The 56,404-nt window shown below is 59.7% G+C and carries 54 protein-coding genes and 3 tRNA genes (2 of these 57 running past the window's edge); 35 read left to right on the forward strand and 22 right to left on the reverse strand.

The genetic code is table 11. From position 1 onward, the window contains the following. A protein-coding gene (locus EX00_RS04230) for a methyltransferase family protein (protein WP_047454486.1) crosses the window boundary here: on the forward strand, window positions 1–483 show its 3' portion. 141 nt of this gene lie to the left of the window's left edge; 483 of the gene's 624 nt are visible here — the last part of the coding sequence; its start codon lies off the left edge, out of view; it ends in the stop codon at window positions 481–483. 129 nt (window positions 484–612) lie between these two features. Here the strand turns inward: EX00_RS04230 and EX00_RS04235 are convergent. Next, a tRNA-Leu gene (locus EX00_RS04235) sits at window positions 613–697 on the reverse strand. A gap of 484 nt (window positions 698–1,181) precedes the next feature. Here EX00_RS04235 and ilvA point away from each other — a divergent pair. Beyond that, window positions 1,182–2,432: a threonine ammonia-lyase gene (gene ilvA / locus EX00_RS04240; RefSeq protein ID WP_047454488.1), complete on the forward strand. Its 1,251-nt coding sequence runs from the start codon at window positions 1,182–1,184 to the stop codon at window positions 2,430–2,432. A 37-nt stretch (window positions 2,433–2,469) separates the two neighbouring features. Then, window positions 2,470–2,811, forward strand: coding sequence for an HlyU family transcriptional regulator (locus EX00_RS04245; RefSeq protein ID WP_047454490.1), 342 nt, complete (start codon window positions 2,470–2,472; stop codon window positions 2,809–2,811). Window positions 2,812–2,892: 81 nt separating this feature from the next. On the opposite strand, the gene EX00_RS04250 is transcribed toward EX00_RS04245, so the two are convergent. After that, window positions 2,893–3,369: an OsmC family protein gene (locus EX00_RS04250; RefSeq protein ID WP_047454491.1), complete on the reverse strand. Its 477-nt coding sequence runs from the start codon at window positions 3,367–3,369 to the stop codon at window positions 2,893–2,895. 229 nt (window positions 3,370–3,598) lie between these two features. After that, complete coding sequence (locus EX00_RS04255; protein WP_047454494.1) at window positions 3,599–4,375, reverse strand: SDR family NAD(P)-dependent oxidoreductase; 777 nt, start codon at window positions 4,373–4,375, stop codon at window positions 3,599–3,601. 106 nt (window positions 4,376–4,481) lie between these two features. Here EX00_RS04255 and EX00_RS04260 point away from each other — a divergent pair, with 106 nt between their 5' ends. After that, window positions 4,482–5,069: a TetR/AcrR family transcriptional regulator gene (locus EX00_RS04260; RefSeq protein ID WP_047454495.1), complete on the forward strand. Its 588-nt coding sequence runs from the start codon at window positions 4,482–4,484 to the stop codon at window positions 5,067–5,069. A 51-nt stretch (window positions 5,070–5,120) separates the two neighbouring features. On the opposite strand, the gene EX00_RS04265 is transcribed toward EX00_RS04260, so the two are convergent. Continuing rightward, complete coding sequence (locus tag EX00_RS04265) at window positions 5,121–5,735, reverse strand: FMN-dependent NADH-azoreductase (protein WP_047454497.1); 615 nt, start codon at window positions 5,733–5,735, stop codon at window positions 5,121–5,123. 137 nt (window positions 5,736–5,872) lie between these two features. On the opposite strand from EX00_RS04265, the gene EX00_RS04270 reads away from it, so the two are divergent. Further along, a complete protein-coding gene (locus EX00_RS04270; RefSeq protein ID WP_047454499.1) occupies window positions 5,873–6,841 on the forward strand; it encodes a LysR family transcriptional regulator in 969 nt (322 codons plus the stop codon). A 52-nt stretch (window positions 6,842–6,893) separates the two neighbouring features. Here the strand turns inward: EX00_RS04270 and EX00_RS04275 are convergent, their stop codons facing one another. Together EX00_RS04275 and EX00_RS04280 are read right to left on the reverse strand one after the other, a co-directional pair. Beyond that, complete coding sequence (locus EX00_RS04275) at window positions 6,894–8,882, reverse strand: bifunctional 2',3'-cyclic-nucleotide 2'-phosphodiesterase/3'-nucleotidase (RefSeq protein WP_047454504.1); 1,989 nt, start codon at window positions 8,880–8,882, stop codon at window positions 6,894–6,896. Between the two features lie 135 nt (window positions 8,883–9,017). Continuing rightward, on the reverse strand, window positions 9,018–9,377 hold the full coding sequence (locus EX00_RS04280; RefSeq protein ID WP_047454506.1) for a PilZ domain-containing protein: 360 nt from the start codon (window positions 9,375–9,377) through the stop codon (window positions 9,018–9,020). Between the two features lie 182 nt (window positions 9,378–9,559). Between EX00_RS04280 and EX00_RS04285 the strand changes: the two genes are divergently transcribed. Beyond that, the gene (locus EX00_RS04285; RefSeq protein ID WP_047454508.1) at window positions 9,560–10,369 is read left to right on the forward strand and encodes an endonuclease/exonuclease/phosphatase family protein; all 810 of its coding nucleotides are present in this window, start codon (window positions 9,560–9,562) and stop codon (window positions 10,367–10,369) included. 6 nt (window positions 10,370–10,375) lie between these two features. On the opposite strand, the gene EX00_RS04290 is transcribed toward EX00_RS04285, so the two are convergent. After that, window positions 10,376–10,837 (reverse strand): Lrp/AsnC family transcriptional regulator, encoded by a 462-nt coding sequence (locus EX00_RS04290; RefSeq protein WP_047454510.1) that lies wholly within the window; start codon window positions 10,835–10,837, stop codon window positions 10,376–10,378. Window positions 10,838–10,969: 132 nt separating this feature from the next. On the opposite strand from EX00_RS04290, the gene ald reads away from it, so the two are divergent. Then, window positions 10,970–12,088 carry an alanine dehydrogenase gene (ald, locus tag EX00_RS04295; RefSeq protein ID WP_047454512.1) on the forward strand — a complete coding sequence of 373 codons (1,119 nt, stop codon included), beginning with the start codon at window positions 10,970–10,972 and terminating at the stop codon, window positions 12,086–12,088. A 16-nt stretch (window positions 12,089–12,104) separates the two neighbouring features. On the opposite strand, the gene EX00_RS04300 is transcribed toward ald, so the two are convergent. From EX00_RS04300 to EX00_RS04320, 5 genes are all read right to left on the reverse strand, one after another. Beyond that, window positions 12,105–12,614, reverse strand: a complete 510-nt coding sequence (locus EX00_RS04300; RefSeq protein ID WP_047454513.1) for a DUF1203 domain-containing protein — start codon at window positions 12,612–12,614, stop codon at window positions 12,105–12,107. Between the two features lie 72 nt (window positions 12,615–12,686). Then, entirely contained in the window at window positions 12,687–13,199 is a 513-nt protein-coding gene (locus tag EX00_RS04305; RefSeq protein WP_052210707.1) for a GNAT family N-acetyltransferase, read from the reverse strand. Between the two features lie 57 nt (window positions 13,200–13,256). Next, window positions 13,257–14,114: a 3-mercaptopyruvate sulfurtransferase gene (gene sseA, locus EX00_RS04310; RefSeq protein ID WP_047454518.1), complete on the reverse strand. Its 858-nt coding sequence runs from the start codon at window positions 14,112–14,114 to the stop codon at window positions 13,257–13,259. Window positions 14,115–14,178: 64 nt separating this feature from the next. Beyond that, complete coding sequence (locus EX00_RS04315) at window positions 14,179–14,916, reverse strand: alanyl-tRNA editing protein (protein ID WP_047454520.1); 738 nt, start codon at window positions 14,914–14,916, stop codon at window positions 14,179–14,181. Between the two features lie 4 nt (window positions 14,917–14,920). Next, window positions 14,921–15,961, reverse strand: a complete 1,041-nt coding sequence (locus tag EX00_RS04320; RefSeq protein WP_047454523.1) for a cysteine synthase A — start codon at window positions 15,959–15,961, stop codon at window positions 14,921–14,923. A 298-nt stretch (window positions 15,962–16,259) separates the two neighbouring features. Here EX00_RS04320 and EX00_RS04325 point away from each other — a divergent pair, with 298 nt between their 5' ends. Continuing rightward, window positions 16,260–17,090: an SDR family NAD(P)-dependent oxidoreductase gene (locus EX00_RS04325; protein ID WP_047454525.1), complete on the forward strand. Its 831-nt coding sequence runs from the start codon at window positions 16,260–16,262 to the stop codon at window positions 17,088–17,090. Window positions 17,091–17,225: 135 nt separating this feature from the next. Continuing rightward, the gene (locus tag EX00_RS04330) at window positions 17,226–18,338 is read left to right on the forward strand and encodes a sn-glycerol-3-phosphate import ATP-binding protein UgpC (protein ID WP_047454527.1); all 1,113 of its coding nucleotides are present in this window, start codon (window positions 17,226–17,228) and stop codon (window positions 18,336–18,338) included. Between the two features lie 173 nt (window positions 18,339–18,511). Here the strand turns inward: EX00_RS04330 and EX00_RS04335 are convergent, their stop codons facing one another. The 3 genes from EX00_RS04335 to EX00_RS04345 form a co-directional block, all read right to left on the reverse strand. Continuing rightward, complete coding sequence (locus EX00_RS04335) at window positions 18,512–19,426, reverse strand: ABC transporter permease subunit (protein ID WP_047454529.1); 915 nt, start codon at window positions 19,424–19,426, stop codon at window positions 18,512–18,514. Between the two features lie 7 nt (window positions 19,427–19,433). After that, window positions 19,434–20,318: a carbohydrate ABC transporter permease gene (locus tag EX00_RS04340; RefSeq protein ID WP_047457425.1), complete on the reverse strand. Its 885-nt coding sequence runs from the start codon at window positions 20,316–20,318 to the stop codon at window positions 19,434–19,436. A gap of 93 nt (window positions 20,319–20,411) precedes the next feature. After that, window positions 20,412–21,764, reverse strand: a complete 1,353-nt coding sequence (locus EX00_RS04345) for an extracellular solute-binding protein (RefSeq protein WP_047454531.1) — start codon at window positions 21,762–21,764, stop codon at window positions 20,412–20,414. Between the two features lie 453 nt (window positions 21,765–22,217). On the opposite strand from EX00_RS04345, the gene EX00_RS04350 reads away from it, so the two are divergent. Beyond that, window positions 22,218–22,775, forward strand: a complete 558-nt coding sequence (locus EX00_RS04350; protein WP_047454533.1) for a sugar O-acetyltransferase — start codon at window positions 22,218–22,220, stop codon at window positions 22,773–22,775. A gap of 11 nt (window positions 22,776–22,786) precedes the next feature. On the opposite strand, the gene EX00_RS31925 is transcribed toward EX00_RS04350, so the two are convergent. After that, window positions 22,787–23,101: a membrane protein gene (locus EX00_RS31925; RefSeq protein ID WP_047457427.1), complete on the reverse strand. Its 315-nt coding sequence runs from the start codon at window positions 23,099–23,101 to the stop codon at window positions 22,787–22,789. A gap of 117 nt (window positions 23,102–23,218) precedes the next feature. Here EX00_RS31925 and EX00_RS04360 point away from each other — a divergent pair. From EX00_RS04360 to EX00_RS31690, 3 genes are all read left to right on the forward strand, one after another. Then, window positions 23,219–23,293 (forward strand) — tRNA-Asn (locus EX00_RS04360). A 212-nt stretch (window positions 23,294–23,505) separates the two neighbouring features. Next, window positions 23,506–23,754, forward strand: a complete 249-nt coding sequence (locus EX00_RS04365) for a hypothetical protein (protein ID WP_047454535.1) — start codon at window positions 23,506–23,508, stop codon at window positions 23,752–23,754. Between the two features lie 209 nt (window positions 23,755–23,963). Next, window positions 23,964–24,134 carry a hypothetical protein gene (locus EX00_RS31690; RefSeq protein WP_202903690.1) on the forward strand — a complete coding sequence of 57 codons (171 nt, stop codon included), beginning with the start codon at window positions 23,964–23,966 and terminating at the stop codon, window positions 24,132–24,134. Between the two features lie 177 nt (window positions 24,135–24,311). On the opposite strand, the gene EX00_RS04375 is transcribed toward EX00_RS31690, so the two are convergent. Beyond that, window positions 24,312–24,650 carry a hypothetical protein gene (locus tag EX00_RS04375; RefSeq protein ID WP_047454538.1) on the reverse strand — a complete coding sequence of 113 codons (339 nt, stop codon included), beginning with the start codon at window positions 24,648–24,650 and terminating at the stop codon, window positions 24,312–24,314. A 251-nt stretch (window positions 24,651–24,901) separates the two neighbouring features. Further along, window positions 24,902–26,005 (reverse strand): porin, encoded by a 1,104-nt coding sequence (locus EX00_RS04380; RefSeq protein ID WP_047454540.1) that lies wholly within the window; start codon window positions 26,003–26,005, stop codon window positions 24,902–24,904. A gap of 579 nt (window positions 26,006–26,584) precedes the next feature. On the opposite strand from EX00_RS04380, the gene EX00_RS04385 reads away from it, so the two are divergent. Beyond that, window positions 26,585–27,346 (forward strand): FkbM family methyltransferase, encoded by a 762-nt coding sequence (locus tag EX00_RS04385; RefSeq protein WP_047454542.1) that lies wholly within the window; start codon window positions 26,585–26,587, stop codon window positions 27,344–27,346. A gap of 265 nt (window positions 27,347–27,611) precedes the next feature. Here the strand turns inward: EX00_RS04385 and EX00_RS04390 are convergent. Further along, window positions 27,612–27,685: transfer RNA gene (locus EX00_RS04390), tRNA-Cys, on the reverse strand. A gap of 118 nt (window positions 27,686–27,803) precedes the next feature. Between EX00_RS04390 and EX00_RS32125 the strand changes: the two genes are divergently transcribed. The 6 genes from EX00_RS32125 (at window position 27,804) to exoR (ending at window position 36,044) form a co-directional block, all read left to right on the forward strand. Next, a complete protein-coding gene (locus tag EX00_RS32125; protein WP_267884713.1) occupies window positions 27,804–27,929 on the forward strand; it encodes a hypothetical protein in 126 nt (41 codons plus the stop codon). Window positions 27,930–28,082: 153 nt separating this feature from the next. Continuing rightward, complete coding sequence (locus tag EX00_RS04395) at window positions 28,083–28,754, forward strand: protein-L-isoaspartate O-methyltransferase family protein (RefSeq protein ID WP_202903691.1); 672 nt, start codon at window positions 28,083–28,085, stop codon at window positions 28,752–28,754. 244 nt (window positions 28,755–28,998) lie between these two features. Then, window positions 28,999–29,910, forward strand: a complete 912-nt coding sequence (locus EX00_RS04400; RefSeq protein ID WP_047457430.1) for a PopZ family protein — start codon at window positions 28,999–29,001, stop codon at window positions 29,908–29,910. A gap of 121 nt (window positions 29,911–30,031) precedes the next feature. Next, window positions 30,032–32,875 carry a valine--tRNA ligase gene (locus EX00_RS04405; RefSeq protein ID WP_047454547.1) on the forward strand — a complete coding sequence of 948 codons (2,844 nt, stop codon included), beginning with the start codon at window positions 30,032–30,034 and terminating at the stop codon, window positions 32,873–32,875. A 405-nt stretch (window positions 32,876–33,280) separates the two neighbouring features. Next, the gene (locus EX00_RS04410) at window positions 33,281–34,534 is read left to right on the forward strand and encodes an OmpP1/FadL family transporter (RefSeq protein ID WP_047454549.1); all 1,254 of its coding nucleotides are present in this window, start codon (window positions 33,281–33,283) and stop codon (window positions 34,532–34,534) included. A 706-nt stretch (window positions 34,535–35,240) separates the two neighbouring features. Next, complete coding sequence (exoR, locus tag EX00_RS04415; RefSeq protein ID WP_047454551.1) at window positions 35,241–36,044, forward strand: exopolysaccharide production regulator ExoR; 804 nt, start codon at window positions 35,241–35,243, stop codon at window positions 36,042–36,044. A gap of 55 nt (window positions 36,045–36,099) precedes the next feature. Here the strand turns inward: exoR and xth are convergent, their stop codons facing one another. Both xth and erpA read right to left on the reverse strand, forming a co-directional pair. Beyond that, complete coding sequence (gene xth / locus EX00_RS04420; RefSeq protein ID WP_047454553.1) at window positions 36,100–36,891, reverse strand: exodeoxyribonuclease III; 792 nt, start codon at window positions 36,889–36,891, stop codon at window positions 36,100–36,102. 125 nt (window positions 36,892–37,016) lie between these two features. Beyond that, on the reverse strand, window positions 37,017–37,349 hold the full coding sequence (erpA, locus tag EX00_RS04425) for an iron-sulfur cluster insertion protein ErpA (protein WP_047454555.1): 333 nt from the start codon (window positions 37,347–37,349) through the stop codon (window positions 37,017–37,019). 210 nt (window positions 37,350–37,559) lie between these two features. On the opposite strand from erpA, the gene EX00_RS04430 reads away from it, so the two are divergent. The 13 genes from EX00_RS04430 (at window position 37,560) to EX00_RS04490 (ending at window position 52,863) form a co-directional block, all read left to right on the forward strand. Continuing rightward, the gene (locus EX00_RS04430) at window positions 37,560–38,777 is read left to right on the forward strand and encodes a deoxyguanosinetriphosphate triphosphohydrolase (RefSeq protein WP_047457433.1); all 1,218 of its coding nucleotides are present in this window, start codon (window positions 37,560–37,562) and stop codon (window positions 38,775–38,777) included. Window positions 38,778–38,831: 54 nt separating this feature from the next. Continuing rightward, the gene (gene argS / locus EX00_RS04435; RefSeq protein WP_047454557.1) at window positions 38,832–40,592 is read left to right on the forward strand and encodes an arginine--tRNA ligase; all 1,761 of its coding nucleotides are present in this window, start codon (window positions 38,832–38,834) and stop codon (window positions 40,590–40,592) included. 62 nt (window positions 40,593–40,654) lie between these two features. After that, window positions 40,655–43,393 carry an SPOR domain-containing protein gene (locus tag EX00_RS04440; RefSeq protein ID WP_047454559.1) on the forward strand — a complete coding sequence of 913 codons (2,739 nt, stop codon included), beginning with the start codon at window positions 40,655–40,657 and terminating at the stop codon, window positions 43,391–43,393. A 132-nt stretch (window positions 43,394–43,525) separates the two neighbouring features. Continuing rightward, window positions 43,526–44,539: a beta-N-acetylhexosaminidase gene (gene nagZ / locus EX00_RS04445; protein ID WP_047454561.1), complete on the forward strand. Its 1,014-nt coding sequence runs from the start codon at window positions 43,526–43,528 to the stop codon at window positions 44,537–44,539. A gap of 71 nt (window positions 44,540–44,610) precedes the next feature. Further along, window positions 44,611–45,414 carry a segregation and condensation protein A gene (locus EX00_RS04450; protein WP_052210708.1) on the forward strand — a complete coding sequence of 268 codons (804 nt, stop codon included), beginning with the start codon at window positions 44,611–44,613 and terminating at the stop codon, window positions 45,412–45,414. Window positions 45,415–45,449: 35 nt separating this feature from the next. Further along, on the forward strand, window positions 45,450–46,136 hold the full coding sequence (scpB, locus tag EX00_RS04455) for an SMC-Scp complex subunit ScpB (protein ID WP_047454565.1): 687 nt from the start codon (window positions 45,450–45,452) through the stop codon (window positions 46,134–46,136). 251 nt (window positions 46,137–46,387) lie between these two features. Continuing rightward, entirely contained in the window at window positions 46,388–46,597 is a 210-nt protein-coding gene (locus tag EX00_RS04460; RefSeq protein ID WP_047454567.1) for a twin-arginine translocase TatA/TatE family subunit, read from the forward strand. Window positions 46,598–46,652: 55 nt separating this feature from the next. Further along, window positions 46,653–47,339 (forward strand): Sec-independent protein translocase protein TatB, encoded by a 687-nt coding sequence (tatB, locus tag EX00_RS04465; RefSeq protein ID WP_047454570.1) that lies wholly within the window; start codon window positions 46,653–46,655, stop codon window positions 47,337–47,339. After that, window positions 47,336–48,163, forward strand: a complete 828-nt coding sequence (gene tatC, locus EX00_RS04470) for a twin-arginine translocase subunit TatC (protein ID WP_047454572.1) — start codon at window positions 47,336–47,338, stop codon at window positions 48,161–48,163. Before tatB ends, tatC begins: the two co-directional genes overlap by 4 nt. 99 nt (window positions 48,164–48,262) lie before the next feature. Continuing rightward, window positions 48,263–49,546, forward strand: coding sequence for a serine--tRNA ligase (gene serS / locus EX00_RS04475; protein ID WP_047454574.1), 1,284 nt, complete (start codon window positions 48,263–48,265; stop codon window positions 49,544–49,546). A 16-nt stretch (window positions 49,547–49,562) separates the two neighbouring features. Then, window positions 49,563–50,336 carry a 5'/3'-nucleotidase SurE gene (gene surE / locus EX00_RS04480; protein WP_047454576.1) on the forward strand — a complete coding sequence of 258 codons (774 nt, stop codon included), beginning with the start codon at window positions 49,563–49,565 and terminating at the stop codon, window positions 50,334–50,336. Next, entirely contained in the window at window positions 50,333–50,986 is a 654-nt protein-coding gene (locus EX00_RS04485) for a protein-L-isoaspartate(D-aspartate) O-methyltransferase (RefSeq protein ID WP_047454578.1), read from the forward strand. Before surE ends, EX00_RS04485 begins: the two co-directional genes overlap by 4 nt. 170 nt (window positions 50,987–51,156) lie before the next feature. After that, on the forward strand, window positions 51,157–52,863 hold the full coding sequence (locus EX00_RS04490) for a LysM peptidoglycan-binding domain-containing M23 family metallopeptidase (protein ID WP_047454580.1): 1,707 nt from the start codon (window positions 51,157–51,159) through the stop codon (window positions 52,861–52,863). 77 nt (window positions 52,864–52,940) lie between these two features. Here the strand turns inward: EX00_RS04490 and EX00_RS04495 are convergent, their stop codons facing one another. After that, window positions 52,941–53,813: an ATP-binding protein gene (locus EX00_RS04495; RefSeq protein ID WP_047454582.1), complete on the reverse strand. Its 873-nt coding sequence runs from the start codon at window positions 53,811–53,813 to the stop codon at window positions 52,941–52,943. Window positions 53,814–54,019: 206 nt separating this feature from the next. Between EX00_RS04495 and yajC the strand changes: the two genes are divergently transcribed. Next, window positions 54,020–54,370, forward strand: coding sequence for a preprotein translocase subunit YajC (yajC, locus tag EX00_RS04500; protein WP_047454584.1), 351 nt, complete (start codon window positions 54,020–54,022; stop codon window positions 54,368–54,370). Window positions 54,371–54,541: 171 nt separating this feature from the next. Then, window positions 54,542–56,404, forward strand: partial view of a protein translocase subunit SecDF gene (secDF, locus tag EX00_RS04505; RefSeq protein WP_047454586.1) — the 5' portion only. The gene runs 684 nt beyond the window's last position; only the first 1,863 of its 2,547 coding nucleotides appear in the window; its start codon is at window positions 54,542–54,544; the stop codon falls past the right edge of the window.

Here is a 56,404-nt window from a genome sequence, read left to right on the forward strand (position 1 = left end):
GTCTGCGGGTGTGTCTGCATGGTTCTGGCCATATTCGTAAGGCTTTGGTGCACGCTTTATATCGGCGGCAGAAAGGGATCGTCGCTGATGACGGACGGTCCTTACAGCATTAGCCGGAACCCGCTTTATGTGGGATCGGTGATCGGGGCGGCTGGTCTGGGGCTGCAAACCGGCATGCTGACATTCGCGGTCCTTTGCGGGGCATTATGCTGGATCATTTTTTCCGTGGTCGTGCGCCGGGAAGAGCGGTTTCTCCAGGACCGTTTCGGACAGGCCTACAGCGCCTATCGAGCGACCACGCCGCGTTTCCTGCCCGATTTCCGCAAATATGACGAAGGAACTGTCCGTTATGAGTTCGATCCGCAAGCACTTTGGAGAACGCTTCGCGATGGATTGCTGTTTTTGATAGCTATTCCGATTACAGAGATTATCGAAATTCTGCATGAATCCGGTAACCTTCCAGACCTCCTGACCGCTTTCTAGGGCAAGATCCCACTTTCAGACAAAGTCACCTGGCGGCGACATGTGCGAGGCCGAACAAACGCCGGCATTGGCGATGACGCCAGAACGAGCACGCCATATGCGACTGTTATTATTTCTTATGAAGATGAATGGTGCGGACGACGGGGGTCGAACCCGTACGGATCACTCCGAGGGATTTTAAGTCCCTTGCGTCTACCAGTTTCGCCACGTCCGCGTGCCTTTCCCTTCAAGCACTTGAGCGATTCAGTCAAGGGAATGTTTGCGGCAAGGGGCAGAACTTCGCTCGGCTTGCTGTGGCGCTGAGCGGTTCCGACGCGATTGTCGCATCGCCCTCTGAGAGCGCTCACCAGCGCCGGTGTAATCACCATAAGTTATGCCGCGCAGCGGGCGATCATACACAAGCGAAGCCCGCCGGCACCGGATGAACCGGATAGGAGCGGGCCTCTAACCATCATCATGATGGCTGGTCGTATTGGAGACGGACGGTTCCGTCCTGTCAATTCGAAGATTTTGGGGTTGCGACTGGATGGAATATGCTGACGGAAATCATGGCAGTTGCGCGTTTGATGGTCGCAAGCCTGCTTCCGCAAGCACCGAAAAGTCGCGTCGACAGGTCGGAAACCGCGTTAAACAGGCTTTCGTTACTCATGTTTCCTGTGCCATAGCGAAGGCGAATTGAACAAGGATGGACGAAGCCCGTGGACAAGCAGGATGTTCTCGATGCCACCGAGGCCATGCGTGGCCTCTTTTCCGCAACGCCGCTACAGCTGAACGAGCATCTTTCGGCCCGCTATGGCGCCGACATCTGGCTGAAGCGCGAGGATCTGACGCCGGTGCGCTCCTACAAGATCCGCGGCGCCTTCAATTTCTTCCGCAAGGTGATCGCCGCGGGCGGCACGGGCAAGACATTCGTCTGCGCATCGGCCGGTAACCATGCGCAGGGCTTTGCCTTCGTCTGCCGCCATTTCGGCGTGCCGGGCGTGGTCTTCATGCCGGTGACGACGCCGCAGCAGAAGATCGACAAGACCCGTATGTTCGGCGGCGAATTCATCACAATCAAGCTGTTCGGCGACTTCTTTGATCAGTGCTATCAGGCGGCGCGCGAGCATGTGCAGCATATCGACGGCGTCATGGTGCCGCCTTTCGATCATGCCGATATCATCGAGGGGCAGGCGACAGTCGCCGACGAAATCGCCGCGCAATTGCCGGATGGTGTTCTGCCGGACCACATCATTCTGCCCGTCGGCGGCGGCGGACTGGCGGCCGGCATCACCGGCTATTTTGCCGATCGGCTTGGCAAGGAGACATTCGTCTTCGCTGAACCTGCGGGAGCGCCGAGCCTTCGGCGGAGCATCGAGGCGGGGCAGGTGGTGACGCTGGCGAAGGTTGACAATTTCGTCGATGGTGCTGCGGTCGGTCGTATCGGCGACCTCAATTTCACTGCCCTGAAGGGATTTGCCGCCGAGCAGGTCAGGCTGATCGAAGAAAACGCCATCTGCGTGACGATCGCCGACATGCTGAACGTCGAGGGCGTCGTGCTGGAGCCCGCCGGCGCGCTGGCGATCACCGCGCTGGAGACTATGGATCCCGATGCCATCCGCGGCAAGACGATCGTCGCGGTCGTCTCCGGCGGCAATTTCGATTTCGAGCGCCTGCCCGACGTCAAGGAACGCGCCATGCGCTATGCCGGGCTGAAGAAATACTTCATCCTGCGCCTTGCCCAGCGTCCCGGCGCGCTGCGCGATTTCCTCAATCTTCTCGGGCCGGACGACGATATCGCCCGCTTCGAGTATCTGAAGAAGAGTGCCCGCAATTTCGGTTCAATCCTGATCGGCATCGAGACCAGGGATCCCGACAATTTCAAGCAGCTGGTCGAAAAGTTCGAGCGCGCCGGCATGGGCTATGAGGATATCACCGAGAACGAGATCCTTGCGAACCTGATCATTTAACTTTGCGACCTCACGTCCTTCATGCTAAAGGCGAAACATGGCTTCGATCTTGTCCAATATTCTCTCGATCTTCACCGGCGGCGGCGCTTCGGCGACGAGCGCTGAAAAGGCCGGTGGCTCCACCATCAGCGCCGAGCCGCAGACGCATGGCGATTGCACGATCCATGCGACGCCGCAGCGCGAGGGCAATCAGTTTCGTCTGATGGGCCGGATCGAGAAGGATGTGAACGGCGAGACGCTGGTGCGCAACTTCATTCGCGCCGATGTCTTCACCTCGGCCGACGACGCGCTCGAATCGACGTTCCGCAAGGCGCGGCAGATCATCGACCAGAACGGCCCATCGCTGTTCGGCGATGGCGAAAAGGTTCGTCAGGTCTGATTTCCAAAACTGGTTGGTGACAAGCCGTAAACGGCGATCGCCATTGAAGGAACCGAATGTTCTTTCAATGGCTTGCAATCGTTATGCCGCAGCCGAGATCTGCGGCTCATTGGTGACGGGAAAATTCACCGAGCGCGCAATGAAGCACATCTCGTGCGCCTTGTGATGCAGTTCAAGCGCAGTCTTCGCGTCCGATGCCGCATCGATGACGATCCTGGGGCGCAGCACGACCGAGGTGAATTGCCCCGCGCCGCCACTCTCTTCCAGCATGGTTCCTTCAGCCGCGTCTTCATAGGACAGGACGATAACACCGGCTTGCGCGCAAAGGCCGAGATACCAAAGCTTGTGGCAGGCCGAAAGCGACGCGACCAGCAGGTCCTCGGGGTTCCAGCGGGTAGGGTCGCCGCGGAAACTCGGGTCGGAAGAGCCGGTGATCGTCGGTTTGCCCTCGGCACGTATCTCATGATCCCGTCGATAGCCGCGATAGCTCGACGTTCCCGTACCGTCATTGCCGGTCCAGACGACGTTGACATGATAGGTATGTTGCTTGTCGCTCACTGAAATCCTCCGACTGCCATGCCCCTGGATGAGCCTCATCGACGCATCGTAGCTGCGTATATCGCAGGAGATTATCTGAAAGCTAAAGCCACTTTTGCGATAAATTGCAGACCGGTCTCGCACGGCCGTCGACATCTGACGATACGTCTGACACGCAAAGGCCGCCATCAGCATCATGCGTCAGGCAGCCTTTGCCATCATTTTGGGAGCGGTGTTCGCCGGAGGGTTCTCAGGCAGACCGGAAAAGCTTGGCGCCCGATGGAGCGCTGGTGGCACCGCCGTCGACGATGATTTCGATGGCTGTGACGTTGCTCGAATCGTCGGAAGCGAAATAAAGCGCCGCCTTGGCGATCTCTTCCGCTTCACTCATGCGGCCAAGCGGACTCAGGCTGCCGAAGCGGGCTTCCAGCGCATCCTTGGCGTCTTCGGTCATCGCCCGCGTATTCCAGATCGGCGTCTTGGTGGCGCCTGGCGTCACCTGGTTGACGCGGATGCCACGCGGAGCAAGTTCGGAGGCGAGGTTACGGGTCATGGCGCGCACGGCGCCCTTGGTGCCGGCATAGGCGGAGTAACCCGGGATGCCAAGAACAGCATGCACGGAGCCGTTCAGGATCACCGACGCACCGTCGTTCAGATATGGCAGCGCCGCCTGCACCGTGAAGAAGACGGCGGTGAAATTGGTGCGCACCACCGTCTCGAACTGTTCGAGCGTGGTCTTTCCAACGGCGGTCTCGCCGCCAATGCCGGCATTGGCAAAGAGGATATCGATATTGCCAAGTTTTTCAGCCGCTTCCGCGAAGGCTTTTTCAGTCGCCGCAATGTCGGTGACATCAACCTGCAACGCCAGGACATCGCCGCCAAGCTCTTCGACGGCGGCGGCAAGGGTCTGCGGGTTGCGGCCGGTGATGGCGACCTTGGCGCCCTCGGCGAGGAAGACGCGGGCGGTGGCAAGGCCGATGCCGCTATTGCCGCCGGTGATGAGGGCAACCTTGTTCTTGAGGCGCATGTTGGTAACTCCTATTGGCTTAAATCACGATCTGGATTATGATCGTTCGCCATAAGGATTATGATTGTAATCCACATTCGTCAAGGCAGCTTGAGGGGATTCTTCGATGGGCCATTCGCAGCTGGAAAAACAGAAGACGCACGAGCGGATCGTGACGCTGGCGGCCAAGCGTCTGCGCGAGGAGGGGCTGGAGGGCATCGGCGTCGCCGATCTTATGAAGGAAGCCGGACTGACGGTCGGCGGCTTCTACAAGCATTTCGCCTCGAGGGACGAACTGGTGGTCGAAGCCGTTCAGTCGGCGGTGGAACAGCAGCGACGGCAGATGGAGGAGAAGGGGATCGATCCGGCCGATGTCCCGCTGAAGGACTATGCCGAGAATTATCTTGGCGTTTTTCATCGTGACCACCGCGGAGAGGGTTGCGTCTATGCGGCCCTGACGGCCGATATCGCGCGCAGTGGCGATGCCGTGCGGGCGGTCGCAACGGAAGGGATGCGGAAAAATATCGAGACGATGACGGCACGCATGCCGCAAACGGATGTCGCCGATGCGCGGCGCGATGCCGTTATCGCCACCTGCCTGATGGCCGGTGCGGTCGGCCTTGCGCGCGTTACGAATGACGAGAAGCTTTCCGACGAGCTTCTGGAAGCTGCGCGGAGCTTCATGAGAGAGCTGGCGAACGGCAACGGGACATAAAAAAGCGGCCGGTGAGAACCGGCCGCCATGACTTTTAGTCGTGCTTGCGAATTAAGCGGCTAGCGCCAGTTCGGCTGCGCGAGCCTGAGCGGCGCCGATTGCCTTTTCAGTGGCTTCCGGACCGAAGGCAATGCCTTCGACATAGACGGTTTCGACATCGGTGATGCCGATAAAGCCGAGAACCGACTTCAGATAGGGAACGGCGTGGTTCAGGGGGGCGGCAGGACCTTCGGAGTAAACGCCGCCGGATGCGAGCACGATGTAGGCCTTCTTACCCGTTGCCAGGCCCTTCGGGCCGGTTTCGGTGTAGGTGAAGGTGCGGCCGGCGCGGGCGATATTGTCGATCCAGGACTTCAGCGACGAATAGATGCCGAAGTTGATCAGGCCGGTGCCGATGACAATCGTGTCGGCGGCAAGCAGTTCGTCCACCAGCGCTTCAGAAACCTTGATGGCGTCGTTCTGCTCGGTCGTGCGGGCGTCAGCCGGCGTACGGATGGCGGCGGTGAAGAACTCGTCGATATGCGGCAGCGGCGCGGCGGCCAGATCGCGGTGAACGATCGTCTTGCCGGGGTTCTGTGCCTTGATCTTGTCGGCAAGCTCGGTCGCGATCTTGGTGGAAAGCGAATCGGCGCGCGGGCTGGAGGTCAGAAGCAGAATGGAGGACATGATTGTGTTCCTTATCAATGGGTTGCGATAGCCGAGTGGGAAGTTCGGCCATGTTTCGCGTTCATAGATAAGTCTTAAGTGCTATCGAGAAAAACTGTGATAATATGGATTGGAATGATCGATAAAATGGATAGCCCATGCTTCCCAATCCAACACTTGACCAATTGCAGGTTTTTCTGACCGTTGCTGAATCCGGCAGCTTCTCCGCGGCTTCGCGCGTTCTCAACCGCGCGCAATCGGTCATCAGCTATACGATCGCCAATCTCGAGGCGCAGCTTGAAATGCCGTTGTTCGAGCGTTCGGGCTCGCGCCAGCCGAAGCTGACGGATGCGGGCAGGGTGATGTTGGAGGATGCGCGCCGAATTCTGTCCGATCTCCAGGTGATGCGCGCCAGGGTCAAGGGCTTGAAGACCGGGCTTGAGGCGGAGGTCGCCGTCGCCATCAGCGTCATGGTGCCGACCAATGCCACGGTCGCCGTCCTGAGCGAGTTCCGCGACCGCTTTCCCTCCGTCTCGCTACGGCTCGATGCCGGCGAGCTTGGAACGATGATGGAACTGGTCGCCAGCGGCAAATCGACGATCGGAATCGGCGGCGCGGTGATAAAGCAGGACGATTCCATGGTGATTGAGCGCATCGGCCACTCCTTCATGATGCCGGTCGCCTCGCCGCGCCATCCGCTCGCCCAGATCAAACGGCCGCTGAACCTCACCGACGTGCGCGAGGAGGTGCAATTGGTGGTCACCGATGCTTCGAACCTCACCAAGGGCCGGGATTTCAATGTCCTGTCCTACAAGATCTGGCACCTCAGCGATATCGCCACCAAGCATCAACTGATCCGCGGCGGCCTCGGCTGGGGCGGGCTGCCGGCTTCGCTCATCTACGAAGACCTGCAGAAGGGCCGGCTCGTGCATCTCGACCTCGATGCCTATGAGCAGGGCGAATATCCGATCTATGCGGTGCGCAAGCTTTCCAATCCCCCGGGTCCGGCGGCCGCCTGGATGATCGAAGCCTTCCGCGATCGCCTGTTGCAATGCCCGGACCGGGTGGATTTCAAGGCCGCAATGGACGTGTTCCGTCCTGAAGAGAACCCGTTGGCGGCGGAATGAAAATGGGCGCCCTTTGAGGCGCCCATTTTCATTTGTGGAATGGTGTAACCGATTACAGAACCAGCCGGAAGTTATTGAACCCATCCGTGCCTTCGCCGGCGTCCTCGATCTTCACGCTCTTCACCTGGGCAAGGAAGTCCTTGGCCTTGGGGGAGCTTGGGAACAGGACGGTGGTGCCCGGAAGCGGCTTGAAGGTCCAGTTGCCGTCGGCGGTCGGGTTGATCGTGCCCTGCTCGTGGACATAGCGGACGATGACGTCGCGGTTGGTGTCCGGGGCCTTGTAGATCACTTTGTCGGCGGCGATTTCCGGGAAGTTGCCGCCGCCGCCGGCGCGGTAGTTGTTGCTGACCACGACGAATTTCTGGGCGGGATCGATCGGCTTGCCGTTAAATTGCAGGTTCTGGATGCGGTTTGCATCGGCGCTCAGGAGCTTGCCGTCATCGCTGAAGCGGCGCGGCTGCGACAGGTCGATCTGGTAGGTGACGCCATCGATGACGTCGAAGTTGTAGGATGGGAAGCTGTCGTTGAGCAGAGCGACATCCTTGGTGCCCGGCTGCACCTGATTGAACATTGCCGCCGACATTTCCAGCCAGTTCTTCACCTGTGCGCCGTTGATGACGACGGCCTGCACCGTATTCGGATAGAGATAGAGATCGGCGACGTTCTTGATGGCGATATTGCCGGCGGGAACGTCGGTATAATAGTCGACGCCGTTGCGGCCGCCGCATTTGAAGGGCGCTGCTGCCGAAAGCACCGGCAGATCCTTGTACTCAGTCTCCTTCAGCATGTCCTTGATGTACCAGATCTGCGCCTGGCTGACGATCTGCACTGAGGGATCGTCGGCGACGAGCGCGAAATAGGAGTAGAGCGGCGCGGAGGTCTTGCCAACCGGCGTGCGGACATAGGCGAGCGTTGCCTCATGCTCGGCCTTGGCGGCTTCGACCACTTCCTTCTTGTCGGCGACATCGGCGATGACTTTCTTCTTGTCGTCGCGGTGATAGATCGGCCGCGCCTCCGAGGTAAAGTCGACGATCTTCCAGCTATTGCCGTCTTTTTCGAGCAGCAGGTCGATTAGGCCGAGATGCGAGCCCCAGAAGCCGGCCATGACCGTCGGCTTGCCATGCAGCGTGCCCTTGACCGGATCGGCATCCTTGATGCCGTCCCAGGTCTTCGGGCCGGGGAAGACGAGATGCTGGTGGCCGGTGAAGACGGCGTCGATACCGGGAACGGCGGCGACATAGAGAGAGGCGTTTTCCATTCTGTCGGAGGGTGCGCTGCCGTCGATGCCGGAGTGCGAAAGGGCGATGATGATATCGGCGCCTTCTTCCTTCATGACCGGCACCCAGGCTTTGGCGGCTTCGACGATATCGCGCGTCTGCGCCTTGCCTTCGAGATTCTTGATGTCCCAGAGCATGATCTGCGGTGGCACGAAGCCGATGAAGCCGATCTTGACCGTGCTTTCATTGCTGGCGCCGTCCTTGATCTTCTTTTCGATGATCCGATAGGGCTTGAAGAACAGGTCGTCCTTTTTCGGGTCGGAGGCGAGCTGGCCCTTGGTCAGGTTGGCGCAGACAAAGGGGAAGTTCGCGCCGCCCAGCACCTTGAACATGAAGTCGAGGCCATAGTTGAACTCGTGGTTTCCGAGTGTGCCGACCTCGTAGCCGAGCGTGTTCATCGCCTTGATGACCGGATGGACATCGCCCTCCTTCATGCCGTGCTGATAGGCCATATAGTCGCCCATCGGATTGCCCTGCAGCACGTCGCCATTGTCGATCAGCAGCGAATTGGTGGCTTCGGCGCGGATATTGTCGATGATCGTCGCCGTGCGTGACAGGCCCATCGTGTCGTTCGGCTTGTCGGCATAGTAGTCGTAGGGGAAGACGTTGACGTGGATATCAGTCGTTTCCATGAGGCGCAGATGCGCCTGATTGCCGGCCGCGCGCGCTGCGAACGGATGCAGCATGATGAGCGCGGCTGTGGCGCTCAGGCCCTGCAGCAACGAACGGCGCGACATGCTGGGCAATTCCAGAATGGAAGACATGAAACACTCCTTCAACGATTATTATGGTTCTCGATCACCTCTGGGGGTGAGGGAGATTAGGACGAATTTTGAAGGTGTGCACCTGTAATATGACAGGCTTATTGTGGTTCCCGCGCCGAGCGGGCAAACAGACCGTTAGCGCCTAAGAACCGGCTGTATGTCCTTGTGGAAAAAGCGGAAATAGGAAGCGACCAGAGCCGAGGCATTGGAGGATGGATCGAATTCGATGCCGATTCGGCCGCTGTGGACCCAGCGCACGATACCGTCAAGCATGCCGATGTCGGTGCATTCGACACGAACCTTGCTGCCGGCGGCTGCATGGGTCGGGGATTGCAGGTCAAGCGCGATGCCACTGGCGGAGAGGTCGACCACGCGACCGGTCACTGCCTTTGCGAGATACCATACCTGGCCCATCAATCGAACGCGGCGGCGCTGCGAACGCCTCGCTTTGATCTTCAAATTGTATTGGGCCGTCGGTTTCGAAGATGACTGCATGATTTCACCTCTACGCGTGCGTATCACTCCTTTCACGGATAGCGGGTATCCATTGAAAGGTGTTTAGCGCGATCGGTAAAATTGCGATCATTCGTATCGATTCGGAGCGGTTCGTCTCAGCGCGTCGACATGGCCTTTGGGCTAGGTGTAGAGCTCTACACTGAGTGAATGTTTGGGGAGAAATGGCATTGCGCATCGTTTCGCTGAATGCATGGGGCGGCCTGCTGCATGAACCGCTGATGCAATATCTGGTCGACGTCGATGCGGATGTTCTCTGCCTCCAGGAAGTGGGACGGACACCGGGCGTGCAATCTGACTGGTTGACTTACCGCGACCACGGCGTCGAACTTCAGCAGCGGGTCAATCTCTTCGAGGAGATCAAGGCCGCCCTTCCGGGGTATGATGCCTTCTTCTGCCCGGTGGCGCGAGGCGATCTCTTTGATGGTGACCGGCGGATCGCTTCCGAATTCGGCCTGGCGACCTTCGTCCGCAAGACATATCCGGTCATCGGCCAGGCGCTGGGCTTTGTGCATGGGGAATTCTCCTCAGACGGCTGGGGGCCGCATCCCCGGTCGCGCAACGCCCATTGTATCCGCCTATTTGACTACGAAGCCGGCTATCCGATTACCATCGCCCAGATGCACGGCCTGCGTGACCCTGAAGGCAAGGGGGATACACCGGCGCGTCAGCTCCAGGCGACGGCGCTGGTCGATCTGATCCGTCAGGTGTGGCCGGAAGAGGAGCGGCTGGTCGTCTGCGGCGATTTCAACGTGCTGCCGGGAAGCGTGAGCTTTGAGGCTCTGGCAGCTCTGGGGCTTTCGGATCTTATCACCTCGCGGGGACATGGCGACACCCGCACCTCTCATTACCGCAAGGAGCCACGTTTCGCCGACTATATGCTGGTGACACCGACGGTCGAGGTTGTGGCGTTCGGCGTCGTAGCCGAGCCGGAAGTCTCCGATCATCGCGCCTTGCTGCTGGATCTACGGTAGTCCAGCTCAAAGACCGACATTCGGCCGGTCGATGATCTCGCGCAGCGCAAAGCTGGAATTGATCTTCACCACATGCGGCAGGGCGGAGAGCCAGTCGCGGTGGATGCGCTCGTAATCCTCGAGATCGCGCGCGGCGATGCGCAGGATATAGTCGTATTCGCCGGACATGAGATAGCAGCCGAGCACGTTCGGGCACAGTTTGACCGCCGCCTCGAATTCCGAAAGCGTCTTGGCGAACTGGCCGGACAGCGAGATATGCACCATGGCGATCATCTTGTAATCCAGCGCCTTGTGCGACAGCCGCGCATGATAGCCGCCGATGACGCCGTCTTTCTCCAGAATGTCGAGCCGGCGCGAACAGGCGGACGGCGAGAGACCGACCTTTTCGGCAAGCTCGGCATTGGTGATCCTGGCGTTCTGCTGCAGCACCCGCAGGATCGAACGATCCATGGTGTCTAGGTCTGACATTCGAAGATCCTTCGAAGAATTTTTATTCTGCGCAATAATCCACGAAAAATGACCGTCGGGCAAATTCTCTTTGCAAGGACATTTCAAAGCGGAGGTGGTCTCATTCCTGTGAAGCATTCAGGGAGGAATGATATGCGTGTCGGTTGCCCGAAAGAGATCAAGAACCATGAATACCGCGTCGGCCTGACGCCCGCGTCCGTCCGCGAATATGTGGCCCACGGCCACGAGGTCTGGGTCGAAACGAAGGCCGGTGCCGGCATCGGCGCCGATGATCACGCCTATATCGCTGCCGGTGCGAAGATCGCCGCCAGCGCGAAGGACATCTTCGAAAAGTGCGACATGATCGTGAAGGTCAAGGAGCCGCAGCCGTCCGAATGGGCGCAACTGCGCGACGGCCAGCTTCTCTACACCTACCTGCATCTTGCGCCCGATCCGGAGCAGACCAGGGGCCTGCTCGCCTCCGGCGTCACCGCCATCGCCTATGAAACCGTCACGGACGAGCGCGGCGGCCTGCCGTTGCTGGCGCCGATGTCTGAGGTTGCTGGCCGCCTGTCGATCCAGGCGGGCGCAACCGCGCTACAGAAGGCCAATGGCGGCCTTGGCATCCTGCTAGGTGGCGTGCCCGGCGTGCTGCCGGCCAAGGTGGCGATCATCGGCGGCGGTGTCGTCGGCCTGCATGCCGCCAAGATGGCGGCTGGCCTCGGCGCCGATGTCAGCATCCTCGACCGTTCACTGCCGCGCCTGCGCCAGCTGGACGATATCTTCAACGGCCGCGTCCATACTCGCTATTCCAGCATTCAGGCGCTGGAAGAAGAGGTCTTTTCCGCCGATCTCGTCATCGGCGCCGTCCTGATCCCCGGTGCCGCCGCACCGAAGCTCGTCACCCGCGAAATGCTGTCCGGCATGAAGAAGGGCTCTGTCATTGTCGACGTCGCCATCGACCAGGGCGGCTGTTTTGAGACTTCGCATGCCACGACCCATTCCGAGCCGACCTACGAGGTCGACGGCGTGGTGCACTATTGCGTCGCCAACATGCCGGGCGCCGTTCCCGTCACCTCGGCGCATGCGCTGAACAACGCCACCATCTATCACGGCCTGGCGTTGGCGGATCGCGGCTTACGGGCGATCGCCGAGGACAAGCATCTGCGCAATGGCCTCAACGTCCACAAGGGCCGCGTGACCAACAAGCCGGTCGCAGAGGCGCTGGGCTACGAAGCCTTCGCGCCGGAAAGCGTCTTGAACGTAGCGTAAATCCCATCGCGCTACGTCAGATGGAGGCGCTGGCATTCTCATATGCCGGCGCTTCTTTTTTATCGATCCGGCACTGATAGCAATTGTTGCGCGCCGAGCGGACATGCACATAGGCAATGCCCTCGCGGCCAAGAAGCTCGGCCGCATAGGCGGGGATGTTGCCGATCGGCGTCACGGCGCCGGTGCCATAGATAATGCGGTTGTTCTCGCCATAGCCGCGCACGATGAAATCCGGGCTGGTCGTCAGCATCGGCGGCAGGACTTCCTCGGCGGCATAGCGCTCGCAAGGCTCCTTATGCAGGAAGACCGGCCCGGTTTCGGCATAGGGCTGCAATTCCGGAAACGGCCGATAGGCGAAGACGAGAAATTCTTGGCCTGCATCGATATTGCGCAGGCAATGGCGGCAGGGATGGCCGGGGCCGTCGGAGATCATTGTCTCCGGCTGGTGACCGTAGGCATCCGCCGCGCCGCTCCAGAGGGCTTCGGCGTCGGACGTGGGCATGGCGGCAAAAGCGATGGTGGACATGACAAATCTCCTTGCTTGAGGTTCGTCATGTGATGCGCCGCAAGGGCAGCGGAAGCCACCCGATTCCTGCCGTCAGGCTTTTTTCGCCAGCTCCAGCAATTCCTTGTCGCTCAGCGGCCGCACGATGCCTTCACCTGTCGAGACCGGTGAGAAGCCGAACATCTGGTAGAGCTGAAGCGCGCGCGGATGGTCGAGATTGTTGGTGGTCGTGGTGACGCGCTGCGGGTTCAGCGTCCATATGGCGTAAAGCGACTGCAACAGGAACCATTTGCCGATGCCGAGGCCTAGCGCGTGTTCGATAAGACCGAAATGGCTGAGCTCGATCGTCTCCTCGTCCTCGCGGAAATATTCGAAAAAGCCGGCTGGAGCACCGTTAACGTAGAGCACGCTGATATCATTGCGCTCATTGTGCAGGAGCGCCGTCAGCTCCTCGTCGGACATGCGAAGCCGGTCGACCCAGTGCCAGCGCGCGCCCACTTGGCGATAGAGATAGCGGTAGAAGGGCAGCGGAATGCCCGGCGCGCGCATGATCGCCGTCTGGATGTTGACGGGCACGGCCAGGCTCGCCTTGGGCGGCGCCGTCATTTCCAGACGGGTGATATGAACCTTGAGCGACGAGGGTGTCTTCACGGGGCGCAACGCTCAGTCTTTTCCGGTAACGATGGGCGTATCCGAACGGCTGCCCCATTCCGACCAGGAGCCGTCATAAAGCCGGTTGCCGTCATGGCCGAGCGATTCGAGCGCAAGCGTGATGATGGCGGCGGTGATTCCAGAGCCGCAGGTGGTCACGACGGGCTTTTCCAGATTGATGCCGGCCTTCTCGATGGTTTCACGCAGTTCGGGTAGGGATTTGAACTTGCCGTTCACAGCGAAGACGCCGGAGGGCAGGTTTTTTGCACCCGGCATGTGGCCGGAGCGCATGCCTTCGCGCGGCTCCGGTTCAGTGGCGGCGAAACGGCCGGCGCTACGGGCGTCGGCGATCTGCGGGGAGCCGCTATCGACGATGCCGCGCATCTCGTCGAAGGAGACGATGCGGGCAGCGTTGAAGTTCGGCTTGAAGGTCGTGGGCGCGAAGGCGGGCAGGGCGGTTTCCAGCGGCCGTCCCTCGGCCTTCCAGCCATCCAGGCCGCCGTCGAGCACGAAGACGTTCCTTGCGCCCATAACGGCGCGGAACAGCCACCAAACGCGGGGCGAGGCAAAGAGGCCGGGGCCGTCATAGACGACGATGCGATCGTTTTCGCTGATGCCGAGCTTGCCGACTTCAGCCGCGAAGAATTCCGGCGAGGGAACTGTATGCGGCAGGCCAGTGGAATGATCGGCAATCTTGTCCTGATTGAAGCGGATGGCACCGGGAATATGGCCGCTGGCATATTCGGCATCGGCGTCGCGCTTCTGCGCCGGCAGATAGAAGGATGCATCGAGGATGCGCAGATCCTTGGCGCCCAATTCGTTCTGCAGCCAATCGGCGGATACGACGAAACGGCTTTTCTCCGCTGTCATGATGATCTCTCCCTGCCTACTTTTGATTCTGGGGGTTGTGTCAGGATGTGGGACTTGGCCGGCTCTACGCGTCGTCCGTGGGCGAGCCGAAACGAATGCGGAAGCGGCGGTTCTCCTTGCCCTTCTTCTCGATCTTGGCGATATGGATTGCCCCGACTTCCTGGGTCTCCGACACATGTGTGCCGCCGCAGGGCTGGCTGTCAACGGCGGAATTCTCACCGATGCAGACAAGGCTGACGCGGCCGAGGCCAACGGGCGGGCGCACATTCTTGGATTTGACGATGCCCGGATTGGCCGCCAACTCCTCGTCGGTGATCCATTGGACGAAGACGGGATGGTTCTCGTTGACCAGCGCCATCATCTTCGCCGTTACTTCATCCTTGTCGATCGTCTCGCTCATGTCGAAATCGACACGGCTTTCATCTTCGCCGACGGCGGCCCCGGTGATTGGAAACTGGCAGACGACCGAGAGCAGATGGCAGGCCGTGTGCATGCGCATGAGCTTGTAGCGGCGCGGCCAGTCGACATGCAGCACCAGCTTCTCGCCGAGGATAGGCTGCGCCTCGCCCTCGAGCGGCACATGGATGATGATGTCCTTGATCGGCCCGTGCCTCGTCTGGCCCAGCATGATCTTCGAGCCGTCGGCGCGCTCGAAGAAACCGGTGTCGCCCGGCTGCCCGCCGGAAGTGGCATAAAAGCAGGTCTGGTCGAGCTCGATGCCCCCATCGTCGTGGATTGCGGTGACGACAGCCTCGGCGGTCGAGAGATAGAAATCGTCACGATAAAGGGCATTCACGGGCATGACGTCACGCTTGGTTTTCGTAAGGGATCGGAATGTCGGCATTCTTCGCGAGATATGCCGGCAACGGCAGGCCCTTCGATTTCAGGAAGTCCGGATTGAAAAGCTTGGACTGATAGCGATTGCCATAGTCGCAAAGGATCGTCACGATCGTGTGGCCGGGGCCGAGATCCCTAGCAAGGCGCACCGCGCCGGCAATGTTGATGGCCGTCGAACCGCCAAGGCAAAGACCTTCATATTCGACGAGATCGAAGACATAGGGCAGGGCTTCTGCATCGGTGACCTGATAGACGTAATCGGGCGTGAACCCCTCCAGGTTTGCCGTCACGCGGCCCTGGCCGATGCCCTCGGTGATCGAGGAACCGGAGGACTTCAACTCGCCATTCTTGTAGAATTCGTAAAGGGCTGCCCCTTCCGGATCGGCGATGCCGATCTTGATGTCCCTGTTGAAGGCATGCAGGCCCATGGCCACGCCCGCCAGCGTGCCGCCGGAGCCGACCGAGCAGATGAAGCCGTCGATCTTGCCATTGGTGTCGGCCCAGATTTCCTTCGCCGTGGTCTCGATATGCGCCTGCCGGTTGGCGACGTTGTCGAACTGATTGGCCCAGATCGCGCCGTTCGGCTCGGTCTTTGCCAATTGTGCCGCAAGCCGTCCGGAGAGCTTCACGTAATTGTTCGGGTTCTTGTAGGGAACCGCCGGCACTTCGACGAGCTCGGCGCCGAGAAGCTTCAGCGCGTCCTTCTTTTCCTGGCTCTGCGTTTCCGGAATGACGATGACGGTGCGGTAGCCGAGCGCCTTGGCGACGAGCGTCAGGCCGATGCCGGTATTGCCGGCCGTACCCTCGACGATGACGCCGCCGGGCTTCAGCAAGCCCTTCTTCTCCGCGTCACGGATAATGTAGAGCGCGGCGCGATCCTTGACCGACTGGCCGGGGTTCAAAAACTCCGCCTTGCCGAGAATGGTCGAGCCCGTCGCCTCGGAGGCTCCCTTGAGCTTGATCAACGGCGTATTGCCGATCGCTTCTAGGACGGAGGGATGGACGGTCATGGAATCTCTGCCTTCTGTTCAGCACTACTGTAAGAACGGTCTTTTCCCTTCACAAGGCAGTCTAGGCAAGAAAATCTGTTCCACGCTGCCTATCCGGGCCGCAAAATTCAACTTGGACGGCAAAAGACCGGGCTGACCACCTTTGGAAAGTCCGCTCCTCCGTCCGGCCGACACGGATTTCGACCATGCCTGCCATGTGCCGGCCGAAAGCGGCCACAATGATGCGCTAGTCCTAAAATGCTGAGGAAGGCCGCCTGAACGCGGCATCCGGGCAGGTCGCCAGCCGAGGAGAAAAGCCATGAGCCCATTCATCGCCCGTCCCGAACATGGGGTGATCTGGATCACCGGCGCCAGCTCCGGGATCGGCCGGGCGCTGGCGCTGAAGCTCGCGGGCGAGGGCTACAAGGTTGCCGTCACCGCGCGTCGTCACGACAAGCTGCTGGAGCTGCAGACGGAAGCGAACAAGCTCTCCGGCAGCATCGTCGTCCTCGACGGCGACGTCACCAATGCCGAGGACATGGAGCACACCGTCGCGGCGATCGAATATCAGCATGGCCCGCTGGCGCTGGTCGTTCTCAATGCCGGTATTTATCTGCCGGCGCGCGCCGAGGATTTGAACCATGATGTGTTCGACCGCAGCTTCGCCGTCAATCTGTACGGCGTCGTCAACTGTCTGGTGCCGGCGGTACGTCATATGCGGGCGAGAGGGCACGGCCAGATCGCCATCGTCTCATCGGCGGCAGGCTATGGCGGCTTGCCCGGAGGTGCCGCCTACGGTGCCACCAAGGCAGCCCTGATCAACATGGCCGAAAGCCTGAATTTCGACCTTGGCCGCGTCGGTATCCGCATCCAGCTGGTGACGCCGGGTTTCATCGAGACGCCGCTGACAGCGAAGAACAAATTTCCGATGCCGGGACTGATGTCGAGCGATGAGGCCGCCAAGGCGATAGCCGCAGGCCTGAAGTCGCCATCGTTCGAAATCACCTTCCCAAAGAGTTTCGCCTACAAGATGAAACTCATGAGATTCCTGCCCTACAGCCTTTATTTCCGTATCGTCAGGCGCATCACGGGCGGTCGTCGTCCGCGACAGGCCCCGGGCCATCATCCCACTCCGCACCCCGCGGAGTAGCCCTGATGTGCCGAGTGCGCTGAAAAGCCTGCATTCCGGCCCAGTTCGCCTGATCCTGTCACCGTTCTGTAATGCAAGTTCGCTAGCAGTCCAGCCAACTGGCAGGCCCAGAGATGACAGGCAGGGAAGAACAAGATGGCAGAAATCCGGATCGAGCAGGTTCGCAAGACTTATGGGCGCAATCCGGTCGTGCATGGCGTCGACCTGAATTTCCGTTCCGGCGAATTCGTCGTCATTCTCGGTCCATCCGGCTGCGGCAAGTCGACCCTGCTGCGCATGATCGCCGGGCTTGAGGATATCACCTCGGGCGAGATCGTCATCGACGACAAGGTCGTCAACCAGCTCGAACCGCGTGAGCGCGGCTGCGCCATGGTCTTCCAGAATTACGCGCTTTATCCGCATATGAACGTCGCCGCCAATATGGGCTATGCCCTGAAGGTGGCCGGCGTGCCACGCGGGGAGCGTGACCGCCGCATCAAGGAAACCGCCCGCATTGTCGGTCTGGAAGACTTCCTCGACCGCAAGCCGGCCGAGCTTTCCGGCGGTCAGCGTCAACGCGTCGCCATGGGTCGCGCCATCATCCGCGAACCCAAGGTCTTCCTTTTCGACGAGCCGCTTTCCAACCTCGACGCCAAGCTGCGCGTCCAGATGCGCGTCGAAATCCGCCGCCTGCACAAGCGCCTGTCCGCCACCTCCGTCTTCGTCACTCACGATCAGGTCGAGGCCATGACGCTCGCCGACAAGCTCGTGGTCATGTACAAGGGCAACGTCGAGCAGGTCGGCACGCCGCTGGAAGTCTACAACACGCCGCGCACCCGTTTCGTCGGCTCCTTCATCGGTTCGCCGGCCATGAATTTCCTGGAGGGCACCTTCTCGGCAAATGGCGAGCAGTTCGTTTTCGACGGATTGCCGTTCTCCATCGACGCGAATATCGGTAAGCGTCATGCTGGCCAGCCGGTCGCCCTCGGCATCCGCCCGGAACATGTCCGTATCGTGCCGGTCGGCACGCCCGGCACCGTTCCGGCAACGGTGGATTTTGTCGAGGAGCTCGGCGCCGGCCGCGTCATCCATTGCGATATCAACGGCTCCAGCTTCGCTGTGGCGATCTCCGACCATACATCCGGTGAAACCGGCCAGGCCGTGGCGCTGGAGCTGCCGCAGCCGCACATCCATCTTTTCGCCCAGGATACCGGGCTCAGACTAGACGCGATTGCCACCGTCACGCCCCTCAAGGTCTTGGCGAACTAATTTCAGATATCAATTTTCAGCAGGTGCGCCCGGAAATCCTGACAGGTTTCCGGGCTTTTCTTTTTTGAGTTTTGTGGAAGGTGCGGTCTGCGGACACAAAGCGCATGCCTGATGAGTGTGGCCCGCCATCAAGAACCTGCCGTGCTCTTTTGAGGGCACGGCAGGCAACTTCATCACTTCTCGGTGGGGATGAGGCCGCGGATGAACCAGCGCTGCATCAACGCCACGACGAGGAGCGGCGGCAGCATGACGATCAGCGTGCCGGCCATGGCGATATGCCACTCAGGCAAGCCGCCGACGTTCGGAATAAGCTGCTTGAGTTCAGTCACCGCGGTTGCGTGCGAGGGATCGGTGGTGATCAGCAGCGGCCAAAGATACTGGTTCCAGGCCCAGAGGAACATGATGGTGCCGAGTGCTGCCATATTGGTGCGCGACAGCGGCAGCAGGATGTCGATGAAGAAGCGCAGCGATCCGGCGCCGTCCATGCGCGCGGCCTCAGTCAGTTCGTCCGGTATCGTCAGGAAGAACTGACGATAGAGGAACGTACCGGTCGCCGTGGCGATCAGCGGCAGGATCAGGCCGGGATAGGAATTGAGCAGCCCCAGGTTCAGCTCGACGTGAATGCCCGAAACTTTTTCGATGAGCCAGCTGATGCCGGTGACGTCGAGGATCGCCTGGTAGGGCGACAAGACGTTGGCGGCGACCGCATAGGTCGGCACGATACGCACTTCGAGCGGCAGCATCAGCGTCACGAAGATCAGCCAGAAGATGAGGTGACGGCCGGGATAACGGAAATAGACCAGCGAAAAGGCGGTGAGGGCCGAAAGGATCACCTTGCCCGCCGCCACGCCGCCGGCGAAGATCAGGCTGTTCAGCAGCTTTGGGCCAAGATTGGCGGTCGTCCAGGCCGTTTTCATGTTGGCCCAGAAGTCGGTGCCGGGGATCAGCGACATCGGCGTGCGATTGACGTCGGCCAGATTGTGGGATGCGGCGATGGCCACGATGACCAACGGCGCCACTGCCACGATGAAGCCGATGAACAGGATCACATGGGTGAAGAAATTCAGAATTGGGGTGCGCTCGACCATGTCAGCCTCAACGGTAATGCACGCGCCGCTCGATAAAGCGGAACTGGAAAATTGTGAGCACGATGATCAGCAGCATCAGAATGATGCTCTGTGCCGCCGCACCGGAATAATCGAGACCTCTGAAGCCGTCGAACACGATCTTGTAGACCATGAGGTTCGTCGAGTTGTGCGGGCCGCCGGATGTCATGATGTCGACGATGCCATAGGAGTCCTGGAAGCTCTCGGTGATGTTGATCACCAGCAGGAAGAAGATCGTCGGCGTGATTAGCGGGAACTGGATGTCCCAGAAGCGCCGGAGCACGCCGGAGCCGTCCATCGACGCCGCTTCGATCAACGAGCGCGGAATGGCCTGGAAGGCGGCAAGGAAGAAGATGAAGCTGTAGCCGATATACTTCCACGAGTAGGCTGCGATAATGGAAGCCATCGCGGCGTTGCCGTCGAGGCCCGGATCCCAGATCCCAGGCCACCACTGGTTGACCACGGACATAAGGCCGGCTTCCGGTGCCAGAATGAAGCGAAAGGCCATCGCGGCGGCAGGAGCAGCGATACCATAGGGCCAGACGAGCACGACGCTGTAGAATTTAGACCCCCGGAGCTGCCGGTCGGTCAGGGCTGCGAGAACCAGTGCCGCGCCCATGGCGATGGCGGTGCTGACGGCCGCGAAAGTGATGCTGATCGTGACCGAGTTCCAATAGTCGGCGCTGGCGAGAATCGATCTGAAATTGTCGAGCCCGACCCAGATATTGCCGCCGCCCCAGGGCTGTTGCAACGTCAGCGACCAGTAGATCGCCTGGCCGGCCGGCCAATAGAAGAAGGTGAAGATGAGGAGGAGCTGCGGCACTGCGAACAGGATGCCGACACTCCACTTGCTGAAAGTCGTACGCTTTTCCATTGCTTCTTCCGGCTTTGGTCTGATGCCATTCTCGGTCATGACAAACGTCCGCCGGGAAAGTCCCGGCGGACGTGGTGTGTCGCGGCTTGCGGCTTACGGGAGCTGCTTGCCCTTGTAGGTGGCTTCGAAACGCTCGAGAACGGCGTTGCCATTCTTGGCGAGATTGTCGATGCCTTCCTGGACGCTGACCTTGTTGGCGAAGATGGCCTGCATCTGGTTGCCGAATTCAGCGCGGATCTGCGTGAAGTTGCCGAGGCGGATGCCACGGGTGATCTGGGTCGGCTCGGAGGCGGTCAGGCTGGCGATGGCGACTTCGCGGCCCTTGTAGGGAGCCTTGTCGTAGAAGCCGGAGGACTTCATGAACTCAAAGCCGGAGTTCGTGACCGGGATGTAGCCGGTGTTGGTCGACCAGAAGAGAGCCGTCTTGGGGTCGTGGATGAAGTTCAGGAACGCGGCAGCGCCCTTGTATTCATCAGCAGACTTGCCGGAGAGAACCCAGAGCGAAGCGCCGCCGACCAGCGAATTCTTGCGCTCGGTGCCGGCGTAGACCGGAAGCTCGGCGACATCCCAGTTCATGCCGGCCTTCTGTGTCTTGCCGACCGTGCCGTGGTCGCCGACGGAGGTCATGATCATCTGGCAATCGCCCGATGCGAAGGCCTGAACCATATCCTGGCCGAGTTCCTTCGACTTGATCTTGATAAGGCCCTGGTCGTACCAGCTCTTGAGGTCGGTGACGTATTTGACGAATTTGGTCTTGTTGACCTCGAGACGGGCGTCGAGGCCGTCATAGCCGTTGTTCTTGGTGGCGATCGGCTGATTGTGGAGCGCGGAGAACTGCTCCATCAGCTGCCAGCTTTCGTTGCCGGAGATATTGATGGCCATCGGGCAATCGTAGCCAGCGCCCTTGAGCGCCTTCATGTCGGCGGCGGCGTCTTCCCAGGTCTTCGGGGCTTCCGTCTTGCCGATCTTGGCGAAGGCGTCCTTGTTCCAGTAGAGCAGGGCGGTCGAGGAGTTGAACGGGAAGGAGAGCAGTTCGCCCTTCGACGTTGCGTAATAGCGCGCAATGCCGGGGAAATAGTCGTTCCAGTCGATCTTGTAGCCATTTTCGGACATCAGCTTGCCGGCCGGGTAATAGGCGCCGGAGAGCATCATGGTCGCGGTGCCGGCGTCGTAGACCTGAACGACTGCCGGCTGCTTGCCGGCGCGGAAGGCGGCGATGGTGTTCTGCAGGGTGGCGTCGTAATTGCCCTGGCTGGTGCAGACGACTTCATAGTCCTTCTGCGATTCGTTGAAGTTCTTGCACATCGTCTGAACCACGCGCTCCAGATCGCCCGACAGGCCGAACCAGAAATCGAATTTGGTCGGAGCAGCGGCGGCAGGCAAGGCCAGCGCCAAGCTCATGACGCCGGCGGCAGCCGCTGAAATGCAGTTTTTAAATGTCGACATAATCCCTATTTCCCTCTTGAAAGCTCGGAACCGGTGGTCTTGGGCAAGCCCGCGGTAGCGGCGTTATAGACATGCTGTGTGACAGTTTGTTGTGGGTACGAATCTCCCGCTCAAAGGCGGTTTTTCGTCTCTACAAGCGCCTTCAAAGACCTGTTGCGGATGAACTGGAAGGACAAGACAGTTGGCGCGGCAAGCGTAACTTGATGCTTGTCTAATATTGCTGATATCGAGCGGGATGCACATGCGTCGTCGATCCCGTGTCTTGTCGATATCGTGTGCTATATGATGAAGGAGCTGTTCCTGATCATGGCTATACTTGCCCTGATCACGCTCGGCCCGCTGACATGGACGATCGGAGACTGTCGACGGCATTGGCGGGCTTTCCTTGCCGGCTGCCCGTGCGTTGATGCATGATCACACGGATAGAACGACGGAAGCGTTGGGAGCGAATCTATGGCGCAGAGCGAGCGACAGAAGATGATGGCGGGCGAATGGTATTGCTGCCTCGATCCCGAGCTCGAGGCCTTGCGCGCGGCTGCCCGCAATGCCGTGCATCAGCACAACATGATGCCGCCCATCCAGCGCGGCAATTTCGGTCCGGCGCTATCGACGCTTTTTGCCGGCGCCGGCGAGGGCGTGTTCATTGAGGCGCCGTTTCACTGCTCCTATGGCATCAATATCTGGCTCGGCCCTAAGGTCTATCTGAATGCCGGCTGCACCATTCTCGACAGCGCCTCGGTGCGGATCGGCGAAGGAAGCATGCTGGGGCCGGCCGTCCAGATCTGTTGCCCGGAGCATCACAGGGATCCGGCGCTGCGGCGCACCGGGCTGGAACTCGCGCGGCCGGTTGAGATCGGCAAGGCAGTCTGGATCGGTGGTGGCGCCATCATTCTCGGCGGCGTGACGATCGGTGACGGCGCAATTGTCGGAGCCGGCGCGGTGGTCACGAAAAGCGTGCAGGCGGGGGCGACCGTGGTCGGTAACCCGGCCAGGGCTCTGCCTTCAAAATAGGGGAGTAGAGATTAGTTCGCCGGACGGCGCCGTTTCGTCCACCACACGGCAAAGCGACGACGCCAGCGCCGTACGATCGGCAGGTCATGCGACAGCACGACGAAGCCGAGCGGCAACATCCAGAAGCCGAGGATGGGCAGGAAGCCGAGCAAACCGCCGAAAATCAACGCGAGGCCGAGGCCGACGCGCGCAAGCCGCGATCTTGGGAGCGGAATACGGATGGAGCCTATCACAAGCTCGCGCGTGTGCGGATCTATACCGAAACGACGGGCTTTTTCGCCGTGTTTACGGCCGCTATTTTCTGTGGTCCTGCTTTGATCGGTCATCCACAGGAGATGGTAGATGACGAAAATAATACAAGGGAAATGAACTTTTTTGAAAAAATCGCTTGGCAAATCGGGAAAGCATTTGTATTAGCCCACTCACACCGCGCCAAGCGGTATTCCCTGGTAGCTCAGCGGTAGAGCATTCGACTGTTAATCGACAGGTCGCCGGTTCGAATCCGGCCCGGGGAGCCATTTTAGACGTAAGTGCCTGTTATCTTGATATTCTTCGGTAGCAGGCACTTATTTCGCCACTTTCTCTCCCTGCTTTTAGACTTCCTTTTTGTCTGTGGATAATTGACGTTCGGCCAGATTGGTGGGCGGCCCATCGCCCCGCCATAACAAGAGGAAACTGGCGGTTTTGCTCACGGTAGCCAACGAACTACTAACGGTGTAAAGCTCGCGGCATGACCCTAGACCCACTCAAAGCTCTTTCAGACTATGATGAAGTGAAATGCACCGTGCAGTTCTGGATTGCTGACGCTCCCGCGGTTGAATTCAATTCCCTTAAAGCCGCCGTCCGCTATGCAAAAGATCACGGCGGGCGATGGCAAGAGATCGAAATCACCGTGCATCTGCCGAGGGAAGACATCGTTTACGCGACCGAGAAGGTGCATCGATTAATCGATGCCCTGCGGGATCGCCGCCGGAAGTAGATTTCCATATTTCAGAGGCCTCCAAATGGAGGTCCATGGGCGCAAGGAAAGCCGCCGGCCGCAGTCTCCATCATTCTGGCAGATTCGATCTCACTGCATGACCGCTCTCGAAAACGTGAGGATGCATTCATGTAACGTTAAGGTGAATCGGCGCATCAAAAGCGGGCGCAATCGCGCAGCATAATCCCCCAATGCTTTAGAGGTTCGACATGAAAAACCTGTTTCTCGCTTCCGCAGTTGCTTTGGCATCGTTTGTCGCCGTCAGCACGCCGTCTCAGGCTGCTCCGATGCATCGTCATCATCACGATTGCTTCGTGAAGACCGTCAAGCACAAGGTTCACGGCCACTGGGTCGTTCGCAAGGAACGCGTCTGCCGTTAATTCGGCGTCAGCATTCAAGCCGGTGGCGCTAACCGGCGGCAAACTAAACCGGCCGCTGTCGAATCTTTCGACAGCGGCCGGAACGTTTTGTGGGGTACGCGGGGAGGCTGGATCGGCGATCGTCACCTTATCGATCAATCGCCGACGACATTCATCATGTCCGCCCACCGTGCTGGATCACGGGCGGATTTCGAAGATGAAGCCGCTGCGGCGCGGATGGTAGTAGCGGCGGTCATAATAGCGCCGGTCGTCACCCCAATCGCGGCGGCGATCCCAGCGTCGGTCGCGGCTCTCGCGCCAATGGCGGCGATCATGGTGACGGTCGCGCCAATAGTCCCGCCGTCCACGATCGAAATCCTGGTTACGCCGAGATCCGCGTTCTTGAACCAGAACGATGTCAGAAACGCTGGTCGAGGGTGAATTGGTCACCGGCATCGCCATTGCCGGAACCGCGGCGGCCAGCATTGTTCCCATGGTTAGCGAAGCTGCCAGGGCAATCGCAGCAAATTTTCTCAAAGCACCGACTCCTTTATTAGAACCATATCCCTTTTCGGTGAGTAAACGCCGCGAGCGCGGTAATGTTCCACTCTAAGGTTGATATGGTTTCGACGGCAACACGCAATACGATTGCGATGCGCGGATTTGCGGAGGCGGGGAGTGATGCAATCGGCCGCGGCGGCTTGCGGTCCGGATCAGGCATAGAAAAGGGACCCGGCAGGGAAAGCCAGGCCCCTCTCTTCTCTGATCGGAGGTCAAGTCAGATCAGGTCAGAAGTTGCGTTCGAAACGGAGGATACCGGAAACGGTATCATCCTTGGCATAGTCGTAGTGAACGTAGGTCAGTTCCGGCTCGATGAGCAGGTCCTTGACAGGGTTGAACTTCAGGTTCGACGTTGCCTCGAAGATCTTCGAGTCGGTGTAGGCGAGCTGCAGGTTCCACTTCAGCTTTTCGTTGACCGGAACGCCAACGCCACCCCAAACGGCCCAGTCACCCCAGCCGCACTTGGATTCGTTGACGGTGCCGTTCGGCGCCGTGCAAGCGGAGATATCCTGGTTGGTGCCGGCATACTTGTTCAGCTTGTCGCCGTCCGTGTTGTAGCCGCCCATCAAGAAGGCCGTGAAGCCGCCGAAGTCGGCATCGACGCGAGCCTTGATAGCGCCTTCTTCGACGATGGAATCGTAACCACCAACGACCTTGAATGACCATGCGCCAGCCTTGTAGCCGGCACCGGCAACAACGTCCGGAGCGTAGTGGTCCGTGCTCTGATCAACCCACCAGCTTGCGCCATAGGAGGTGCTCGAGCCGCCGGAGTTGCTGTCTTCCAGCGAGATTACAGCCGTGAAGCCGTTGCCGGCATCGTAGTTGTAGGTCAACTGGTTGAGTTCGTACGGGCCGTCATAGATCACGTCGTCGTTGATGACGTCGCCGGCGTAACCGATGTAAAGGTTATATGCCGAGTCTTTCTTACCAACGGTGAAGCCGCCTAGGCTGATATACGACCACAGCAGGTTCGTACTCGTCGAGCCGCCGTCGTTCCAGTCCCAGCGAACGATGGTTTCGGTCTTCAGCGGGCCGTATTCGGTGTCGGTCGCGGTGTCGACGTTCAACTCGGCGCGCGTATGCCAGAGGGTGCCCTGGCTGCTGGCCCGATTATATGCGTTATACCACTCACCTTCGGTACGAACCTTGCCGCCGACCTTGAGGCAGGTTTCCGTGCCCGGGATGAAGAAGTAGCCTGGACCGTAGGCGTCGCAGATGCGAACGTATTCGAGGGGCTCTGGCTCGGCGGCAACGATAGCGTCCGCCGCGTGTGCACCAGTTGCTGCTGCCAGCGCGGCAGCGGAGCCAAGAAGAAGGCTCTTGATGTTCATAATAACTCCAATCTGTTCCTGATTGGGCATGAGATATCGCGCCAAAAAAGCGGCGTAACCGACCCCATCCCGTTCATGTTCCCTATCAGTAGGTGCGAAGTAGTAAGCTTCACGAACTATTTGGTGAACCTGCTTCGCCGATTTGGCAAGTTACTAAGATTGGCGAACTATATGCACGCTACTCGAAAAAAATCCTTGTTGCAAAAATGACGCAAATCACTGGTTCGCCCGGCCTTGAGGGCTTTCCGCCGGTTGCGGGCGAGGGGTCTCTGTAACCACAGGGAAACCTGCTCCCCGTCACCGCATATCCCCTGAGCAGGAAGGTCATGGGGCAGAACTCGCCGATTCTCGATGTGTCGACGGCGCATGGCGGCAACAGTCCTCATGCCGTTTCCGCCGAACGATGACCGACAAGCTTTTGGTCGCATGCTGAATTGTTGATGGGCGAGCAATCGCTCGCGGCGGCTCATTAGATGACCCTAATGGTTGATCGCCCCGGCGTGATCCTATATGTCTACCAACGCTTGCAGTAGACTTGAAGTCGGTTGATCAATGTTACTCTAATGTTGTGTGGAGCGCATGAGCATGACTGAGGTTTTCGAGCCGTTTATCGCGCGAGAGCGATTTGTCGGGCCGCATAAATTTGATGTCCACATTGAAGATGAGTTGGCGCGCCAATGGTATAATTACGCCGATCAATGGCAGGTCGAGCGGCAATGGTGGATCGACATCATCAAGCCGGGATCGACGGTCCTCGAATGCGGCGCCCATCAGGGACTGACCACCGTCCTGCTGGCGCTGTGTGCAGGGCCAACAGGAGTGGTTCACGCCTGGGAAGCGTCACCGAGCAACGCGGCCATGATCGGGCGCAATGCAAAGCTGAACAATCTTCATAATGTCGTCGTTCATCCCTATGCGGCCGGGGACAAAAAAGGCGTGTTGCCGGTTTTAGACAACTTGGGCTCGTTTATGGTTCTACCTTCGGATCAGGACCCGAGGATGTCGACGAAGGTGGAAGTCGTCAGGCTCGATGATGATTACGACCATGCCAGGAAGGTCGATTTTCTGAAGATCGATGTAGATGGGGCGGATCTGGAAGTCTTGCTCGGGGCACCGAGGATCTTGTCCGATCGGCCCGTCATCAACCTCGAACTGCACAATTTCCTTTTCGATGATCCGGTCAGAACGGTCTCGAAGATCGCCGAAATCTTCCACGATCTGGAATACAGCTTCAAGGTGGATGGCTATGACGACAAAGAGGTTGTCGACGTCGGCATGTCTCTCGATATAGCCTGGCTGACAAGCTTCAAATTTGCGCAAATCTTGTGCACGCCGGTATAAGACCTTTTCGGGATAAGGTCGACATTGCTTGGTCGCTGCCCCGGTTAAAGTCTTTGCGGCAAGATAACCGCTGTACGGTCAATCGTGCCCTATGCGTCGGGTTCCGACGTCGCTTGGGTAATAAGTCGCTGGCTGCCAACCGAGAAGAAGCGGGAACGGATTGCCACACCTGATTTTGGTGTGGCGGTACGGTTCAGGTCCGTATTGCCACACCTGAAAAATCTCTATTTGATTTCAGGTGGTTATGACGAGCGTAAAGGGGGATTGGAGGCCTCGCCCGGAATCGAACCGGGATGCAAGGATTTGCAGTCCTCTGCGTAACCACTCCGCCACGAGGCCATCCGATTTAGTAAAGGCGAGTGATGGCGGGCGTTTAGAACGAATCTCAGGAGAGTGCAAGACCTATCGCGGCCGATGATCAAATAACTTGTCGATTGGCGCCGGTAGGGTACCTTTCATGGGCGTCGTTTCCCGGCTGTGCTTTTTTATAGAGAAACCGCTCTATGAGTTTGGCCGCAATCTCGGCAGACACGAGCCCGTTGCAACGATCTCCGCCGACATCGCGGAAGGGAAGGCGGGGTGAAGCGTGCCTGGAGCGCAAGCTGTTGTTGCTGCGCGACGCATTATCATGAATCTCTGCATCCGCCGCAGCAACGCCTTGAAAGCGCAGCCGCACGCGATTAAGACACACGGAGCATAGAAGCAAAACCGGCTTAGCCTTCGGGCGCGAGAGGATATGATGGATTTCGAAGCAGCACGCGTGAAGATGGTCGAGAACCAGATCCGCACGACGGATGTCACCTCCCATTCCGTGTTGAATGCGTTTCTGACGGTGCCGCGCGAGAATTTCGTGCCGGAGAAGTCGAAGCTCCTGGCCTATATCGATAATGATATCGAGGTCTGTCCGGCAGCTTCCGGCGCGCCGGCACGCTTCCTGATGGAGGCTTCGCCGCTGGCAAAGCTTCTGCAGCTCGGAGCGATCACCAAGGAAGACAAGGTTCTCGACGTCGGTTGTGGCACCGGTTACGTCTCCGGGCTTCTGTCGATCCTGGCCGGCAAGGTTGTTGCGCTCGAATCCGACGAGGCGCTGGCTGTGACGGCCAAGGCCAATCTTGCAGCACTCGGCCATGACAACGTCACCGTCGTCACCGGCGAGCTGGAAAAGGGCTATGCCGCAAGCGGCGCCTATGACGTCATTTTTGTCGATGGTTCGGTTCAGGAAGTGCCGCAGGCGCTGCTCGATCAGCTCGGCGAAGGCGGTCGTTTGATCGTCGTGCTGGGCTATGGCCACGCCGCCCGCGCCACCGTCTTCATGCGCGAGCGCGGCGCTCTTTCGGAAAACGTCTTCTTCAATGCGTCGATCAAGCCGCTGCCGGGCTTCGCCAAGGCTAAGGAATTTGTGTTCTGATCGGAAGCACAGCTGAATGATACCTTTGAGACGGGCGCTTATGGCGCCCGTTTTTCGTTGGGCTTGCCCGCGACAAAATCGGCAATCGCATATGATTCGCATCGGCCGTAACAAAACTGTGCATCAGCGGGCTTAGTGCTTTCGCGGTGATTTTTTTCCCAAGGGTAGTATTCTAGGGTGGCGCTGATTCGGGCGCTCCATTGACGGGATTCCGGTCGTTGCATCTGGGAAAACGGGGATGAATATGGCTCAGCCAAGTGTCGTGCGTGAACCATCCATGGAAGAGATCCTGGCGTCCATCCGCCGGATTATCGAGAGCAACGAGCCCGGCGCCGCCCATTCCATTTCGCCATCCCTGCCTGCTGTCTACACCACCGCCGACGATGAGCGCGATGATGACATTCACCTGACGGTCGATGAGGAATTTGCCGCTGCGGACCTGGCGAATGCATCGCCGGCCCCATCCGCCGACTCCGAACCGCGTTTCGTCGCCGCCAATTCGCAGGTGCCGATGCGTGAGCCGGAAGCGTCCGGCCGCACCCTGTCGCTTGCCGATGTCGCCGCGCGTGTCCGCGCCGCTTCTGAGCGCAATGCCGCGCAGCTGAACCCGGCCCGTGAAGCACCGCAGCTGCGCGAATTGCCGCCGGCCATGGTTGCGCGCCTTGCCGAGGCCCGCGTCGAACCGCTGGTCGGCGTGCCGCTGCGCAATACCGTCACGGAAGTTCCGGTATCCGCCGTAACCGCGCCGACGGCGGCACTTCTCGCCGAAGCTGCCATGCACGCGGCAAAGGTCGAGGCGGAACAAGCGGAAGAGCGTCCTGCCTCCGTCGCTCCCGCAGCGGCGCCGGTCGAAGCCCCCGTTTTCAATCCGCCGCCACGGCAGCCGGCCGCGGCTACCGCCGATCGTTTTCTGCCGCAAGTGCAGGCCGAACTCTCGTCTTCACTGATGTCCGAGGCCGCCGGTGCACAGGTCGCCCGGTCCTTCGGCGAACTCGCCGCGGCGATCGATGGCGGTGAGCGCCGGTCGTTGGACGAGATCGCCGAGGAGATGCTGCGGCCTATGCTGCAAGACTGGCTTGATGACAACCTGCCGACCCTGGTTGAGCGTCTCGTGCGTGAGGAAATCGAACGAGTGGCGCGCGGCCCGCGCCGCTGACAGCCTGAGCTTCGGTTGGACGATCCGCCGCTCCGGCTTCCGGGGCGGCTTTTTTATTGACTTGCCAGCGACCATCCTATTTACAACCCGCATAACCGAACCCTTAAGATCCGGTCCCAAAATGCTCGAAAAAACCTATGATTCCGCCGCAGTCGAACCGAAGATCGCCCAGAAATGGGATGAGGCCGACGCCTTTCGCGCCGGTGTGAACGCCAAGCCTGGCGCCGAAACCTTCACGATCGTCATCCCGCCGCCGAACGTCACCGGTTCGCTGCACATGGGCCACGCGCTGAACAACACGCTGCAGGACATCATGGTGCGCTTCGAGCGTATGCGCGGCAAGGATGTGCTCTGGCAGCCGGGCATGGACCATGCAGGCATCGCCACGCAGATGGTCGTCGAGCGCCGCTTGGCCGAAAGACAGCAGCCTAGTCGTCATGTTATGGGTCGCGAGGCCTTCATTGAGAAGATCTGGGAATGGAAGGAAGAGTCGGGTGGCTTGATCTTCAACCAGCTCAAGCGCCTCGGCGCGTCGTGTGATTGGTCGCGCGAACGCTTCACCATGGACGAGGGCTTGTCGAAGGCCGTTCTTGAAGTCTTCGTCACGCTTTACAAGGAAGGCCTGATCTACCGCGACAAGCGGCTGGTCAACTGGGATCCGAAGATGATGACGGCGATTTCGGATATCGAAGTCGAGCAGCATGAGATCAACGGCCATCTCTGGTATCTGCGCTATCCACTGGAAGAAGGCGTCACCTATCAGCATCCGATTGCCTTCGACGATGATGGCAAGCCGACGGAATGGGAAACGCGCGACTATCTGGTCGTCGCCACCACCCGTCCTGAAACCATGCTCGGCGATACCGGTATCGCCGTTAACCCAGACGACGAGCGCTACAAGACGATCGTCGGCAAGCATGTCATCCTGCCGATCGTCGGCCGCCGCATTCCGATCGTTGCCGACGAATATCCGGACCCGACCGCGGGCACCGGTGCCGTCAAGATGACACCGGCGCACGATTTCAATGACTTCGATGTCGGCAAGCGCCGGGGGCTGCGCGTCGTTAACATTCTGACGCCCGAAGCCACCATCACCATCAAGGACAATGAGGATTTCCTCGAGGGCCTGGACAATCCCGCAGCCCTGCACGGCGCCTGGGACGAGCTGGAAGGCACGGATCGTTTCGAGGCGCGCAAAATTATCGTTCGCATCTTCGAAGAGGCCGGTCTGCTCGACAAGATCGAACCGCATAAGAATATGGTCCCGCATGGCGATCGCGGCGGTGTTCCGATCGAGCCGCGCCTGACCGAGCAATGGTATGTCGATGCCAAGACACTCGCCGAACCGGCGATCGCCTCCGTTCGCGAGGGACGCACCAAGCTGGTTCCGAAGAGCTGGGACAAGACCTATTACGACTGGATGGAAAACATTCAGCCCTGGTGCGTTTCCCGCCAGCTCTGGTGGGGCCATCAGATCCCGGCCTGGTATGGCCCGGATGGTCAGGTCTTCGTCGAGAAGAGCGAAGAGGAAGCGCTGCAGGCGGCGATCCAGCATTATCTGTCGCATGAAGGGCCAATGAAGGCCTATGTCGAGGATCTCCTGGAAAACTTCAAGCCGGGCGAAATCCTGACGCGCGACGAAGATGTACTCGATACCTGGTTCTCGTCGGCGCTCTGGCCATTCTCCACGCTCGGCTGGCCGGATGAGACGCCGGAATTGGCGCGCTACTATCCGACCAACGTACTTGTCACCGGCTTCGACATCATCTTCTTCTGGGTCGCCCGCATGATGATGATGGGCCTGCATTTCATGAAGGACGAAAACGGCGATCCCGTCGAACCCTTCAACACGGTCTATGTTCACGCTCTGGTGCGCGACAAGAACGGGCAGAAGATGTCGAAGTCCAAGGGCAACGTCATCGATCCGCTCGAACTGATCGATCAGTACGGCGCCGATTCCCTGCGTTTCACGCTGGCGATCATGGCCGCGCAAGGCCGCGACGTGAAGCTCGATCCGGCTCGCATCGCCGGCTACCGCAACTTCGGCACCAAGCTGTGGAACGCCACGCGCTTTGCCGAGATGAACGGCGCCAGGAGTGATCCGCATTTCGTGCCGGAAGCAGCCGAGCTCACTATCAATCGCTGGATCCTGACCGAGCTTGCCCGGACGGAACGTGATGTCACCGAGGCGATTGAAGCCTATCGCTTCAACGATGCCGCCGGCACGCTCTATCGCTTCATCTGGAACCAGTTCTGCGACTGGTATCTCGAACTCCTGAAGCCTGTCTTCAGTGGCGATGATGAAAACGCCAAGGCGGAGGCGCAGTCCTGCGCGGCCTACGTTCTCGAAGAGACCTACAAGCTGCTGCATCCCTTCATGCCCTTCATGACCGAAGAACTGTGGGCGCATACGGCGGGCGAGGGCAAGGAACGCGATGGCCTGCTCTGCCACGCCGATTGGCCGGCACCGTCTTATGCCGACGACGTCGCGGCCGATGAGATCAACTGGCTGATCGACCTTGTTTCGGGCCTGCGCTCCGTCCGGTCGGAAATGAACGTGCCACCAGCGGCCACCGCGCCGCTGGTGATCGTTGGCGCCAACAGCCTCACCCGCGAGCGTCTGTTCCGCCATGATGCGGCGATCAAGCGCCTGGCGCGTGTCGAGGAGATTTCACTTTCGGACACTGCACCGAAGGGGGCCGCGCAGATCGTCGTGGGCGAAGCGACCGCCTGCTTGCCGCTCGGCAGCCTGATCGACCTTTCTGTCGAGAAGGCACGTCTGGAGAAGGGGATCGCCAAGAACGAGCAGGAGATGGCTCGCATCGTCGGCAAGCTATCGAACGAGAAGTTCGTCGCCAACGCCAATCCTGATGTAGTCGCCGCCGAACGCGAGCGCCTGGATGAACTCCAGGGGCAACTCGCCAGCCTGAAGGTTGCTCTCGCAAGGGTCAGCGAAGCCGGCTGAGGTCGTAGGTAATCCAAAATAGTAAGGGCACGCAGACGAAAGTCGCGTGCCCTTTTTATTTGCGCCATCGATTCGATCGAATCATCAAAACAGTCGATCTTGCCCCATCGCCAGCTTCGCGCAGGGAAAAACAGTTACCCCTAAACTGATAGGTTTCTCGAAAAGCGAAACTGTTGTCGGATTGTAACAGAATTGTTTCAGTAGAGAATAATAATCTATGTGGGGCCGAAAATGTTTTTTAAGAAGAAAAAAATATCTAATGCGAGCCATAATGGAGCACGTAGCTCACTTTCTTACGTAAACCGATCACTATATCGCGAGCTCACAGAACGCCAGCGGTGCATTGCCAAGTCGGATGATCATCGCAACAATCAGACACATAGATGCACAAGTGGGGGAGACACAATGGCATTTCGTATTGCGTTGAAGAGCGCGTTCGCACTCGTTATCACGTCGTCGTTTGCAAGCGTCGCGTTTGCGGGTGGGCTCGATCGCGGTGGTTACGATATCGATCTACTCTTCGACAAGGGTCGTTACGCTTTCGAGTCCGGTGTGACTTATGTCATGCCCGGTCGCAAGTTCAAGAATGCCAAGGATACCAATCCGGCTGACGGCAATCTCAACGGGCGCAGTAGTTCCACGGATGTCACCGAGAACTATGCCATCCCGTATATCGGCTTCAAGATCGGCATCACCGATGACATCGATTGCTTGGCTGACTATTCCGAACCGTTTGGCGGTCATAGCAATCCGGGCCTGAACTGGGCCGGCGCCAACAATGAAATCGAGACGAAGCTGCGCACGCATAATTATGCGGCGACGTGCTCCTATAAGTTCGATGCCGGTCCGGGTCAATTGCGCCTGATCGGCGGCGGCTTCTATCAAGAGGTCAGCGGTTACAAATCGCGTCTCGTCTCGGCCATTCCGGCCCCGCTTTCCGCCGTCTATGACGGTGTTGGCTCGCTCGACATCGACGGTCATGGCTGGGGCTGGCGCGCTGGTCTTGCCTATGAAATCGAGGAATATGCTTTCCGCACCAGCCTAGTCTATAACAGCCGCGTCAAGTACGACAACCTCAAGGGCACGGTCGATCTGACGGAGTTGCCGCCGATCCGTGCATTCTTCGGCAAGACCACGTCCGTCTTTGGCTCGGCCGATGCCCCGGACTCGCTGGAATGGAAGATCCAGACCGGTATTGCTCCGGACTGGCTGGCCTTCGGCTCGGTCAAGTGGACCAACTGGAGCGTTCTGCAGAGCATCGCGCTTTGCCCGACCTCCACGCGCGGCATGTCCTGCCGCCCCGGCGGCGCCACCCAGCTCACTTCGCTTGATCTGCTCTATCAAGACGGCTGGACGATCTCCGGCGGTGTCGGTCACAAGTTCAATGACAAGTGGAGCGGCGCTCTTAGCCTGACCTGGGATCGCGGCACCAGCCATGGCTATGGCATGAGCTCCGATACATGGACGCTTGGCGCCGGCGTCAATTACAAGGCGACGGAGCATGTCGAGTTCACCTTCGGCGGCGCGCTTGGCTTGCTGACCAGTGGCAAGTCCGGCCAGATGACCTCCAATGGCATCGTCTACGGCGGTGACGCTACCTACAGCTACGGCAATGACCTGGTCGCTGCGCTGTCGACCTCGATGAAGGTGAGGTTTTGAGCCTAACCTATTGAATTGAAGTAATTTCCGAGAATTTTCGTTGTTACTTCCAGCGATTCCCGCGCCGCGAGCCCTATTCGGTCTCGCGGCGTTTCTGTATCAAGTTCGGGGGCGAAATCATTTGCAGATGCGGCATGCAAAATAGTCCTGCATAGCGGCTTTATGGTTAACGAAATCGCAAGATCGGCAATCTCTTTGTGACGAATCGGCAACACTTTATTTCAACCGGTTACAGGTGCGTGTCCGCCGCCCAATTTGTCCATTTCCCGCCACAAATGAGGAGCAGCGATTATACGGGCACAGGGACGAGCCTTGTAGAGAGTGCGTAAACGGTTGATGGGTCAGTTTCCACTTTGGCAGAAAGAGCAATCCAGCATCGGAACGGTGACGTTTCCGATGCTGTCGGAAAGGCTTTGTTTCTCGTGGGAATCCGAAAATCGTTCTATCTCAAGTCTATCCTGTGGGGCAGTGGAGTGGGGTGCTGTTTGGGCAGCAACGTGCGATCACGGCGGCAAGAATGCTCGTTTGGACATAATTTCGAACTATGCTCGGAAATGTGGCAAACGGCATTTTGCTGGTGCCATGCGAACCTCCCTGACGGGAAGCTTCGCTTGTTCGTGCGCTGGTAGGGAATACATTCGCAGGCCTTGCGGCGCAGATGGGGTTGCCGTGACGAATGTGGATGGAGCGAGAGAAATCGACTGTTATGTTTAAGTTCGAGTTCATATCAGCGAGAGTGATGTTACTCAGCCTGTCGCTTGCAACCCTCGTGGTACTGACAGGTCAATGTCGAGCATTCGATATCAATGCCGGCGTCACCAAGGAATCTGGTCCTTTCGATCTCTTCAAATTCGGCTTCCGGGCCTACAAGAATGGCCAGAAGGAAGAGGCTGTCGAGGCCTATCGCTATGCGGCCGAGAAGGGCCATACCGGTTCGCGTTGGGCGCTGGCCAATATGTATGCCGATGGCGACGGCGTGACGCAGGATGATTTCGAAGCCTTCAAGATCTATAGCGAGATCGCCCAGCAGGGTGTGGAACCCGGCTCCGAAGACACTGGCTTCTTCATCAACGCGCTGCTTGCCCTTGCCAATTATTACAAGACCGGCATTCAGAACAGTCCGGTCAAGACCGACCTCAATCAGGCACGCCAACTCTATTTCCAGGTGGCCTCGACCTTCGGCGTTCCCGAGGCGCAATTCCAGCTCGCGCAGATGATGCTGACGGGCGAGGGCGGTGCACCCAACGTGCAGCAGGCTAAGAAGTGGCTGAACCAGGCCCGCAAAAGCGGTCATCCCGGCGCCATGGCCGTTTTCGGAAATATCCTGTTCCAGGAAGGCCAGACTGTACGGGGCCTCGCTTTCATGACGGCGGCGCTAGACAAGTGCAAGCCGAAGGATTGCGGCTGGATGGAAGACCTGCAGGAGCAGGGATTTTCGGTCGCCAACGAGAACGACCGACGCGTTGCCGTCGCCATGTCGCATCAACTGGATGTCGCCGGCGCCGAGTGACGGGCTTTCAATGTGACTGATTTTCCCTGAGCGCGTGGTTCGCGCTCATTGTTTACTAATTCTGAAAATCGAGATGCGCTATGACCGGAACGTGGTCCGACGGCTTTTCCCAGGCGCGCACATGTTTCTCGATGGCCGTGGAGGTCAGGCGATCGGCCGCTTCCGGCGACAGCATCAAGTGATCGATGCGGATGCCATTGTTTTTCGGCCAGGCGCCGGCCTGGTAATCCCAGAACGAGTATAATTTGACCGCATCCGTCGTGGCACGCACTGCGTCGGTAAAGCCGAGATGCTCGAGCTGGCGAAATGCCTGACAGGTTTGCGGCAGGAACAGCGCGTCATTCTCCCAGACCTTTGGATCGAAGCAATCATGCGGTTCCGGGATGACATTATAGTCGCCAGCAAGAATAATCGGCTCTTCCAGGGCGAGCCGGTCGGCCGCGAATTTCCGCAGGCGTTCCATCCAGGCGAGCTTGTAGGGATATTTTTCGGTGTCGATGGGATTGCCGTTCGGCAAATACAGGCAGCAGACACGCAATGCGCCGTGGTCCGGCACCGAGAACACCGCTTCGATGAAGCGGGCCTGCTCATCGCTGTCGTCTCCTGGCAGGCCGCGCGTCACTTCGTCGGGCTTCGTCTTGGAGAGGATCGCCACGCCGTTGAAGCCTTTTTGCCCGTGGGTCTCGATATGATAGCCGAGCGCCTCGATCTCCAGGCGTGGAAAGCCTTCATCGACCGTCTTGATTTCCTGCAGGCAAGCGATATCCGGATCGGAGTCCTTCAGCCATTGGCAGAGGTTTTCGATACGCGCTTTGACGCCGTTGATGTTCCAGGTGGCGATCTTCATGACGGGGCGGCTCCTCTGCTTCGCCTTCTTTTATCCGCAGCAATCGGCCTTGACCACGTCCAAATGAAAACCGGCCGGGAGCGGGAGCTTCCGGCCGGTGATCAATCTGTGGAAAAACGGGAGCGTCAGATCGAAAAACTTGTTCCGCATCCGCAGCTTGCGACCGCATTCGGATTCTTTATCTGAAAGGACTGGCCGAGCAGATTGTCGACGAAATCGATCTCGGAACCGGCCATATAGACCAGCGACAATTGATCGATCAGAACGGTGGCATTGCCTTTTTCGACAATGATATCATCGTCCTGCGGGCCATCAGCGAGGTCGAACTTATAGGAAAATCCGGAGCATCCGCCACCTTCGACCGCGACGCGAAGCGCACGCTTGCCGGCCTCGGCGCTGACGATCGCGGCGATTCGCTTTGCCGCTGCGTCCGATAGGGTTACACTCGTCTCAGTCATGCTTTCCTCCTGCCGGGGTCAAGATCCGGAGAGAACCAATGGGCCGTCCGACTTTCAAACGGCTGATATCAATAGCCTTTATCATGAAAGTGCGGCGGGTGACAGCTATGGTTTGATGGTTGAGCCATGCGCCATTTTGCTGTTTGTATTCCATATAGGTATGAAGGCGACGAAGCGGCGTCAATGGGTTGATGCCGGAATGGATGGATGATGACGATCGACAGGCATGCATTGGGTTTCGGTTATGGCGAAAAGGCGGTCTATGCGAGCGACCCCTCGACATCGCGCGGACGGCTTTACCAGGAGGGATCGAGCCCGACGCGCTCCGATTTCCAGCGTGACCGCGACCGCATCGTGCATACGACCGCTTTCCGGCGGTTGAAGCACAAGACGCAGGTCTTCATCGCGCAAGATGGCGATCATTACCGCACACGCCTGACGCATACGATCGAAGTGGCGCAGGTCGCCCGGGCCCTGGCGCGCGCCTTGAAGCTCGACGAGGATCTGGCAGAAGGCGTCGCGCTCGTCCATGACTTCGGCCACACCCCCTTCGGCCATACCGGCGAGGACGCGCTGCACGAGATGCTGCTGCCCTATGGCGGCTTCGACCATAATGCACAGTCCTTGCGTATCGTCACGAAACTCGAGCGGCGCTATGCCGAATTCGATGGCTTGAACCTCACCTGGGAGACGCTGGAGGGGTTGGTCAAGCACAATGGCCCATTGTTGACACCCGATGGGAAAGACACGCGCGGCCCGGTGCCGCAGCCGATCCTCGACTATTGCGAGATCCATGATCTGGAGATCGCCACCTATGCCAGTCTGGAGGCGCAGGTCGCCGCGATTGCCGACGATATCGCCTACAATACCCATGACATTGATGACGGCCTGCGCTCGGGCTATCTGACCTTCGACATGCTGGAGGAGATACCATTTCTCTCTGAGTTGATGGCCGAGGTGAGGGCGCGCTATCCGAACCTCGAGGCAAGTCGCTTCACGCATGAGATCATGCGCCGGCAGATCACGCGCATGGTGGAGGACGTCATTTCCGTTGCCCAGCAGGCACTGAGCGAGGTCAGGCCAGGCAGCGTTGCCGATATTCGCGCCGCCGGCCGCGTCATCGCTACCTTCTCTCCCGAGATGGCCGAGACGGACAAGCAGATCAAGAAGATGCTGTTCAAGCGCATCTATCGTCATCCGGACATCATGCGCATCCGCGCCGGCGCCGCGCAGATCGTCACCGATCTGTTCCGGGCCTATATGGACAATCCCAAGGAAATGCAGAGCCATTATTGGGTTGACCATATTGCCGGCCTTGCCGTCGCCGCCAAGGCGCGCCATGTGGGTGATTATCTGGCTGGCATGACCGATACCTATGCTATCAGCGCTCACAGGCGTTTGTTTGACCAGACTCCCGATTTGCGGTAGGCAGCGGCGGCGTTGGGCCGAAGTGGTCCGCCAAAGCTATGCGTGGACACTATGATGAACCTTTTCACCGACTTCGAAGCAAGAATTAAGAACGCTCTTGAGCAAATTGATATTGTGAAAGAAAAGCGATCCGAACTCGACTTCGGACGTATCGGCGTCGAGCCGCCGCGAGACGCCAGTCATGGCGATGTCGCGACCAATGCGGCCATGGTGCTGTCGAAGCCCCTGGGTATGAATCCGCGTGCTTTGGCTGAAATCATCATTGCCAAGCTGAAGGAGGATGCCGACGTTGCCGATGTCTCGGCGGCTGGTCCGGGCTTCATCAATATTCGCCTGTCCGTTGGTTATTGGCAGCGCCTGCTGGCGACGATGATCTCCGAGGGCGAGAAATTCGGCCGCTCGACGGTTGGCGCCGGCCAGAAGGTCAATGTCGAATATGTCTCCGCCAATCCGACGGGGCCGATGCATGTCGGCCATTGCCGCGGCGCCGTTGTCGGCGACACACTGGCGAACCTGCTCGGCTTTGCAGGCTATGATGTTACCAAGGAATATTACATCAATGACGCCGGCTCGCAGATCGACGTACTGGCACGGTCTGTCTTCATCCGCTACCGCGAGGCGCTCGGCGAGCAGGTCGGCGATATTCCGGCGGGTCTCTATCCCGGCGACTATCTGGTTCCGGTTGGCGAGGCGCTCGCCAAGGAATTCGGCACCAAGCTTCGCGGCATGCCGGAAGAACAATGGCTGCCGATCATCAGAGAACGTGCCATTGATGCGATGATGGTGATGATCCGTGCCGATCTGGAGGCGCTGAACGTCCATCACGACGTCTTCTTCTCGGAGCGGACCTTGCATGCCAATGGCGCTGCCCTGATCCGCACCGCCATCAACGACCTGACCTTCAAGGGCTATGTCTACAAGGGCGCGTTGCCGCCGCCGAAGGGACAGTTGCCGGAGGATTGGGAGGATCGCGAGCAGACCCTGTTTCGTTCGACGGAAGTGGGCGATGATATCGACCGGCCGTTGATCAAGTCGGACGGCTCCTACACCTACTTCGCCGCCGATGTCGCCTATTTCAAGAACAAGTTCGATCGTGGCTTCAACGAGATGATCTACATTCTCGGCGCCGATCACGGCGGCTACGTCAAGCGGTTGGAAGCCGTGGCGCGCGGCGTCTCGGAAGGCAAGGCGGAGCTGACGGTGCTGCTGTGCCAGCTGGTCAAGTTGTTCCGCAACGGCGAACCGGTGAAGATGTCGAAGCGTTCCGGCGATTTCGTCACGCTGCGCGAAGTGGTCGATGAGGTCGGCCGCGATTCCGTGCGGTTCATGATGCTCTATCGGAAGAGCTCCGAGCCGCTAGATTTCGATTTTGCCAAGGTGACGGAGCAGTCCAAGGACAATCCGGTCTTCTACGTGCAATATGCGCATGCGCGCTGCATGTCGGTCTTCCGGCAGGCCAAGGAGGCCTTCCCGGATCTCGATATTGCCTCGCTCGATCTGGCGAAAGCGGTTGGTGGTATGATCTCCGATCCGGCCGAATTGCAGCTCGTCGCGAAGATTGCGGAATTCCCGCGAATCATCGAAGCTGCGGCCCAGGCTCAGGAGCCTCATCGCATCGCCTTTTATCTTTACGATCTGGCAAGTTCGTTCCACGGACACTGGAACAAAGGTAAAGATTTACCTGAATTACGATTTGTTAACGATAAGAACCGAGAATTGAGCATTGCCAGACTTGGGCTGGTGCACGCTGTCGCGTCGGTTTTGAAGTCGGGTCTTGGTATAACCGGGACCGCCGCACCGGATGAAATGCGATAAACGTCACCGTTTGCCCACATTGCACTGGCATTTAACTGTAGCGTTTGCGAGTGGATTGGGTGATGGCAGAAAAACAGTTGGCGTATCGCGCAAGCGGAAACGACGGGTTCTTTGCGGATGATGATCCGCTTGCCGAACTCGCCCGCATCGTCGGTTTCGAGCCGCGGCCTGCCGCTCAGGCGGCACCTGCGGCTCAACGGCAAGAGCCGGCCTTCGATCTCGAAGACGAACTCTTGCGGGAATTCGAGCGCTATGATGCGCCTCGTTTAAGTCCAGCGAATGACATTCCTGTTTCGCCGGAAGATCAGCCCTTTGCTGGTGAAGCCGAGCTCTCTCGTCCGGCCGAGCCGGCAATCGCCGAGCCTCAGCCTGTCGAATTGCAGCGGCCTGCGCCGGCGATCAAGCCGACTGTCGGTGCGCGTGATCTGATCGACGAACTGGAAATGTCGATCGCGCCGGCATTGCAGGCCGCGCCGGCTCCTCAACCAGCCCCGGCAACCCAGGCCCCTCAGTCCGTCGCTCCGCAGGTCGTCAAGCCGACGCCGCAGCACGCTGCGGCCACCGTGCGGTTGCCGCTTGCCAATTTCACCGTGGCGCCTCCGACCACACAGGCAGCGCCGGTTGTTCAGGCTCCTGTAGTCGCTCCGATCGCTCAAGCGCAACCCGTCTTGGATGCGCTCGATTTTGAATTGCCGACGATGGGGGATGCTCGGAGCGTCGAGCCCGTCGCGGTTCAGCCGGCCGTCAAAGCGTCGGAACTGGTCAAGCCGGCAAGCTTTGATGCGGCGGCTCTTTCCGCCGAGATCGACGATCTGCTGGCCGATGTCGACCGCTATCCCGTCCCCGCCAGAGGCAGCGAGCCTGCGGCAAAGGTCGAACCGGATTTCGATATTTTCGCCTCGCAGTCCGAAAAGCCGGCCGTCGAAGCTTTCGTCGCTCCGCAGCGCGAGGAGCCGAAGCCGATCTCGCTAGAAGCTGAAGACCCCTTCGCCGGTGATGACTTCGAATTCGATCTCGCTGATATCGAAATGGAGCTTGCCGAACTCGATTTTGCTGAAGCGAAGATGTCTGCTCCGGTCACGCCGACGCCCGTACCGGCCGTCGCGCCGCAGCCTGCACCGATCGTCTCCAGGGCGACGCCCGTGGTGCCGGCTCCAGTCGCTCCAGCGGCGGCCGTTGCCGCGCCACTCGTCGTGGAGGCCTCACGGCCAGACCCGGTCCAGCCACCCGTCGTTGCTGCGCCGACGCTCGACGTCGATCAGGCGCTGCCTTTCGATCCATCGGAAATCTCGGATACGGAAGATCGTGTCGAGACCTTCGAGGGCTCGCATGTTCCGAACCTGCCGCCTGTCGAGCCGGAAGCGCCGATTGCGGTTCCCTCGGAATATGATTTCGATATCGATGCCGAGATGGCGCGCCTGTTCGGTACGCCCGCCAAGGAAGCTGCTCCCGAGCCGAACAAGCCGGCAGCCACGGCCGCTCTCGGCGGCGCAATGGCCGCCGCATCCTGGTCCAAGAATGCCGCGGCAAAGCCTGTTGCAGCTGCCGCCAAGCAGCCTGTCGAAGAGTTCGACGAGTTCGAGCGGGCTCTGGAAGAGGATTTCCGTCGCACCTATCGCGAGGCATCCACTCCGGTCGAGAATGTCGCCCGCATGACGCTGAACCCGGCCGTGCAGGCCATCCGGCGTCCGGCCCGTTCGTTCCGTGGCATGGCGACCGCAGCCGCCCTCATTGCGGTTTTCGGCCTCGGCGCCTATGGCGTCTACGGCTGGGTTCGTCACGGTTCGCCGATTTCGAGCTTCTCCGGCGAACCGCGGGTGATCACGGCCGATGCTGATCCGGTGAAGGTTGCTCCGGTAAATCCGGGCGGCACGGTTGTGCCGAATCAGGACAAGGCCGTTTACGACCGCGTCGCCGGCGACGGTGCTACCGCGCCGAAGCAGAAGCAACTGGTGTCCTCCAACGAGCAGCCGGTCGATGTCGTCCAGAAGACGTTGATCCCGGAATCGATTTCGCCCGATGATGGCAGTGTCGATCAGGTCACGCCGACCCCGGTTGGCGAAACCCAGGATCCGCGGCTGCTGCCGAGCCAGGACGGTGACAATGCCGATGTGGCCGCCAATGATGACGGACAGGTTCCGTCGGTCTCGCCGCGCAAGGTGCGCACGATGATCGTCAAGCCGGATGGTTCGCTGGTCGCTCGCGAAGAGCCGGCCGTCGACAAGACCACGACGGCGGCGGCTCCGGCTTTGGCGCCGAAGACCGCTGCGGCCAAGCCGGCCACCGACAGCCAGGTAGCCTCTGCCGGTCCGGCCAGCACGGATGCGCAGGCATCGCAGCCGTCCAGTGCCGATGATGATGCTGCTAGCGCCGAAAGCACCCCGATCCGGGTCGTCAAGACGGCTCCGGTTCCGAGCGCGCGGCCAGTGCAGAAGGCAGCGGCGACCACCGACAACGCTGCCGCTCATCCGGCACAGACCCAGCCGAAGCCGCAGCAGGTCGCCTCTGCGGCCCCGGCCGCAGCGCAGGCGGCTCCGGTCGCGTCGGCAAGCGCTGGCGGCGCCTATGGCGTGCAGATTGCTTCGTTGCCTTCCGAGGCGGAAGCGCAGCGGTCGCAGGCGAACCTGAAGAGCAAGTTTGCCAGCGTCATTGGCGGTCATCCGCTCGAAATCCGCAAGGCCGACATTGCCGGCAAGGGCACCTACTATCGCGTCCGTGTCGTCGCCGGCTCCAAGGACGAAGCCGCCGACCTCTGCGTACGCTTCCGCGCCGCGGGCGGCACCTGCCTGATCTCGAAGTAAGAGAGATCAGCACCAGTCATCATTTGAAAAACGGCGGGCGCGAGCCCGCCGTTTTCCTTTGAACCAGCTTCTTTTTATGTATCTCGCCTTGACGTCCTTCGCATTTCGCGAAGCGGCGGTTATGATTCGGGAATGACCGAATCAAAATCCATGATCCTCGGCTGTAGCGGCCATTCCATCACTCCCGAAGAGCGTTCCTTCTATCAGGCGGAACAGCCATGGGGCTTCATCCTTTTCGGACGCAACATTTCCGAGCCGGCGCAGATCGCCGATCTCGTCGCCTCCCTGCGTGATAGCGTCGGTCGCGATGCGCCAGTCTTTATCGATCAGGAAGGGGGCAGGGTGCAGCGTATCCGTCCGCCCATCCTGCCGCATTATCCCTCCGGCCAGGCGCTGGGCGATATTTATCGCCAGAACCGCGAGCAGGGCCTGCGCGCCGCCTGGCTGATGTCGCGGCTCCATGCGTTCGACCTTCTGAAATTCGGCATCAATGCCGATTGCCTGCCGGTACTCGACGTGCCTGTCGAAGGGTCGAGCAATGTCATCGGCAATCGCGCCTATGGCGGCGATCCCGTGACGGTGACCGAGATGGGACGTGCGGCGGCCGAGGGCCTGAAGGCCGGCGGCGTCCTGCCGGTGATGAAGCATATGCCGGGCCATGGCCGCGGCTTTGCCGATTCGCATCACGAATTGCCGGTCGTCACGGTGTCCCGCGCCGAGCTGGAAGCACATGATTTTCCGCCTTTCATCGCGCTCAAGGACGAGCTGATGGCCATGACCTGCCATGTCGTCTTTGCCGACATCGATCCCGCCAATCCGGCGACCACCTCGCGCAAGGTCATCGAGGAGATCATCCGTGGCCACATCGGCTTCAAGGGCCTGCTGCTCTCCGATGATAGCTCGATGAATGCGCTGGCCGGCACAATTGGCGAGCGGGCGGCGAATATTGTTGCCGGCGGATGCGATATCGTGCTGCATTGCAACGGTCTCATGGACGAGATGCGGCAAGTGGTGCGCAACGTGCCGGTCCTGGCCGACGGCGCGCTTGAGCGGGCCAAAGCGGTGGAAGCAGCTTTCGGTTATAATGACGGCGCGGAAGAAGCCTCGATTCGCGCGGAATTCGATGCGATGTTTGCAGTGGCTTAAGACCGAACTTCGGGGATCTGACGGGTGAACAAGTGAGCGGCACGGAGAAGAACCAGCAGGCGACGGCGCCGATGGACAAGCTGTGGCAGGACGGCAACGGCGAGCGCGGCATGCACGAGCCCACCATGGTCGTCGATATCGCCGGCTTCGAAGGCCCGCTCGACCTGTTGCTGCATCTTGCCCGCACCCAGAAGGTCGATCTGTCGCGCATCTCGGTGCTGGCGCTGGTCGAGCAATATCTGTTGTTCATCGATACCGCCCGGCGAATCCGCATTGAGCTTGCCGCCGATTATCTCGTCATGGCCGCTTGGCTTGCCTACCTCAAGTCGAAGCTGCTCATTCCACAGCAGAGCAAGGAAGACGGCCCGAGCGGCGAGGAGATGGCGGCGACGCTCGCCTTCCGCCTGAAGCGCCTCGAAGCCATGCGGGATGCGGCGACGGGTCTCGTCAACCGCAATCGTCTCGGCCGCGATATCTTCGTGCGCGGCGCGCCGGAACATATCCCAGACCGACGCCGGTCCGCCTATGATGCCAGCCTCTACGATCTTCTGACCGCCTATGCCGGTCTGCGCCAACGTCAAGCAGTCACGCAAGTGACGATCGAGCGACGCCAGGTCTGGTCGTTGGGCGATGCCCGTACGATCCTCAATCGAATGATCGGCGAGATTACCGACTGGACGGCTCTGGAACACTATCTGCTGCGCTATATGACCAGTCCCAGCGAGCGCGTCACCGCCATTGCCAGCGCCTTTGCCGCCTCGCTGGAGCTCGCGCGGGAGGGCAAGCTGGAAATCCGCCAGGAGGGCGCGTTCCAGCCACTCTACATGCGGCGCGGGCCAAAGCATGATGTCGATGAGCTTGAGGCTGCGGAATAGGTGCGGGTGTGAGCGGTTCTGATAACGATCAGCAAATGGATGACGATGCGGCGCCGGCGATCGATGAGCTCGTTCTGCGCGAAGCCGAACGCATCGCCGAAGCGCTGGTCTTTGCCTCTGCCCAGCCGGTTTCCGAGGGCTTCATCGCCGAGCGTGTGGCGCAGGGCGTCGATATCGGCTCCATCATGCAGCGTTTGAAAGCCGATTATGCGATGCGCGGCGTCAATCTGATCCAGGTCGATGGCGCTTGGGCCTTTCGCACGGCCGCCGATCTTTCCTTCGTTATTCGCCGCGATGACAGCGAGGCCCGGAAACTGTCGCGCGCGGCTCTCGAAGTTCTGGCGATCATCGCCTACCACCAACCTGTGACCCGCGCCGAGATCGAAGATATCAGAGGCGTGCAGACCTCCAAGGGTACGCTTGACGTGCTGATGGAAGCCGGTTGGGTTCGGTTTCGTGGACGTCGGCGTACGCCCGGCCGGCCGGTGACGCTGGGCACAACGAGGGATTTCCTCGATCATTTCGGTCTGGAAGAGTTGCGGGATCTGCCCGGTCTCGAGGAATTGAAGGGGGCCGGCCTGCTTTCCGGTCGTATCCCCGCCAATTTCAACGTGCCGTCGCCATTGATGAGTGACGAATTGACCGAGGACGAAGATCCGATCACGCAGATGGATCTGGAGGAGCTCGGTCTCCTGGCGCCAGGTGGCGCTTCGGACGATTAAGCCCAAGATCGGCGTCGTCAGCCCGCTCCGGCTGCTGGGCGGCCGATGAAGTTTTTTCCACACAACAGTGTCAAGTCTCGGTTTTGCCATCAGCGCATGCGAATATGGAAGTCATTCTCCGGGTTTGGAGACGTTTGGCTATTGCATTGTCGCTCGCTATCCCCATAAGCGTCGATGCAGTATATTTTGGTGTTTGAAAAACAGTCACAAACGTCTTACATCGGGAAGACACTGAAATCGGAGTTATCGCAATGGGTTCTCTAAGCATATGGCACTGGCTGATCGTCCTGGCCATCGCGCTGTTGTTGTTCGGCCGTGGAAAGATCCCGGAGCTGATGGGTGACGTCGCAAAGGGCATCAAGAGCTTTAAAAAGGGCATGAACGACGACGAAGAGACCACGCCGCCGGCGCAGACGACAACGTCCCGCACCGTCGAACACAAGGCCGACGAGTCGAAGTAATCATGTCGGGCGCGTCAGGGGCTGAAACGCTTGCTGCCGGCCCAGGAGCCTTTTTATGTTCGATATAGGCTGGTCCGAGCTGCTGATTATCGCTGTGGTGGCGCTTGTGGTCATTGGCCCAAAGGAACTGCCGGCGACGCTACGGTCGATCGGCAAGATAACGACGCGTGCTCGAAAAATGGCGGGTGAATTCCGCTCGCAATTCGATGAAGCCATGCGCGAGGCGGAGCTGGACGATGTGCGCCAGACGATCTCCGACGCCCAGAAGCTCAATCCAGTCAATTCATTGCGTGAGGCAATGAACCCGTTGCGGCAGATGGGCAACGAGATCAAGGCGGATTTGCAGCGTTCGACGACGTCGGACAATCCCGCCGCCACGTCTACCCCGGCTGAACCGGTTTCCGAACCGGCCATGGGACTGCCGGAAACGCCGTCTGTTGCTCCCGCGATAAGCGGAGCACCGGCGGTGGCCGCGCCGGCACCGGTTGTCACTGCTCAGGAGGCACCGGCAAAGCCAAAGGCTGTGCGCAAGCCACGGGCAAAGCTACCCGCCAAGACGGATGAGGTGGCTGCCGCGGTGGTCGCAACCCCAGTTGTCGCGGAAAAACTGAAACGTGCGCCGCGCAAGGTCGCCGCAGCTATCACCGAGGTTCCCGTCGCCGCGGCCCCCAAGAAGCGCGTAACCGCCGTCAAGACCGCAACGACTGCCAAGACAACGCCTAAAAAGAAGGACAAGGCATGACGGGTGATATTGACGATAAGCCGCAGCCGCTTATCGAACACCTCATGGAACTGCGCACGCGGCTGATCTGGTCGCTGGTAACGTTCTTCATCGCCTTCGTCGCTTGCTTCGCCGTTGCCAAGCATCTCTTCAATTATCTGGTCTACCCCTATAAATGGGCCGTCGTCTGGGCTCACCTCGACGTCTCCAAGGCCGAGCTGATTTACACTGCGCCGCAGGAATTCTTCTTCACGCAAGTGAAGGTTGCCATGTTCGGCGCCTTGGTCATCGCGTTCCCGGTCATTGCCGCGCAGATCTACAAGTTCGTGGCGCCCGGCCTCTACAAGAACGAGCGTGGCGCCTTCCTGCCGTTCCTGATTGCATCGCCGATCCTGTTTATCATGGGCGCGGCGCTGGTTTATTTCTTCTTTGCTCCCATGGTCATGTGGTTCTTCCTGAAGATGCAGCAGGTGCCGGCCGACGGTCAGATCGGCATTGCGCTGCTGCCGAAGGTCTCGGAATATCTGAGCCTGATCATGACGCTGGTCTTTTCCTTCGGCCTCGTCTTCCAGTTGCCGGTCATCACCACGCTGCTTGCGCGCGTCGGCCTGTTGACATCGACCTGGCTGGCGGAAAAGCGCAAGTTTGCGATCGTCTTCGCTTTCATCGTAGCGGCAGTGCTGACGCCGCCGGATCCGATGTCCCAGATCGGCCTTGCAGTGCCGACGATCATTCTCTACGAGATTTCCATCTATGCGGCGCGACTCGTGGAACGCCAGCGTGCCCGGCAGACGGCTGCGGAAAATGACGAGACGTCCGATGTCACCAAGACGGATAGTGTCTGAGCGACGGGTCGGAAACGTCCTTCATAAGGGTTTGCCAATTCGATCTCCGACCGAACTCTCGATCGGAGCTATAGTCATGTGTAACGACCTGGAACGACGATGCTTGATATCAAATGGATTCGTGAGAATGCCGAGGTTTTGGATGCAGCGCTTGCCAAGCGCGGTGCCGAGCCTTTGTCGCAAGGCCTCATCGCGCTTGACGAGAAGCGCCGCTCCATCATTCAGTCCGTTCAGGATATGCAGTCCCGTCGCAACGCCGCCTCGAAGGAGATCGGTGCTGCTCTGGGGCAAAAGAACGCCGAGCTTGCCGAGAGACTGAAGGGCGAGGTTGCCGAGATCAAGACGTCGCTTCCGGCAGCGGAAGAGGAAGAGCGCGTGCTGACGGCCGAGCTCAACGATGCCCTGTCGCGCATCCCCAATATTCCGCTCGATGATGTCCCGGTCGGTAAGGACGAACACGACAATGTCGTCAAGCACTCCTGGGGCGCCAAGCCGACCTGGAACCACAAGCCGAAAGAGCATTACGAAATCGGCGAAGCGCTCGGCTACATGGATTTCGAGCGGGCAGCCAAGCTCTCCGGCTCGCGCTTTACCGTGTTGACCTCGCAGCTCGCTCGCCTGGAACGGGCGCTCGGCCAGTTCATGCTCGATCTGCATACCAGCGAGCATGGCTATACCGAAGTCAGCTCGCCGCTGATGGTACGCGACGAGGCGATGTTCGGCACCGGCCAGTTGCCGAAATTTGCAGAGGACTCGTTCAGGACCACGGGTGGGCACTGGCTGATCCCGACTGCCGAAGTGACGCTCACCAATCTCGTCTCCGGCGATATTCTCGACCAGGAAAAACTACCATTGCGCTTCACGGCGCTGACGCCGTCCTTCCGCTCGGAAGCGGGCTCTGCCGGCCGTGATACGCGTGGCATGCTGCGCCAGCACCAGTTCTGGAAATGCGAGCTCGTCTCGATCACCGATGCCGAAAGCTCGATTGCCGAGCATGAGCGCATGACCGCCTGCGCCGAGGAAGTATTGAAGCGTCTCGGCCTGCATTACCGCGTCATGACGCTGTCGACCGGCGACATGGGCTTCGGTGCGCGCAAGACCTACGACCTCGAAGTCTGGCTGCCGGGGCAGGATACCTATCGCGAGATATCCTCCTGCTCGGTCTGCGGCGATTTCCAGGGCCGGCGGATGAATGCGCGCTATCGCGGCAAGGACGACAAGGGCACGAAATTCGTGCACACGCTCAATGGCTCCGGCACGGCGGTCGGCCGCTGCCTGATCGCCGTCCTTGAGAATTATCTGAACGACGACGGCTCGGTCACTGTCCCGGACGCACTGCTGCCATATATGGGTGGTGTGAAGAGGATCGAAAAAGCAGCATAAGACTGGCGGTGGGGCGATGCGGATACTTCTGACCAATGACGACGGCATTCATGCCGAAGGGCTGGCAGCCTTGGAACGTATCGCCCGCACCATGTCGGATGATGTCTGGATCATCGCGCCGGAGACGGATCAGAGCGGGCTTGCCCATTCGCTGAGCCTTTCCGAACCGCTACGCCTGCGTAAGGTTTCCGACAAGCATTATGCGTTGCGCGGCACGCCGACGGATTGCGTCATCATGGGCATCCGCCAGGTCTTGGACATCAAGCCGGATCTGATCCTGTCAGGCGTCAATTCCGGTTCCAACGTCGCTGACGACGTCACCTATTCAGGAACGATTGCCGGTGCGATCGAGGGCACGCTGCAAGGCGTACGTTCCTTCGCTTTGAGCCAGGCCTATGTGCATGAGAATGGCACGCGCGTTGTTCCCTGGGAAGTGGTCGAGGCGCATGCGCCGGCGCTCCTCGGCAAGCTTATCGAGATCGACCTGCCGGATGGCACGTTCCTCAACCTGAACTTCCCGAACTGCCGCCCAGACGAAGTCTCCGGTACTGAAGTCACGGCTCAGGGCAATCTCGCCTTCAATCTGCAGGTCGACGAGCGCGCCGACGGACGCGGTTTCCCCTATTACTGGCTGCGCTTCGGCGAGCGCAGCGGCATCTTTCGCCCCGGCACGGATATCCATGCGCTGAAACAAAATCGCATTTCGGTAACTCCTTTGAAACTCGATTTGACGGATTATTCGGTGCAAGACCGCGTCGCGCGGGCGCTCGGGCATGGAGTAGCGGATTGACACCTCGTTTGGTCGAGAAGGAAGGCTTCGCAGCCGTTGTGTTGCGGCTGCGGGCCGAAGGCATATTGGACATCGATTTGATGACGGCCGTCGAGCAGACGCCGCGCCTGCCGTTCGTGCCGCTGCAATTTACCGATGATGCCTATTCCAGCCGTACGATCCCGATCGAATGCGGTGCCTTCATGGAAGGCATCGATCTCGTGGTTCGCATTTTGCACAGCCTGAAAATCAAGCCGGGCCATCGTGTTCTCGAAATCGGAACCGGTAGCGGCTTCACCGCCGCCGTCATGGGCCGCATTGTCGAGCGGGTGCTGACGGTCGATCGTTACAAGACCCTAACGACAGCCGCGCAGCAGCGCATGGATACGCTCGGCCTGCGCAACGTCATCATCCGCCAGGCGGATGGCAGCGTCGGTCTGCCGGGCGAGGGCACCTTCGACCGCATCCTGGTGACGTCGGCCTTCACCGCCATGCCGCGCTTCTATGCCGATCAATTGGTGTCCGGCGGATCGATGATCGCGCCGCTGATGCTTTCGGACGATGTTTGCCGCATGGTACGTCTCACCAAGACGGGCAGCCGTTTCGAGCGCGAGGAACTCTTCGACGTTCCGTATCAGCCAATCGTGCCGATGCTCGCCTCTTATCTTTAAGACCAAATTTGGATCGAAATGCCTGGCGCATTCGGCATGCGCGGCGGAATCATTTTCTATGGTTAGCAATTCCTCAAAAAAACACATGTGGTGCCAGTGCTTTAACCGCATGGTAAGATTAACGCGCTTTAATCGACCCATAAACAGTTGCGTCTCAAGTGGGTCGAGTCATGAGTTTCAGTCTTTCTTCAAACTTCGGTAAATCGGCAGGGAAAGTCCTGGTGGCCATTCTCCTGGCGAGCACCGCGACAGCTTGCAGTTCAGACACGACGCGCTTCGGCGGGCTCTTTGCTGGCTCGCCGGATCGGACGACGACAGGCTCCATCAACCGCGGTGGGCCGAGCAACCTGGATGAAAGCGCCGTGCCGAGGGCCGACGTTGCCCAGGGCGGCGGCTACAATCAGCAGCAGGATTATTCGCAGCAGTCCGCGCCAGCCGCGCGGACCTATCCGAATTCTCCGGCCGGCTACAATCCTTCCTACTCCAGCGCCCGCGTATCGACCGCTCCGGTCGCGATCCAGCGTTCCGATCTGGCGGCCCCGACGGCCTCTGCGGCACCGGCTCGTTCACGCGGAATGTCCAATTCAGAAGATCAGGCGCTCGCCCAGCCTTTGCCGGCATCGCGTGGCAGGCAGGCGGCTTCCCACATGGAGCCGGCTTTGGCTTCGGACACGACGTCGGCTGGTGCGCTCAGGGCGCCTTCCGCTACGACAACCTCTTCCGGCTGGACGACGGTGAATGCGCCGAGCGTTACCTTGCAACAAGGCGAAAACATCGATCTCCTGTCGCGTCGTTACGGCGTTCCTGCAAAGGAAATCCTGCATGCCAACGGCTTGAGAAACAGTGCCGGCGCTCAGCCCGGCCAGCAGATCATCATTCCGACCATGAACGGCGCAGGGGTTTCGAGCCCGGCGAAGGTTGCTTCGGAAGCGACCGATCTTTCCAGGGGCGGCAAGATGCCAGGTCCGGCCAAGGCTCCCGAGCAGGACGCTGCCGTGCTGCCATCCAACGGCCAGTTACGCGGCAAGTCGCAGGCCGGCCTCGCCGATCCGAACAAGCTCGCCGCCGGCAATGGCAAGGGTCCGCAGCCGAAGGGTAATGGTACTTATGTCGTCAAGCCCGGTGACTCGCTCGCCAGGATTGCTCGCAATACCGGTGTCAGCGTCGATGAATTGAAGCAGGCAAACCGTATGAAGTCGGGTGAGGGTGTCCGCGTCGGACAGGCCCTCAAGCTGCCGCATGGCGCCGCTGGCGGCGCCGATTCGATCAAGACTGCGTCCATCGAGCCGCAGAAGTCCGCTGTTAAGGCAGTCGCCGAACAGAAGGAAGTCGTCGAAGCCGCTGTCAAGCCGGTAGCGAAGGCGAGCGCCAAGGTCACCACCACTGAATCGGCTCCGGATTCCGCCAAGCCGCAGGCCGTCGCAAGTGCCGCGCCAACACAGTCGGTGAGCGATGCCGCGACCAAGTCCGACGTCTCGGCTGACGCGCCGGAAGCGACCGGCATCGGCAAATATCGCTGGCCGGTTCGCGGCGCGGTCATCGCTGGCTACGGCTCCAACGTCAACGGCAGCCGCAACGACGGTATCGATATCTCGGTTCCTGAGGGAACGCCGATCAAGTCCGCCGAGAATGGTGTCGTCATCTATGCCGGCAATGGCCTGAAGGAACTTGGCAATACGGTCCTCGTGCGTCACGACGATGGCACGGTCACCGTCTACGGCCATGCTGATGCGCTGAGCGTCGCTCGGGGCCAGAAGGTCCAGCGCGGCCAGACGCTTGCGACGTCAGGCATGAGCGGCGACGTCAAGCAGCCGCAGCTTCACTTCGAAGTTCGCAAGAATTCGGCCCCGGTCAACCCAATGACCTTCCTTGAATAGGTAGTGCGTCTCAAGGAGTCTGCAAAAAGCCCGGTCACCGCCGGGCTTTTTGTCGTTTGAGGCTCAAAAAACAGTGATCAATCCCGCTCGAGCACGATCCTCTGTCGCCCGGCCAGATCCTGGATATATTGCCAGGCCACGCGCCCGGAGCGGGCGCCACGGGTGGTCGCCCATTCCAGTGCTTCATGATGCATCTGGTTCCGGTCGAGGCTGAGCTTGAAGTGATCGGCATAGGCATCGATCATCTGCAGATAGTCTTCCTGGCTGCACTTGTGGAAGCCGAGCCAGAGACCGAAGCGGTCTGAGAGGGAGACTTTTTCCTCGACGGCTTCCGACGGGTTGATGGCTGTCGACTGCTCGTTCTCCATCATGTTGCGCGGCAGCAGGTGGCGGCGGTTGGATGTGGCGTAGAACAGCACGTTGTCCGGTCGTCCTTCGATGCCGCCATCCAGCGCCGCCTTCAGCGACTTATAGGCGGTATCGTCATGGTCGAAGGAGAGGTCGTCACAGAAGAGGATGATGCGGTGCGGCGCAGCCTTTAGGATATCGAGTAGCACCGGCAGCGAGGAGATATCCTCGCGATGCACTTCGATCAGCTTCAGTGAAATGCCGGTGGCGCGGCGCACATCCTCGTGCACGGCCTTGACGAGCGAGGACTTGCCCATGCCGCGCGCGCCCCAGAGCAGGACATTGTTGGCGGCGAAGCCTTCGGCGAAGCGCAGCGTGTTCTCGTGGAGGATGTCGCGGACATGATCGACGCCGCGAATGAGGGTAAGAGCTACGCGGTTCGGCCGGGAAACCGGTTGTAAATGTAGCCGGGTAGGGGACCAGACGAAGCAGTCGGCGGCGCTCCAGTCGTTGATGGCTGGCGGCGGGCCGGCCAGGCGTTCGAGCGCATCGGCGAGACGGCGGACTTCCGCAAGGATCAGGGCGTTTTGGTTTGCGGTCACCGTTTTTCCTCCAGAACGTTAGTCAAGAAAGTTGTAAAATGCACCTTGTGTTGTCGGGTATCATGCTCCCTCCAGGCTCGAAAGGCTAAGAGGCCGGGAAAACGGTACGGTTCGCGGCTGTTTTTGTTGCAATCGCTATGATCGCAACTATATTCCGGCAACCTGACGCGGGCCGAGTTCCCGCAAGGAATTCAAGGGAGTTTTTGATGTTTATTACCAACGCATACGCGCAGAGCGCAACAGATACAGCCACGAGCGTCTTCGGCGGTTCCGGCTTTGAAATGATCATCCTGTTCGTGCCGCTGATGGTCGTTTGGTATTTCCTCCTCATCCGTCCGCAGCGCGCGCAGGCGAAGAAGCGTGATGAAATCCTGAAGAACATTCGCCGCGGCGATCAGGTCGTCACGGGCGGCGGCATCGTCGGCAAGGTCACCAAGGTTGTCGACGACAAGGAACTGGAAGTGGAAATCGCCGAGGGCGTGAAAATCCGCGTCGTCCGTAGCGCCATCTCGGAAGTGCGCGTCAAGGGCGAACCCGTCAAGGCGGACGCCGCATAAGGACTTGATAAGAGGGCGGGCCGACAAGGCCTGCCTTTCCTTGTGCATGGCTTCGAAAATCTGAATCGACTTTTCCAAGCGATTATGCGCAAATTCAAGGTGTTACTGCGTCCCTTGCGTGCTTGGATGCATGCGGGACGTCGTAAGAAAAAGCCCAAACTCGAGAGAGCGATGCTGCACGTCTCCTGGTGGAAGACCGTCCTGATCTGGTTCGCCGTTCTCTTGAGCGTTCTGCTTGCTGTGCCCAATCTGCTTGACGGCCAGCGGCTCGCTTCTTTCCCGTCCTGGTTTGCGCAACGAAAGGTCGAGCTTGGGCTCGATCTCAAGGGCGGCTCGCATCTTATGCTCAAGATCGAGCGTGACGATGTCGTCAGGAACCGCCTGGAGACCGTGGTCGGTGACATCAGCGCCAGACTGCGCACGGTCAATATCTCCTATTCCGGTTTGACGGGCACCGGTCAGAAAATCCAGCTACGCATCAACGATCCAGCCCGGGTGCAGGCTGCCGTCGATGCCTTGAAGCCGATCACCACAGCTGATTCCGGCAAGCCGGAAGCGACCTTGTCGCAGGGCGACAATGGCGCGCTTACCATCGATATCACCGATGCGGGCATCAATGACGGTCTTTCCGCCACCATGACCCGGTCGCTCAGGATCATCGGCAATCGCATCGCGCAACTCGACGTCGGCGAACCGTTGATCCGCCGGCAGGGTGCCGACCGCATCGTCATCCAGGTGCCGGGTCTTGCCGATCCGCAGCGCCTGAAGAACCTCCTGAACCAGCCCGCCGAACTCAGCTTCCGTTTGGTCGATTCATCGATGCCGGTGCAGGACGCCATGAACGGCCGTCCGCCCGCAGGTTCCGAGGTGCTGTTTTCCGAGGATGATCCGCCGGCCGGCTATCTTCTGCAAAAGCAGCCCCTTCTTTCGAATGTCGACTTTGCCGACGCCGCGGCGGTGTCGAACACCCAGAACAACGACGGTACTGTCTCCGTCAGGCTGACGCCCGAGGCGACCGGCCGTTTCGCGCAGGCAACGGCCGCCAATCTCGGCAAGATCATCGCCGTCGTGCTTGATGCTCAGGTCCTTTCGTCCGCTTCACTGAAAACCGCAATCACCACCGGCGATATCAATATCCCCGGCGATTTCACGGCCCAAGGCGCGCAAGATCTGTCCGTCATGCTGAAATCCGGACCGCTGCCGGCGACGCTGACCACTGTCGAGGAACGGACCATCGAGCCCGGCCTGGGCAGCGAGACCATGCGCTCCGCCATCATCGCCTGCGTCATCGCGGGTATTTTCGTCGCCGTGCTGATGATCGGCTTCTATGGGCTGCTTGGGGTCGCCGCGACGATCGCGCTCATCATCAATATCGTCATGGTTCTGGCGCTGATGGGCGTGTTCGGCATCACGCTAACGCTGCCGGGCATCGCGGCCATTGTGCTCATCATCGGCATAGCGCTTGACGCCAATGTGCTGATCTATGAGCGCGTCCGGGAGGAAGAAAAGAAGACGCATCTTCTCGTTGACGCGCTGCGCCACGGCTTCAACAGGGCCGCTGCCACCGTTGCCGACGCCAACTTTACGGTGCTCATGATCGCCGCCATCCTGTTCTATGTCAGCAGCGGCGCGGTGCGTGGCTTCGCCGCGACGCTGATCGTCGGCGTTTTCACCACCTTCTTTACCGCCTGTTTCGTGACGCGGTCGCTCGTCAACATGTGGATTTCGCATCGCAAGCCGCGCGTGCTGCTGGCCGGTGTCCGCAGCGGCATCTTCGATGGTGCCAATATCCGCTTCATGGGCATCCGCCGCTATACGTTCACGGTATCGGCCGCATTGTCGGTGGCGACCTTGCTCGCCTTCGCGACAGTCGGCATGCATCTCGGCATCGATTTCACCGGCGGATCGATCATCGAGGTTCGCGCCAAACAGGGCGTTGCCGACCCAGCCGATATTCAGTCCCGCCTGCAGGACGCTATCCCGGGTGATGTTCAGGTCGAACGGCTGGATGACCGGCTAGGGGCCGTGATCCGG

The organism is Martinezella rhizogenes, from assembly GCF_000799715.1.
GTDB lineage: Bacteria > Pseudomonadota > Alphaproteobacteria > Rhizobiales > Rhizobiaceae > Rhizobium > Rhizobium rhizogenes_C.

Bases quoted from the DNA above. Each gene is read 5' to 3' on its own strand.
- EX00_RS04245 (WP_047454490.1), top strand. From the start codon at position 2,470: ATGGCTTCGATCTTGTCCAATATTCTCTCGATCTTCACCGGCGGCGGC.
- EX00_RS04255 (WP_047454494.1), bottom strand. From the start codon at position 4,375: ATGCGCCTCAAGAACAAGGTTGCCCTCATCACCGGCGGCAATAGCGGC.
- EX00_RS04260 (WP_047454495.1), top strand. From the start codon at position 4,482: ATGGGCCATTCGCAGCTGGAAAAACAGAAGACGCACGAGCGGATCGTG.
- EX00_RS04265 (WP_047454497.1), bottom strand. From the start codon at position 5,735: ATGTCCTCCATTCTGCTTCTGACCTCCAGCCCGCGCGCCGATTCGCTT.
- EX00_RS04270 (WP_047454499.1), top strand. From the start codon at position 5,873: ATGCTTCCCAATCCAACACTTGACCAATTGCAGGTTTTTCTGACCGTT.
- EX00_RS04275 (WP_047454504.1), bottom strand. From the start codon at position 8,882: ATGTCTTCCATTCTGGAATTGCCCAGCATGTCGCGCCGTTCGTTGCTG.
- EX00_RS04280 (WP_047454506.1), bottom strand. From the start codon at position 9,377: ATGCAGTCATCTTCGAAACCGACGGCCCAATACAATTTGAAGATCAAA.
- EX00_RS04285 (WP_047454508.1), top strand. From the start codon at position 9,560: ATGGCATTGCGCATCGTTTCGCTGAATGCATGGGGCGGCCTGCTGCAT.
- EX00_RS04290 (WP_047454510.1), bottom strand. From the start codon at position 10,837: ATGTCAGACCTAGACACCATGGATCGTTCGATCCTGCGGGTGCTGCAG.
- ald (WP_047454512.1), top strand. From the start codon at position 10,970: ATGCGTGTCGGTTGCCCGAAAGAGATCAAGAACCATGAATACCGCGTC.
- EX00_RS04300 (WP_047454513.1), bottom strand. From the start codon at position 12,614: ATGTCCACCATCGCTTTTGCCGCCATGCCCACGTCCGACGCCGAAGCC.
- EX00_RS04305 (WP_052210707.1), bottom strand. From the start codon at position 13,199: ATGACGGCGCCGCCCAAGGCGAGCCTGGCCGTGCCCGTCAACATCCAG.
- sseA (WP_047454518.1), bottom strand. From the start codon at position 14,114: ATGACAGCGGAGAAAAGCCGTTTCGTCGTATCCGCCGATTGGCTGCAG.
- EX00_RS04315 (WP_047454520.1), bottom strand. From the start codon at position 14,916: ATGCCCGTGAATGCCCTTTATCGTGACGATTTCTATCTCTCGACCGCC.
- EX00_RS04320 (WP_047454523.1), bottom strand. From the start codon at position 15,961: ATGACCGTCCATCCCTCCGTCCTAGAAGCGATCGGCAATACGCCGTTG.
- EX00_RS04325 (WP_047454525.1), top strand. From the start codon at position 16,260: ATGAGCCCATTCATCGCCCGTCCCGAACATGGGGTGATCTGGATCACC.
- EX00_RS04330 (WP_047454527.1), top strand. From the start codon at position 17,226: ATGGCAGAAATCCGGATCGAGCAGGTTCGCAAGACTTATGGGCGCAAT.
- EX00_RS04335 (WP_047454529.1), bottom strand. From the start codon at position 19,426: ATGGTCGAGCGCACCCCAATTCTGAATTTCTTCACCCATGTGATCCTG.
- EX00_RS04340 (WP_047457425.1), bottom strand. From the start codon at position 20,318: ATGGAAAAGCGTACGACTTTCAGCAAGTGGAGTGTCGGCATCCTGTTC.
- EX00_RS04345 (WP_047454531.1), bottom strand. From the start codon at position 21,764: ATGTCGACATTTAAAAACTGCATTTCAGCGGCTGCCGCCGGCGTCATG.
- EX00_RS04350 (WP_047454533.1), top strand. From the start codon at position 22,218: ATGGCGCAGAGCGAGCGACAGAAGATGATGGCGGGCGAATGGTATTGC.
- EX00_RS31925 (WP_047457427.1), bottom strand. From the start codon at position 23,101: ATGACCGATCAAAGCAGGACCACAGAAAATAGCGGCCGTAAACACGGC.
- EX00_RS04365 (WP_047454535.1), top strand. From the start codon at position 23,506: ATGACCCTAGACCCACTCAAAGCTCTTTCAGACTATGATGAAGTGAAA.
- EX00_RS31690 (WP_202903690.1), top strand. From the start codon at position 23,964: ATGAAAAACCTGTTTCTCGCTTCCGCAGTTGCTTTGGCATCGTTTGTC.
- EX00_RS04380 (WP_047454540.1), bottom strand. From the start codon at position 26,005: ATGAACATCAAGAGCCTTCTTCTTGGCTCCGCTGCCGCGCTGGCAGCA.
- EX00_RS04385 (WP_047454542.1), top strand. From the start codon at position 26,585: ATGAGCATGACTGAGGTTTTCGAGCCGTTTATCGCGCGAGAGCGATTT.
- EX00_RS32125 (WP_267884713.1), top strand. From the start codon at position 27,804: ATGGGCGTCGTTTCCCGGCTGTGCTTTTTTATAGAGAAACCGCTCTAT.
- EX00_RS04395 (WP_202903691.1), top strand. From the start codon at position 28,083: ATGATGGATTTCGAAGCAGCACGCGTGAAGATGGTCGAGAACCAGATC.
- EX00_RS04400 (WP_047457430.1), top strand. From the start codon at position 28,999: ATGGCTCAGCCAAGTGTCGTGCGTGAACCATCCATGGAAGAGATCCTG.
- EX00_RS04405 (WP_047454547.1), top strand. From the start codon at position 30,032: ATGCTCGAAAAAACCTATGATTCCGCCGCAGTCGAACCGAAGATCGCC.
- EX00_RS04410 (WP_047454549.1), top strand. From the start codon at position 33,281: ATGGCATTTCGTATTGCGTTGAAGAGCGCGTTCGCACTCGTTATCACG.
- exoR (WP_047454551.1), top strand. From the start codon at position 35,241: ATGTTTAAGTTCGAGTTCATATCAGCGAGAGTGATGTTACTCAGCCTG.
- xth (WP_047454553.1), bottom strand. From the start codon at position 36,891: ATGAAGATCGCCACCTGGAACATCAACGGCGTCAAAGCGCGTATCGAA.
- erpA (WP_047454555.1), bottom strand. From the start codon at position 37,349: ATGACTGAGACGAGTGTAACCCTATCGGACGCAGCGGCAAAGCGAATC.
- EX00_RS04430 (WP_047457433.1), top strand. From the start codon at position 37,560: ATGACGATCGACAGGCATGCATTGGGTTTCGGTTATGGCGAAAAGGCG.
- argS (WP_047454557.1), top strand. From the start codon at position 38,832: ATGAACCTTTTCACCGACTTCGAAGCAAGAATTAAGAACGCTCTTGAG.
- EX00_RS04440 (WP_047454559.1), top strand. From the start codon at position 40,655: ATGGCAGAAAAACAGTTGGCGTATCGCGCAAGCGGAAACGACGGGTTC.
- nagZ (WP_047454561.1), top strand. From the start codon at position 43,526: ATGACCGAATCAAAATCCATGATCCTCGGCTGTAGCGGCCATTCCATC.
- EX00_RS04450 (WP_052210708.1), top strand. From the start codon at position 44,611: ATGGACAAGCTGTGGCAGGACGGCAACGGCGAGCGCGGCATGCACGAG.
- scpB (WP_047454565.1), top strand. From the start codon at position 45,450: ATGGATGACGATGCGGCGCCGGCGATCGATGAGCTCGTTCTGCGCGAA.
- EX00_RS04460 (WP_047454567.1), top strand. From the start codon at position 46,388: ATGGGTTCTCTAAGCATATGGCACTGGCTGATCGTCCTGGCCATCGCG.
- tatB (WP_047454570.1), top strand. From the start codon at position 46,653: ATGTTCGATATAGGCTGGTCCGAGCTGCTGATTATCGCTGTGGTGGCG.
- tatC (WP_047454572.1), top strand. From the start codon at position 47,336: ATGACGGGTGATATTGACGATAAGCCGCAGCCGCTTATCGAACACCTC.
- serS (WP_047454574.1), top strand. From the start codon at position 48,263: ATGCTTGATATCAAATGGATTCGTGAGAATGCCGAGGTTTTGGATGCA.
- surE (WP_047454576.1), top strand. From the start codon at position 49,563: ATGCGGATACTTCTGACCAATGACGACGGCATTCATGCCGAAGGGCTG.
- EX00_RS04490 (WP_047454580.1), top strand. From the start codon at position 51,157: ATGAGTTTCAGTCTTTCTTCAAACTTCGGTAAATCGGCAGGGAAAGTC.
- yajC (WP_047454584.1), top strand. From the start codon at position 54,020: ATGTTTATTACCAACGCATACGCGCAGAGCGCAACAGATACAGCCACG.